The sequence below is a fragment of the Psychromonas sp. SR45-3 genome, assembly GCF_014163575.1.
Taxonomy (GTDB): domain Bacteria; phylum Pseudomonadota; class Gammaproteobacteria; order Enterobacterales; family Psychromonadaceae; genus Psychromonas; species Psychromonas arctica.
The window spans coordinates 1-57,671 of record NZ_JACJDP010000003.1; the positions used below are offsets into that span (position 1 = coordinate 1).

51 protein-coding genes, 5 tRNA genes and 1 pseudogene (1 of these 57 running past the window's edge) are annotated in these 57,671 nt (G+C 37.8%); 42 read left to right on the forward strand and 15 right to left on the reverse strand.

The window, feature by feature from the left end:
- The 9 genes from tolA to H5084_RS02555 form a co-directional block, all read left to right on the forward strand.
- Positions 1 to 519, forward strand: a 519-nt coding sequence (tolA, locus tag H5084_RS02515; RefSeq protein ID WP_182689440.1) for a cell envelope integrity protein TolA, incomplete at its 5' end; no start/stop codon positions are given.
- Positions 520 to 528: 9 nt separating this feature from the next.
- Positions 529 to 1,842 carry a Tol-Pal system beta propeller repeat protein TolB gene (gene tolB, locus H5084_RS02520; protein WP_182689441.1) on the forward strand — a complete coding sequence of 438 codons (1,314 nt, stop codon included), beginning with the start codon at positions 529 to 531 and terminating at the stop codon, positions 1,840 to 1,842.
- 28 nt (positions 1,843 to 1,870) lie between these two features.
- On the forward strand, positions 1,871 to 2,410 hold the full coding sequence (pal, locus tag H5084_RS02525) for a peptidoglycan-associated lipoprotein Pal (protein WP_028870191.1): 540 nt from the start codon (positions 1,871 to 1,873) through the stop codon (positions 2,408 to 2,410).
- A gap of 40 nt (positions 2,411 to 2,450) precedes the next feature.
- Complete coding sequence (gene ybgF / locus H5084_RS02530) at positions 2,451 to 3,158, forward strand: tol-pal system protein YbgF (protein WP_245600455.1); 708 nt, start codon at positions 2,451 to 2,453, stop codon at positions 3,156 to 3,158.
- Between the two features lie 302 nt (positions 3,159 to 3,460).
- Positions 3,461 to 3,536: transfer RNA gene (locus tag H5084_RS02535), tRNA-Lys, on the forward strand.
- A 230-nt stretch (positions 3,537 to 3,766) separates the two neighbouring features.
- Positions 3,767 to 3,842, forward strand: a tRNA-Lys gene (locus tag H5084_RS02540).
- Positions 3,843 to 3,892: 50 nt separating this feature from the next.
- Positions 3,893 to 3,968 (forward strand) — tRNA-Lys (locus tag H5084_RS02545).
- Positions 3,969 to 4,071: 103 nt separating this feature from the next.
- A complete protein-coding gene (gene nadA / locus H5084_RS02550; protein ID WP_028870193.1) occupies positions 4,072 to 5,130 on the forward strand; it encodes a quinolinate synthase NadA in 1,059 nt (352 codons plus the stop codon).
- A gap of 59 nt (positions 5,131 to 5,189) precedes the next feature.
- Positions 5,190 to 5,690, forward strand: a complete 501-nt coding sequence (locus H5084_RS02555) for a DUF1456 family protein (protein ID WP_028870194.1) — start codon at positions 5,190 to 5,192, stop codon at positions 5,688 to 5,690.
- A 205-nt stretch (positions 5,691 to 5,895) separates the two neighbouring features.
- Here the strand turns inward: H5084_RS02555 and H5084_RS02560 are convergent, their stop codons facing one another.
- The gene (locus H5084_RS02560) at positions 5,896 to 9,228 is read right to left on the reverse strand and encodes a mechanosensitive ion channel domain-containing protein (RefSeq protein WP_182689442.1); all 3,333 of its coding nucleotides are present in this window, start codon (positions 9,226 to 9,228) and stop codon (positions 5,896 to 5,898) included.
- Positions 9,229 to 9,910: 682 nt separating this feature from the next.
- Between H5084_RS02560 and H5084_RS02565 the strand changes: the two genes are divergently transcribed.
- Entirely contained in the window at positions 9,911 to 10,594 is a 684-nt protein-coding gene (locus tag H5084_RS02565) for a hypothetical protein (protein WP_182689443.1), read from the forward strand.
- Between the two features lie 858 nt (positions 10,595 to 11,452).
- On the opposite strand, the gene H5084_RS02570 is transcribed toward H5084_RS02565, so the two are convergent.
- The 8 genes from H5084_RS02570 to rsxA all read right to left on the reverse strand — a co-directional run bounded on the left by H5084_RS02570 (position 11,453) and on the right by rsxA (position 19,075).
- Positions 11,453 to 12,058, reverse strand: a complete 606-nt coding sequence (locus H5084_RS02570; RefSeq protein WP_182689444.1) for a DUF3157 family protein — start codon at positions 12,056 to 12,058, stop codon at positions 11,453 to 11,455.
- Positions 12,059 to 12,331: 273 nt separating this feature from the next.
- A complete protein-coding gene (gene nth, locus H5084_RS02575) occupies positions 12,332 to 12,967 on the reverse strand; it encodes an endonuclease III (RefSeq protein WP_182689445.1) in 636 nt (211 codons plus the stop codon).
- Positions 12,964 to 13,698: an electron transport complex subunit E gene (locus H5084_RS02580; protein ID WP_182689446.1), complete on the reverse strand. Its 735-nt coding sequence runs from the start codon at positions 13,696 to 13,698 to the stop codon at positions 12,964 to 12,966. Before H5084_RS02580 ends, nth begins: the two co-directional genes overlap by 4 nt.
- Positions 13,698 to 14,333 (reverse strand): electron transport complex subunit RsxG, encoded by a 636-nt coding sequence (gene rsxG / locus H5084_RS02585; protein WP_259396666.1) that lies wholly within the window; start codon positions 14,331 to 14,333, stop codon positions 13,698 to 13,700. The genes H5084_RS02580 and rsxG overlap by 1 nt, the downstream gene beginning before the upstream one ends.
- A complete protein-coding gene (rsxD, locus tag H5084_RS02590) occupies positions 14,330 to 15,385 on the reverse strand; it encodes an electron transport complex subunit RsxD (RefSeq protein ID WP_182689447.1) in 1,056 nt (351 codons plus the stop codon). The genes rsxG and rsxD overlap by 4 nt, the downstream gene beginning before the upstream one ends.
- Before the next feature lie 3 nt (positions 15,386 to 15,388).
- Positions 15,389 to 17,926 carry an electron transport complex subunit RsxC gene (gene rsxC / locus H5084_RS02595; RefSeq protein WP_259396667.1) on the reverse strand — a complete coding sequence of 846 codons (2,538 nt, stop codon included), beginning with the start codon at positions 17,924 to 17,926 and terminating at the stop codon, positions 15,389 to 15,391.
- Position 17,927: 1 nt separating this feature from the next.
- Positions 17,928 to 18,500, reverse strand: coding sequence for an electron transport complex subunit RsxB (gene rsxB / locus H5084_RS02600; protein ID WP_028870200.1), 573 nt, complete (start codon positions 18,498 to 18,500; stop codon positions 17,928 to 17,930).
- Positions 18,497 to 19,075, reverse strand: coding sequence for an electron transport complex subunit RsxA (rsxA, locus tag H5084_RS02605; RefSeq protein ID WP_182689449.1), 579 nt, complete (start codon positions 19,073 to 19,075; stop codon positions 18,497 to 18,499). Before rsxA ends, rsxB begins: the two co-directional genes overlap by 4 nt.
- 449 nt (positions 19,076 to 19,524) lie before the next feature.
- Here rsxA and nrdD point away from each other — a divergent pair, with 449 nt between their 5' ends.
- The 6 genes from nrdD to clpA all read left to right on the forward strand — a co-directional run bounded on the left by nrdD (position 19,525) and on the right by clpA (position 27,144).
- Complete coding sequence (nrdD, locus tag H5084_RS02610; protein ID WP_182689450.1) at positions 19,525 to 21,657, forward strand: anaerobic ribonucleoside-triphosphate reductase; 2,133 nt, start codon at positions 19,525 to 19,527, stop codon at positions 21,655 to 21,657.
- Between the two features lie 220 nt (positions 21,658 to 21,877).
- On the forward strand, positions 21,878 to 22,360 hold the full coding sequence (gene nrdG / locus H5084_RS02615; protein ID WP_182689451.1) for an anaerobic ribonucleoside-triphosphate reductase-activating protein: 483 nt from the start codon (positions 21,878 to 21,880) through the stop codon (positions 22,358 to 22,360).
- Positions 22,361 to 22,366: 6 nt separating this feature from the next.
- Positions 22,367 to 23,134 carry a DUF6942 family protein gene (locus tag H5084_RS02620; RefSeq protein ID WP_409077624.1) on the forward strand — a complete coding sequence of 256 codons (768 nt, stop codon included), beginning with the start codon at positions 22,367 to 22,369 and terminating at the stop codon, positions 23,132 to 23,134.
- Positions 23,135 to 23,302: 168 nt separating this feature from the next.
- Complete coding sequence (locus H5084_RS02625; protein WP_182689452.1) at positions 23,303 to 24,247, forward strand: chemotaxis protein CheV; 945 nt, start codon at positions 23,303 to 23,305, stop codon at positions 24,245 to 24,247.
- A 263-nt stretch (positions 24,248 to 24,510) separates the two neighbouring features.
- The gene (gene clpS / locus H5084_RS02630) at positions 24,511 to 24,837 is read left to right on the forward strand and encodes an ATP-dependent Clp protease adapter ClpS (RefSeq protein WP_028870205.1); all 327 of its coding nucleotides are present in this window, start codon (positions 24,511 to 24,513) and stop codon (positions 24,835 to 24,837) included.
- A gap of 39 nt (positions 24,838 to 24,876) precedes the next feature.
- On the forward strand, positions 24,877 to 27,144 hold the full coding sequence (gene clpA, locus H5084_RS02635; RefSeq protein WP_028870206.1) for an ATP-dependent Clp protease ATP-binding subunit ClpA: 2,268 nt from the start codon (positions 24,877 to 24,879) through the stop codon (positions 27,142 to 27,144).
- Between the two features lie 130 nt (positions 27,145 to 27,274).
- Here clpA and infA read toward each other — a convergent pair whose 3' ends face one another.
- The gene (gene infA, locus H5084_RS02640; protein ID WP_007419779.1) at positions 27,275 to 27,493 is read right to left on the reverse strand and encodes a translation initiation factor IF-1; all 219 of its coding nucleotides are present in this window, start codon (positions 27,491 to 27,493) and stop codon (positions 27,275 to 27,277) included.
- A 119-nt stretch (positions 27,494 to 27,612) separates the two neighbouring features.
- Positions 27,613 to 28,329: an arginyltransferase gene (locus H5084_RS02645; RefSeq protein WP_182689453.1), complete on the reverse strand. Its 717-nt coding sequence runs from the start codon at positions 28,327 to 28,329 to the stop codon at positions 27,613 to 27,615.
- 350 nt (positions 28,330 to 28,679) lie between these two features.
- Here H5084_RS02645 and H5084_RS02650 point away from each other — a divergent pair, with 350 nt between their 5' ends.
- The 9 genes from H5084_RS02650 (at position 28,680) to nqrM (ending at position 36,401) form a co-directional block, all read left to right on the forward strand.
- On the forward strand, positions 28,680 to 28,991 hold the full coding sequence (locus H5084_RS02650; protein ID WP_182689454.1) for a BolA family transcriptional regulator: 312 nt from the start codon (positions 28,680 to 28,682) through the stop codon (positions 28,989 to 28,991).
- A 275-nt stretch (positions 28,992 to 29,266) separates the two neighbouring features.
- The gene (locus H5084_RS02655) at positions 29,267 to 30,607 is read left to right on the forward strand and encodes a Na(+)-translocating NADH-quinone reductase subunit A (protein WP_182689455.1); all 1,341 of its coding nucleotides are present in this window, start codon (positions 29,267 to 29,269) and stop codon (positions 30,605 to 30,607) included.
- Positions 30,608 to 30,609: 2 nt separating this feature from the next.
- The gene (locus H5084_RS02660) at positions 30,610 to 31,815 is read left to right on the forward strand and encodes an NADH:ubiquinone reductase (Na(+)-transporting) subunit B (RefSeq protein WP_028870210.1); all 1,206 of its coding nucleotides are present in this window, start codon (positions 30,610 to 30,612) and stop codon (positions 31,813 to 31,815) included.
- Positions 31,808 to 32,596 (forward strand): Na(+)-translocating NADH-quinone reductase subunit C, encoded by a 789-nt coding sequence (locus H5084_RS02665; protein WP_028870211.1) that lies wholly within the window; start codon positions 31,808 to 31,810, stop codon positions 32,594 to 32,596. Before H5084_RS02660 ends, H5084_RS02665 begins: the two co-directional genes overlap by 8 nt.
- The gene (locus H5084_RS02670) at positions 32,589 to 33,221 is read left to right on the forward strand and encodes an NADH:ubiquinone reductase (Na(+)-transporting) subunit D (RefSeq protein ID WP_028870212.1); all 633 of its coding nucleotides are present in this window, start codon (positions 32,589 to 32,591) and stop codon (positions 33,219 to 33,221) included. Before H5084_RS02665 ends, H5084_RS02670 begins: the two co-directional genes overlap by 8 nt.
- Before the next feature lie 5 nt (positions 33,222 to 33,226).
- The gene (gene nqrE / locus H5084_RS02675; RefSeq protein WP_028870213.1) at positions 33,227 to 33,835 is read left to right on the forward strand and encodes an NADH:ubiquinone reductase (Na(+)-transporting) subunit E; all 609 of its coding nucleotides are present in this window, start codon (positions 33,227 to 33,229) and stop codon (positions 33,833 to 33,835) included.
- 69 nt (positions 33,836 to 33,904) lie between these two features.
- Positions 33,905 to 35,140 carry an NADH:ubiquinone reductase (Na(+)-transporting) subunit F gene (gene nqrF, locus H5084_RS02680; protein WP_037072264.1) on the forward strand — a complete coding sequence of 412 codons (1,236 nt, stop codon included), beginning with the start codon at positions 33,905 to 33,907 and terminating at the stop codon, positions 35,138 to 35,140.
- Positions 35,141 to 35,250: 110 nt separating this feature from the next.
- On the forward strand, positions 35,251 to 36,177 hold the full coding sequence (locus H5084_RS02685; RefSeq protein WP_310735728.1) for an FAD:protein FMN transferase: 927 nt from the start codon (positions 35,251 to 35,253) through the stop codon (positions 36,175 to 36,177).
- Entirely contained in the window at positions 36,177 to 36,401 is a 225-nt protein-coding gene (gene nqrM, locus H5084_RS02690) for a (Na+)-NQR maturation NqrM (protein WP_182689457.1), read from the forward strand. Before H5084_RS02685 ends, nqrM begins: the two co-directional genes overlap by 1 nt.
- Before the next feature lie 80 nt (positions 36,402 to 36,481).
- On the opposite strand, the gene H5084_RS02695 is transcribed toward nqrM, so the two are convergent.
- A complete protein-coding gene (locus H5084_RS02695) occupies positions 36,482 to 36,931 on the reverse strand; it encodes a YaiI/YqxD family protein (RefSeq protein WP_028870217.1) in 450 nt (149 codons plus the stop codon).
- 717 nt (positions 36,932 to 37,648) lie between these two features.
- On the opposite strand from H5084_RS02695, the gene H5084_RS02700 reads away from it, so the two are divergent.
- The gene (locus tag H5084_RS02700) at positions 37,649 to 37,855 is read left to right on the forward strand and encodes a cold-shock protein (protein ID WP_019613006.1); all 207 of its coding nucleotides are present in this window, start codon (positions 37,649 to 37,651) and stop codon (positions 37,853 to 37,855) included.
- Positions 37,856 to 38,364: 509 nt separating this feature from the next.
- Here H5084_RS02700 and H5084_RS02705 read toward each other — a convergent pair.
- Positions 38,365 to 39,960, reverse strand: a complete 1,596-nt coding sequence (locus H5084_RS02705; RefSeq protein WP_182689458.1) for a sensor histidine kinase — start codon at positions 39,958 to 39,960, stop codon at positions 38,365 to 38,367.
- A gap of 114 nt (positions 39,961 to 40,074) precedes the next feature.
- On the opposite strand from H5084_RS02705, the gene H5084_RS02710 reads away from it, so the two are divergent.
- Entirely contained in the window at positions 40,075 to 41,301 is a 1,227-nt protein-coding gene (locus H5084_RS02710) for a cystathionine gamma-synthase family protein (RefSeq protein ID WP_028870219.1), read from the forward strand.
- Positions 41,302 to 41,358: 57 nt separating this feature from the next.
- Positions 41,359 to 41,727: a hypothetical protein gene (locus tag H5084_RS02715; protein WP_182689459.1), complete on the forward strand. Its 369-nt coding sequence runs from the start codon at positions 41,359 to 41,361 to the stop codon at positions 41,725 to 41,727.
- Positions 41,728 to 41,812: 85 nt separating this feature from the next.
- Here the strand turns inward: H5084_RS02715 and H5084_RS02720 are convergent, their stop codons facing one another.
- Entirely contained in the window at positions 41,813 to 42,187 is a 375-nt protein-coding gene (locus H5084_RS02720) for a hypothetical protein (protein ID WP_084296340.1), read from the reverse strand.
- Between the two features lie 575 nt (positions 42,188 to 42,762).
- Here H5084_RS02720 and H5084_RS02725 point away from each other — a divergent pair.
- The 4 genes from H5084_RS02725 to greA all read left to right on the forward strand — a co-directional run bounded on the left by H5084_RS02725 (position 42,763) and on the right by greA (position 47,536).
- Positions 42,763 to 43,971 (forward strand): multidrug effflux MFS transporter, encoded by a 1,209-nt coding sequence (locus tag H5084_RS02725; RefSeq protein ID WP_182689460.1) that lies wholly within the window; start codon positions 42,763 to 42,765, stop codon positions 43,969 to 43,971.
- Positions 43,972 to 44,286: 315 nt separating this feature from the next.
- On the forward strand, positions 44,287 to 45,873 hold the full coding sequence (gene prfC, locus H5084_RS02730) for a peptide chain release factor 3 (RefSeq protein WP_182689461.1): 1,587 nt from the start codon (positions 44,287 to 44,289) through the stop codon (positions 45,871 to 45,873).
- Positions 45,874 to 46,189: 316 nt separating this feature from the next.
- On the forward strand, positions 46,190 to 46,975 hold the full coding sequence (locus H5084_RS02735) for a TatD family hydrolase (RefSeq protein ID WP_028867982.1): 786 nt from the start codon (positions 46,190 to 46,192) through the stop codon (positions 46,973 to 46,975).
- A 78-nt stretch (positions 46,976 to 47,053) separates the two neighbouring features.
- Entirely contained in the window at positions 47,054 to 47,536 is a 483-nt protein-coding gene (gene greA / locus H5084_RS02740; protein ID WP_028867983.1) for a transcription elongation factor GreA, read from the forward strand.
- A gap of 61 nt (positions 47,537 to 47,597) precedes the next feature.
- On the opposite strand, the gene yhbY is transcribed toward greA, so the two are convergent.
- Positions 47,598 to 47,894, reverse strand: a complete 297-nt coding sequence (gene yhbY / locus H5084_RS02745) for a ribosome assembly RNA-binding protein YhbY (RefSeq protein ID WP_028867984.1) — start codon at positions 47,892 to 47,894, stop codon at positions 47,598 to 47,600.
- Between the two features lie 111 nt (positions 47,895 to 48,005).
- Between yhbY and rlmE the strand changes: the two genes are divergently transcribed.
- From rlmE to infB, 10 genes and pseudogenes are all read left to right on the forward strand, one after another.
- Positions 48,006 to 48,659 carry a 23S rRNA (uridine(2552)-2'-O)-methyltransferase RlmE gene (gene rlmE, locus H5084_RS02750; protein ID WP_028867985.1) on the forward strand — a complete coding sequence of 218 codons (654 nt, stop codon included), beginning with the start codon at positions 48,006 to 48,008 and terminating at the stop codon, positions 48,657 to 48,659.
- A 51-nt stretch (positions 48,660 to 48,710) separates the two neighbouring features.
- Positions 48,711 to 50,510: pseudogene (gene ftsH, locus H5084_RS02755) on the forward strand (ATP-dependent zinc metalloprotease FtsH); the annotation flags it as partial.
- Positions 50,511 to 50,840: 330 nt separating this feature from the next.
- Positions 50,841 to 51,671 (forward strand): dihydropteroate synthase, encoded by an 831-nt coding sequence (gene folP, locus H5084_RS02760; RefSeq protein ID WP_028867986.1) that lies wholly within the window; start codon positions 50,841 to 50,843, stop codon positions 51,669 to 51,671.
- Between the two features lie 202 nt (positions 51,672 to 51,873).
- Positions 51,874 to 53,205 carry a phosphoglucosamine mutase gene (gene glmM / locus H5084_RS02765; RefSeq protein ID WP_028867987.1) on the forward strand — a complete coding sequence of 444 codons (1,332 nt, stop codon included), beginning with the start codon at positions 51,874 to 51,876 and terminating at the stop codon, positions 53,203 to 53,205.
- Positions 53,206 to 53,416: 211 nt separating this feature from the next.
- Complete coding sequence (secG, locus tag H5084_RS02770) at positions 53,417 to 53,740, forward strand: preprotein translocase subunit SecG (protein WP_182689462.1); 324 nt, start codon at positions 53,417 to 53,419, stop codon at positions 53,738 to 53,740.
- A 10-nt stretch (positions 53,741 to 53,750) separates the two neighbouring features.
- Positions 53,751 to 53,835, forward strand: a tRNA-Leu gene (locus tag H5084_RS02775).
- Between the two features lie 137 nt (positions 53,836 to 53,972).
- A tRNA-Met gene (locus tag H5084_RS02780) sits at positions 53,973 to 54,049 on the forward strand.
- A gap of 308 nt (positions 54,050 to 54,357) precedes the next feature.
- Entirely contained in the window at positions 54,358 to 54,816 is a 459-nt protein-coding gene (rimP, locus tag H5084_RS02785) for a ribosome maturation factor RimP (RefSeq protein ID WP_166371609.1), read from the forward strand.
- A gap of 14 nt (positions 54,817 to 54,830) precedes the next feature.
- On the forward strand, positions 54,831 to 56,330 hold the full coding sequence (nusA, locus tag H5084_RS02790; protein WP_028867990.1) for a transcription termination factor NusA: 1,500 nt from the start codon (positions 54,831 to 54,833) through the stop codon (positions 56,328 to 56,330).
- A 25-nt stretch (positions 56,331 to 56,355) separates the two neighbouring features.
- Positions 56,356 to 57,671: the 5' end (the start) of a translation initiation factor IF-2 gene (gene infB, locus H5084_RS02795; protein WP_182689463.1), read on the forward strand. It continues 1,336 nt past the right edge of the window; the window shows 1,316 of its 2,652 coding nt (coding positions 1-1,316); it begins with the start codon at positions 56,356 to 56,358; its stop codon lies beyond the right edge, outside the window.

Below are 57,671 nucleotides of genomic sequence, written 5' to 3' on the forward strand. Positions count from 1 at the left end.
GAAAAAGCGGCCGAAGAAAAGGCAGCAAGAGAAGCTAACGAGAAAGCAGCGAAAGAGAAGGCTGCGAAAGAAAAAGCTGCAAAGGAAAAAGCTGCAAAGGAAAAAGCAGCCAAAATTAAAGCAGAGAAAGAAGCAAAACGTAAAGCGGCGGCTGAAAAAGAGCGTTTAAGACAAGCTGAGCTTGATAGGCAAATGGCGGCAGAGTTCTCTGATGATTTCTCTAGTGCCAGAAGCGCGAAACAGCTATCTGAAATTGCTAAATATGAAGCACTGATACGTGCCAAAATTAGTCGCAACTGGAAAGTTGACCCGAGTATGAAAGGCAGTAGTTGTACGTTAGCAATAAAATTGGCTCCAGATGGATTAGTGCTCAGTGCAAGAATGAGCCGTGGAGATAAAAGGTTATGTGATTCTGCGCGTCGTGCCACCATACAAGCGAAGACACTTCCTATTCCTAAAGACCCTGAAATTATCTCTCAATTTCGGGATTTTGATATTACATTAGAGCCTGAATTATAAGGAATGCAGATGTTTATTCGATTTATTATGACATTAGTACTGGTGACTGCTTGTAGCAGTGCATCAGCTCGATTAGAAATTTTGATTACAGAAGGTATCAACAGCGCGCGTCCGATTGCCGTTGTGCCATTTAAATGGTTAGGACAAGGTAAAAAACCACAGAATTTTTCTGAAATTATCGCTGCTGATTTGCAGCGTAGTGGTAAATTCAATCCATTATCTATCAATAACATGCCTAAAACGCCGTCTAACAGTGCTGAAGTCGATTATGCTGCTTGGACAAAGCTGGGCATAGAGGCGATAGTCATGGGCGAAGTGAAGCCTGATACTAAACCGGGTCATTATATTGTGACTTTTGAATTATTAGATGTGTTAACTGGAAATGTTAATATGGCTGATTATAATCCAATTATGGATAAACGACGTAATACCGTTGCTACAAATCAACTGCGTCAATATGCGCATCGTATCAGTGATATTGTGTATGAAAAATTAACGGGAGAAAGAGGGGCGTTTTTAACTCGTATTGCTTATATTGCCGTGGATCGAAAAAGCTCCCACCCTTACCAATTACGTATTTCAGATTATGATGGGGAAGGGGAGAAATTAGTATTGCGTTCAAAACAGCCTATTATGTCGCCTTCATGGTCTCCCGATGGACGTAAATTAGCGTACGTTAGCTTCGAAAATCGCCGTTCGCAAATTTATATTCAAGACTTGTACACACAGAAACGTGAATTAATGACTTCATTCCCTAAAATCAATGGTTCACCAACGTGGTCTCCTGATGGGACGCAGTTAGCATTGGTTTTATCTAAAGATGGTCAGCCTGAAATTTATACTTTTAATATTTTAACAAAATCATTGCAACGATTGACTAAAAACCGTGTCATAGATACCGAACCGAGCTGGGCTCCAGATGGGAACTCTATTATCTTCTCGTCAGAACGTGGCGGAAGAGCGCAAATTTATCAAGTATCGCTCACAACTGGTAAAACAAAACGAATTACCTGGGAAGGGGAGATAAATTTAGGTGGAACAATAACCCCTGATGGTGATAATCTAGTGCTGGTTAGTCGTCACAATGGGAATTATATGATTGCCGTGCAAGACCTTGATTCGGGAGAATTAAGAACGTTAACCAAAACACAGTTAGACGAATCTCCAAGTATTGCCCCAAATGGCAGTATGATAATTTACAGCACTGTTTACCAAGGTAAACAAGGTTTAGCATTAGTTTCGATGGATGGGCGATTTAAAGCAAATATTCCATCGAATAACGGTGATGTGAAGTCTCCGGCATGGTCACCATTTTTACAATAATTTAATTTTAACGTACTAAGGAAATAAAATGAATCGTTCAATAATTTCAAAAAGCTTGTTAATAGCATTACCAATGTTAGCGCTAGGTGCTTGTTCTTCAAATTCTGATGTGGATGCAGAGTCTGCAGAAAAAAATGCAACTCAAGCTGTTGAACAAGTTGTTGATGATGTGCAAACAAACACTATTGAAGCAATCGAATTAACAGCTGAAGAGCAACTAGCTCAGCTTTATACTGATGCTATCTTAAAAACAACTATTCGCTTTGAGTTTGATAAATCTTTAATCATGCCTGATTACGCTATGATTTTAGATGCACACGCAAAATACTTAGTAAACAACACTGACAAAACAATTACGATTGAAGGTCATGCAGATGAGCTAGGAACACCTGAGTACAACATCGCTCTGGGTGAACGTCGTGCTTTAGCAGTGTCAACATACCTAGAAAACATGGGTGTTGCTGCTAGCCAAATTACAGTAGTAAGCTACGGTGAAGAGAAGCCAGTTAATCTTGGACATACCAAGATGGCTCGTATTGAAAACCGTCGTGCTGAATTAGTTTACTAATCTGCCTATGAATAAAAGTACTATTAAGGCGGCCATGTTAATGGCCGCTTTTATCTCTTACCCACTTTATGCCGCTGCGCCTATTTCAGATGCAACAGTAAATACTGCTACTAACGCAGAATTACTGAATCGTATCGACGAATTGACTCGAGTAATGACTGCTCGCAATAAAATGCAAATTCGCTTTCAAACTCAACTTAATCAACTCGGCCAAGAAGTAAGCCAGATGAAAGGCTCATTGGAAGTATTTGCTAATCAATTAGAGCAAATAGAAGAGAGGCAGCGTAATCTTTATCAGATGATAGATGAAGTTCAGAAAGGTTCAACTAATCCATCTAGGGTCTCTGCTCCTGTTAATCAGGATACTGGTGACGGAGTTGATAGAGCAGCTTATCAATCTGCAGTGGATTTGGTTCTCAATGATAAACAATACGGACAAGCTATCACCGCGTTTGAAGCCTTTGTGATTGATCATCCTAAATCAAGCTATGTGCCTAATGCACAATATTGGTTAGGACAGCTCTTATATAAAGAGAAAAAACGAAATGAGGCACGTGTTGCATTTTTAGTCGTGACAGATAAGTATCCAGACTCGAATAAACGTGCTGATGCAATGTTTAAAATTGGTATTATTGATGAATATTTAGGTAATAAAGATTCAGCAAGATCTTTTTACCAAAAAACCATTAACGAATACCCAAGTTCTTCGGCAGCAGGGTTATCTGCTAAACGTTTAAAAGCATTATAGAATTAACAATATACTTTGAATTAATAGTGCATTAATTGCATTTTGTTTGATTTCTCAGCAGATGAAATAAAAGTGGCAGTTTTTTGTTGCGCTATTAAAAAATTTCTATATTATACGCCGCAGTTGAGAGGGACATGTGACTTAGCTCATGTTGTAACTATTAACAAAAAGCTCATATGAAGAGTTGAAAATCATAACCATATAAAACTATATGGTTGTTAGCTTAGTTGGTAAAGCTATTGAAGTACTTTTGATGTAAAAGTGAATTTTAAAAAATAAAACCAAACCATATAAAACTATATGGGCCGTTAGCTCAGTTGGTAGAGCAGTGGACTTTTAATCCATTTGTCGAAGGTTCAAATCCTTCACGGCCCACCAATTTTATATACTCATTTGAAGAGTTAAAAATCATCACCATATAAAACTATATGGGCCGTTAGCTCAGTTGGTAGAGCTTTTAATACACTTTTAATTTAAAAGTGAATTAGAAATTAAAACCAAGCCATATAATTTATATATGTGCCGTTAGCTCAGTTGGTAGAGCTATTAATGCACTTTTAATTTAAAAGTGAATTAGAAATTAAAACCATACTATATCTTAATGATATGGGCCGTTAGCTCAGTTGGTAGAGCAGTGGACTTTTAATCCATTTGTCGAAGGTTCAAATCCTTCACGGCCCACCACTCTTTTAGAGTGAATTAGAAATTAAAACCATACTATATCTTATTGATATGGGCCGTTAGCTCAGTTGGTAGAGCAGTGGACTTTTAATCCATTTGTCGAAGGTTCAAATCCTTCACGGCCCACCACTCCCCTGATTTATCCTGTTTATATTCCCTTAAATTTTTCATTACAATTGTTGTTTCAAATTGTTATAATTTGCATCTATTTTTCCATTTCTAAGAGTTAAGAATGAGCCAATTATCCCCGCTTGTTGGATCGGATTACCCGTTTCCAGGTAAACCTGTTGAATTATCTTCACAGGAAAAAATCGATTACAAAGCCAAAATCAAACAATTACTTGTTGAAAAAGATGCAGTACTTGTCGCTCATTATTACACCGACCCTGAAATACAAGCTTTGGCTGAAGAAACAGGTGGCTATGTAGCTGATTCCTTAGAGATGGCGCGTTTTGGTCGTGACCACCAAGCTAAAACACTTATTATTGCTGGTGTACGCTTTATGGGGGAAACTGCAAAGATTTTAACTCCACATAAAACAGTATTAATGCCAGAACTTGAAGCAACTTGTTCACTGGATGTCGGTTGTCCTGTAGAAGAGTTCTCAGCGTTTTGTGACCAACACCCAGATCGTGAAGTAGTTGTTTATGCCAATACATCTGCTGCAGTAAAAGCTCGTGCAGATTGGGTCGTTACTTCAAGTATTGCACTCGAAATTGTTGAACACCTTGATAGCGAAGGGAAAAAAATTATTTGGGGGCCTGATCGCCATTTAGGTAGTTACATCGAACGTAAAACTAAAGCTGATATGATCATGTGGCAAGGCGATTGTATTGTGCATGATGAATTTAAAGCAAGTGCTCTGCGTGATATGAAAGCTGTGCACCCTGATGCAGCTGTTTTAGTGCATCCCGAGTCACCTGAAAGCGTGGTGAAGTTAGCTGATGCGGTTGGATCTACAAGCCAATTGATCAAAGCGGCGCAAACGTTGCCTAATAAGAAATTGATTGTTGCAACCGATACAGGCATTTTTTATAAGATGCAACAAGCTTGTCCAGACAAAGAGATGATGGCCGCGCCTACTGCTGGAAATGGCGCAACATGTCGCAGCTGTGCACATTGTCCTTGGATGGCTATGAATGGCCTTAAAGCGATTTATAATGCGTTAACTGATGCCAATGGGCATGAGATTGATGTTGATGCTGATGTTGCCAAAGGAGCATTAGTGTCGTTAGATAGAATGTTAAACTTTGCCGCTGAACAACAGTTAAAAGTTAAAGGTAACGCATAAGCGTTTTACTTTAACTACTGTTCATAACAGTGTTTATTTACACAACTTATTGAGAATATATGATTACTAATGATGTTTTACGTCGAGTTCGTTTTGCACTGCAATTAAACGATACTAAAATGCTCGCAATTTTTGCTTCTGTTGATAACGAAATGAATGTTGATTTCTTACATAGTATAATGGCAAAAGAAGATGCAGAAGGTTTTGTTTTTTGTCGTGACAGCGTATTGTCACTTTTTCTTGATGGCTTAATTTACGAAAAACGCGGCCGCCAGGAAGGCGCTGTACCTGTAATATTACCGGCTAAAGCTGTATTATCTAATAATGATATTCTTCGCAAGCTACGTATTGCTTTAAACTTTAAAGATGAAGATATGTTGAATGCATTGAAGCTTGCAAATTTCCCTGTTTCTAAAGGTGAATTATCAGCATTATTCAGAAAAGCGGATCACCGTAACTTCAAACCTTGTGGCGACCAATTATTACGTCGTTTCATTGATGGGATCACCGTGCAATTCCGTGGTACTAAACCAAGCACCGATGCAGTAGAAGTAGAGTAAAGATTACTGCTTTGAGCCAAAACTTAAAAACCGAGCAAATTAGCTCGGTTTTTTTATACCAAGTATTTATTAATAAATTACTGATTGTCATTGCTGCGTTAGTTTGGGCAAAAGTAATTTACCTACTAAAGTTGTACCTGCTATCTGATAAGACGGTAACAGTGAAGATTTATATTAAATCTCGCCTTGACTAGAATTCATTTGTTTATGTTTCATTTTGTTCGCTTATTTGTCCAGATACAATATGTAGATCTCGCTGTGGAAAAGGTATCGATATATTGTGTTCTGCAAGGATTCGATTAAAACCAGTGTTAATAGCATGCGTCATTGGTAGACGATGCTCAGTTCTTTCAACAAATACTCGCGCTTCAAAATTAAGCGAGCTATCACCATGTTCTAAAAAGAAAACCTGTGGCGCAGGTTGAGTTAATATATCTTCTTTATCCGTAAGCACTTGCATCAACAGGTCTCGGACTTGATCCACATCAGATCCATAAGCAACCCCTATTTTAATCACTACGCGCGTAATAGCATCATTTAAGGTCCAGTTAGTCACGTTCTCTGTAATGATCGATTTATTTGGAAGAAGAACTTCACGGTTGTCGAAATCAGTGAGCGTTGTGGCTCTAATCGCAATATTGGTGACGGTACCCGATTGATCGCCAATGGTAACTAAATCACCGACTCTAATCGGCCTCTCAAATAAGATGATGATACCCGAAACAAAGTTAGCCACAATTTCTTGTAAACCAAAACCTAAACCGACACCCAAAGCAGCAACAATCCATTGTAATTTTGACCAATCTATACCTAATAAAGAGAAGCCAACAACAACACCTGTCCCTATTAATACATAACCTAAAATAGTCACTATTGCATAACGCGCCCCGTTATCCATAGCAAACCGTTCAAAAAATCCTATTTCAATGACGCCACGAATATTTCTGGCCGCGACCACGCCACCAACCATAAAACCAATCCCTAGAATAACTTGCCACAATGTCACACCGCTGGATAACTCTACGCCACCGACAACGGTAGTTTGTTGCCAAAGCACAATGTCTTCAACAATACCTAATGCAGGCAATAAGGGTTTCCAGACAAACCACAAGCAAACGATAAACAGTAATCTGGTGATCCAGTGTATAACTGCTCTGCTTTGTCGAACAACTTCGTCTTTATTTATATTGTTATTTATGGTCTGTGGTGGGATTAAATCATCACTGTTTTGTGCTGCAGATTCTTCTTGCTGAAGTTTCGCTTCTAATGCTTCTAAGCGTTTCTTTCTCACTATATAACGTCGAAAAGTAACTAAAAAGGTACGCAACATAATGCCATATACCACTGCGGCCAGCACCAGTAAGATACCTGATAAAAATAATTTTGATTGCAATTCGACTGCTGTATCAAAAAAGCCAAATAATGGAAGTAACCCAATCGCGAACGGAGAAATAACAACAATTGGGAAAGATAAAAGAGCTAAGGTGCTGGCTGCGGTACGTCCTTCGACACTGGTTGCTACACCGCTTTTAGGTTGAAAGAACTGATAACTGAATATTGTAATAAAAATAGATCCAACGATGAATGCAATAATAGCGATACCATATCGCAAGTCTGGTTGATCGCTAGCCATCGCACTTGCGAAGATAAACGTGACCAAAGACTGTACCCACACAAACCACGTCAACATTTTTCTAAGTTTATCTCGTGCAATATCACTCCAACCAAAATGTTTATCAAATATGCCATCTTCACAACTCATTGAGTGAAAAAATAGTAAAATCAAACTTACAGATGCCATTGATGCTAGGCCTGTCGCAATGGCTATTGAAAAGCTGCTAGGTTCAGCATTATTGAAAATAATTCCTGCCATTGTAAATAAAAAAATGGGTAGTGGTAAGGCTAATATAAAGGTTAACAGTAGAGCAAGGGGGGTTGTAAGGTAAGTATCTCTTCCTACCCTACCAACTTGTTTAACCAATGACTGTAAAACAGCTTTAATTCTAGACTTTAGTAGCAAAATTGTAATGGGGAAAGTGAGTAAAAGTAAAACTGGTATCGTTAATATGCCAGCATACAAGATATTTATTAGTTTCCACCAAGAGTTTGGCGATGTATACCACTCAATATTATTAACGAAATTAATGAGCAGTTCACCGGATTTTTCTGAGTTTGAGGGTAACCAAATAAGTCTTCGATCTAGGAGTTCTCTCAGCTCGGCACTTGATAATAACAACTGATTTATAAGTAGTTTCTCTTCTGTGATGCTATCAGATTGTTCACTTGATACTTCAATTAAAAGGGTTAATAACTCACGACGCGCTTGCACCAGATTTTTTGTCGCTTCTATATCCGAACTTGTAAATTCAATATCTATGTCACTTTTTTCTTTTACTAAATTATCTTTTTTTTCTTGACGTGCATCGGTCAGCAACTGTTTAGCGGCAACTTCAACTTGAGCTGTATTGCGTAAACTTTCTTGCCACAATATGACGTCAAGTTGGTTACGAACTGAATCTTCCTCAATTTTATATTTACGTTTCTCAATACGCGCTTCATTGGGCAAAGACCTTCGTAATCTACGTAGCAATTCCCCTAATTCATCGGTTACTCTTCCTGTTGCTAATACGCGCTCTATTGTTTCAGATGATTGTTCAACTTCTCGTTTTTGGTTACGCAAAATACTTATGTTTTTTTTGTTATCAGATGAATTGGCTTGCTTGTTGACAAGTAACTCTGCAAGCGACAAGTTTTCTCTTGCAATAACAGAAAGCGTTGGCTTTAGTTCAAGTTGACTCAGCATTTCTTTGCTTTGTTTTAAGGTGCTCTCTACTTCTACATTACGACTTTTCGATAAATAATTTTGTAGGCCTAAAATTTTATTTTCAGAAAATTCACTTTGTAACCGCATCTGCTTAAGCTCTGCATCTACCAATGCTTCTCTTACAGGGATGGTCGCTATTTCTCGCTCAAGTGTTTTTATTGTTGCTGCAAGCTTCTCAATAGTCGCACTTTTTTTATAAAAATCAGCTCGGTCACCAAGACTTGCATCTTGGTTTGGTTGCTTAGTGATCGTATCACTAATTGCTTTTTTATCTGCTAGGGCTGCGCTCAGTTCATTTGCAATTTCACTCGCGCGAACACTCAGGTTGATTTGCTCTGTTTGCTTTTCACCAAGCGCTCTCAAACGGTTTTCTTGGTCTGCAAGGTCAATCAATAGCTGGTTTTCTAACTTATCAATTGATTGATCGGGGGCAATTGTTATTGTTTGATTTTTTAAGCGATTATTTTCATTTTGAATGGCTAATATTTTTTGAGGTGCGGTAGCTGCTCTTTCACTGAAGGTCTTAGCTAACTTTGTTTGCTCGTCCGCTTTGTTAAGTATTTTTCGAGCATCTTCAAGTGTCGTGAGGATTTGTTTTTTTTGTTCATCGAGTAATTCGGTATTTTTGTCTAAACGCTCTATATCATCAACTATTTTTTTGTCGAGACTATTTTGCTGTGCAGATCCAAATGGGACAAATAAGGTAAGGCTCATCAATATGAGTATAAAAAACTTTATTTTTAAAAGTCCGTTGTATGATTTTTTTATCTTGTACAAAAATACTCCGAAAACGCTAGTTATAATTTTATGGTGCTTACTAAATAGAAGGAATTAATTTGTTATCATAATTAATTTACCTTAAATCTTCATGGTTAATCTACCCCAAACCCTAAAACTTATTTCATGCTACGGTCACAGGTAAGCATTTTGATTGATTCAGATATAAATATTATTAGCATCGAAAAAAACTCGGGCATTATTGTGGATTGGTGCATTAAAGTATCTTCAGAACACTAGTTGTAGCAGGTAATTAGTATTGATATATACAGCGGCTTAAAGTAATTTCCAAATTTACATTAATATTCTCTCATATCGAAAAAGACAGGATTTGGCCACTAGAACTACATTTATAGGTAGGCTGGAACTAATACGTAAAATTTACGCTTATGTTAAATCGCTGGTATCTACTAAGAAATCGGCTTTGGTAATCGATGCGTGATACCTTTTAAAAATCTCTGCTTGTACTTTTTTATTTATTAATAGAGTCCCTCAAATATCCCTCTCCTCAATCAAGGAGGTTGCACTGTAACTTTTTATCTCGAGATAAACAAAAAATTTGCCTATTTGGTGTGATTTTTGCATTTTTTAGGGTGAGTATAAAAAAAGGTTCCTTAATATGCATACAACAATCATGTCCTCGATACCTAGTCCTTTTATGAGTAATGTTGAAAGTGGGCAAAGTACTGAAGAGACAAGCGCCAGCAAAACATTAGAAGGTACTGAAAAGAGCCCGACTTCTGTGGAGATAAAGGCTACAACGAAGGAAGACTCAGTCAGTTTTTCAAATAGGGCAATGAAAATTCAGAGTATTACCAAAGATTTTTTTAGTGGAGGGCAGTTGTTATTGGCAGATATCCCTCAATATATTAAAAGACTTGAGAGTGATGGTTTTTTGACTGCAGCGGAAGTCGATAAATTGAGTCATAATGATGAAAAGACAACAGATCAGCTTTCGGATAAAACCACTAAAGTACTGGATTGGATTGATAGCTTTCGGGATAAGGTGAATCAAAAAGACCCTCAAGATGGACTTGTTGACGTCTTAAATCAGGTAGAAAAACACATTGAAAATTTAAGTTCAAACTACAATTCATCAATGACTACGGATGTAAAAAAATCATTGTTGGAGCTCGATAATTATCTTAAAAGTGACAATATGATGCAATGGGAGAAACAAGATATTGAAGCATTAAAAGATGTGAAAACTATACTTTCTCTGGCCAATCAATTGCATTTTAATAAAACAAATTCAACTGCTATTAATAAATATCTTCAGTTTTCTGGGAAGTCTTACGGGTAGTTGATTAGAACGAAAGTGAAATGGCATTTATTCGCCTTTTTAGTCGCGCTTAATGACTATTACGCACCCTATGGTATTTTTTCTTATACAAATAACCGCTTCACTCTTAAATCAACATAAAATACCAAAAGCTATTAGCTAACTAATGGATATCAACTTTTAATCGGTATGGTGAAATGTGAATTAAATGAGTATTTTTCATCTTAAGTATACTCTTTTCATTTAGCTCCTTTCCCAATCTCGAGTAGCTAAATAAGCCTATTTCCTTGCCGCATTTATGGGTGTAAACGAAAAGGTCGCTAAGGTGCTTTTGAGGGGGATAAAGTTAGTTAATTGCCCTTGCGACCGCTACTTAAAAAGAACAAGGGTTAATACAACATGCTAATCAAAGTACTGAAACGGGATTAAATTCTGAATCGCTGGTTTTTTCTTTAAATGCTTTTTGAAAGAGAGTACTCATAAAAGTTTTCTATTAAACAACCCCCGCATCTTGTTTTTTTCAATTCAGGTGTAACGACCATATAAAATCAACTAATGATGTACATAGACTTTAAACTCGGGAAGGGGACTACTTTTAGATTAAACCATCAACATCATTAACAATTTTATTTATGGTTAACTTAGCACGCCCAGATGCACGGAAAATAAGTGTATCAAGAGCAGTAGTTGGCTAACCATAGGTGGCATTTAACATTATGTTTGCGGTTTTTTAGATTTGCAGTTTTTCTGCCTACTGCTGTTATTTTTTACAATATTTCTATTATTATTAAGATTCAAAACTCTTAATTTATGATAACTGTTAACTCATGATAACTGTTAACTCATGATAACTATTGGCCCATGACAACTATTTTGAAATTAACGGGTTTCTACTTCAATGACCTTTAAACTAAGTAATTTATTAGTCCAGCTTGTTTTGTCGATGCCATCAACCCAAATAATTCGACTGTTTCGTGTTTCACCTTTTCGTAAATATGTTTCAGGTAATCGATAGCTTGCTTGCCAAACATTAACGGTTTGTTCTGTTATTTTATTGGTTTTATCATCATAAAAACTGATAGCCACCTTAACAATAACAACGCCATCAGTATTGTCACTGGAGAGTATAAACTTCAAACCAAGCGCTTTGTCTCGCCAAATAGAATCACTATAGGTTACTTTCACGTCATTTTTAACGCTAGTATTCAATAAACCTGAGCGTAGCAGTGAAGATCTATTTTTTAAAGCTTGTTCCGGACTCACAGGGTTCGCTGCATTTGAATTAACCATCTTTGATGAACTCGCATTATTCACTTGATCTGCAGCGTCAGTACTAATGGCGACATATTCCCAAGTGTAATCATCGTGGAATGATATTATGGCGCCATTATCAAGTGTAGCCGTGCCTATGCTAGCTGCGGATAACCCTAAAGTGACTGAGCCAAGCAATAAAAATAGTGTGTACTGTAGATAATGAAAAGGCATAAATTTCAACTTTTATATGGTTTGATTTGATATCAAACATACAGGGTATCTATATGTTCAATCAACGTTATGGAACTCAATGTATTAAACTCTCTGTATTAACCCCGATGCTTAGATAAAGTCTTGGAAATAAATCTTTGAAAATTGATATTTTCAATTATTCTCTTGTCTCCTTGTAGCAATAAAAAGTACTTTGCTAGTTATGCTGCTTGGGAGATAAGCGAGCGTTAAAAGAGTATTAAAGCTTATTGATATTGTATCAAGATGAATGTGTTAATCGCTGGTTTTTTCTTTGAATTCACAGAGATCTTCTATTAAACATGAACCACAGCGTGGTTTTCTGGCAATACAAGTATAACGGCCGTGTAAAATCAACCAATGATGAACATCCACTTTAAACTCAGCGGGTACTACTTTCAGCAGTTTCTTTTCAACATCGTCAACATTTTTGCCCATGGCTAATTTAGTACGATTAGATACACGGAAAATGTGTGTATCAACGGCAATAGTTGGCCAACCGAAAGCGGTATTTAACACCACGTTTGCAGTTTTTCTGCCCACACCTGGCAATGCAACTAATGCATCTCTATCTTGTGGCACTTCGCTGCTATGAAGCTCGATCAACATTTTACAAGCTTTGATGACGTTTTCAGCTTTACTGTTATATAAGCCGATAGTACGAATGTATTCTTTTAACCCATCAACACCCAGTGCATAAATGCTTTCAGGGGTATTCGCGACAGGGAATAGCTTATCGGTGGCCTTATTAACACTCACATCAGTTGCCTGTGCTGATAGTGTTACCGCGACTAATAACTCAAAAGGAGAGCTAAAGTTCAACTCAGTTTCTGGGTGCGGGTTGTTATCCCTTAAACGGGTTAAGATCTCTCTGCGCTTTACTGTATTCATTTGTTCACTATCTTATCGTCGATAAAGTTTTTAAGGGCAATGATTAAGCCCATTAGAATAAATGCACCTGGTGGTAACGCCGCAAGTAAAAAGCTGGTATCGGTATTGTAAAGGGTGATGGTCATAAAACTTGCCCAATCGCCTAATAACGTTTCAATACCATCAAATAAGGTACCTTGCGCTAAAATTTCTCGTCCTGCACCTAATAATATTAATACTGCGGTAAAACCTAAGCCCATCATCAAACCGTCAAATGCGGAGTGTTTTACATTATTTTTAGAGGCGAAGGCTTCTGCTCGCCCTATTATCATGCAGTTGGTTACGATCAATGGAATAAAGATACCTAGTGATAAATAAAGCTGGTAGGTATAGGCATTCATCAATAGTTGTATACAACTAACCAAGGAAGCGATGATCATTACAAATACAGGAATACGTATCGCTTTAGGTACATGATGTCGAATTAATGAGATCAGGATATTAGAGGCAATAACAACAAATAATGTTGCCAAACCTAAACCTAATGCATTGGTTAAAGTATTGGTTACTGCTAATAGTGGACATAATCCGAGTAACTGTACTATGCCTGGATTGTTTTTCCATAACCCTTGCCAGCTTAATTCCTTATAGATTTGAAGATCTTCATTCGCTGGAATGACTACTTCATCTGCCGCTATATCACTCTCGAGATCTGCATTATTTGCCGTATTATGTACTGTTTCTTGAGTCATTATTTATCTCCACAATTTGCAGCTGTGTTAAATAACTGCGTTTTGTTTTTTTGAAAGTAAATAAGCGTATCTTTAACTGCATGAACAACGGCTCTTGGTGTAATAGTTGCACCAGTAAATGCATCAAAACTACCACCGTCCTTTTTCACTTCCCACTTACTAGCGGCGCTTTCTTGATACTTTTTACCATCAAAAGAATAGATCCAATCAGATTTATTCGTTTGGATTTTATCACCTAATCCTGGTGTCTCTGTGTGGCTATTAATGCGAACACCTGCAATTTTCCCATCGGTATAAATGCCTACTAGTAGCTTTATTTCACCAGAGTAACCCTTAAAGGTACTGGTCTGGATCAACGCGGCGATCGGCTGTTTATTTTTGGTTGCAATAAAGACTTGTTTGGGTTGTTTGTCACCTAATAATTCTGAGTCAACCACGGTGAAACAACTGTCTATAATTTGGTTGTCATATTGGTTAGGTTCAATCAGTTCATTAATATTATTTTGCAGTGCAATCTGCTCCTGTTGCAAAATAATCGGTTGTGTTAACACGTTAATTAATGCGATTGCCCCAGTACAAACAACGGCAAAAGTTGCTAGTAAGAAAGCATTGCGACTGATAATGGGTAGCATCATGTGCGTTTTCTCCCGTAAACTTTGGGTTTGCTGTAATAATCGATTAATGGCACACACATATTGGCGAGCAATACTGCAAAAGCAACGGCATCAGGATATCCACCGACATTACGGATCACCACAACTAATAAAGCACATAATAAACCATAGATGATGCGCCCCTTCACCGTGGTGCTTGCCGTAACTGGGTCGGTTAGAATAAAGAAGGCGCCAAGCATAGTGGCACCTGAAAATAGGTGGAACAGAGGGGATGAATATAAATCGGGATCACTTGCAAAGGGAATAAACGAGAAAATGGTGATACCTACAATGAAAGCCACTGGGATATACCACATGATGACTTGTTTTTTCAGTAATAGAAGTCCACCGGCTAAATACGCTAAATTAACCCATTGGCTGCCTTGTAGTGAATCCAAACTGAATAAGGTTGTTTTCAATGTTTCTGATATTGTTTCACCCACGTGCAGCGCATTTCGAATCGTTTCCAATGGCGTTGCTAAAGTGAATCCATCGATTGATGTTTTAATTTGCGTGACACTATAGCCATCAACACTGAAGCCGGTAAAAATCAGACTTAAGGTGTCAATGAACGTGACAGGAAAAGCTTGTATGGGTTGTATTGGTAACCATGCTGTCATTTGCACAGGAAAAGATATTAATAATAATACATAACCGGCCATTGCAGGATTAAAGATATTTTGTCCTAGTCCACCATAAAGGTGCTTAACGATGAGGATGGCAAACAGGGTACCAATTACAATCACCCACCATGGCGCAAGAGAGGGGATTGCAATGGCCAATAAAATCGCAGTAAGCACGGCACTATAATCACCAATACTACTCATCACAGGGCGTTTACGCAGGGTCATAAATAATGCTTCGACAGCGACTGCGGTAACGACAGCCAATACTATTTGTACATAAATAGCTAAACCAAATAAGTAGCTATGTACAATAATCCCTGGCGTTAACCCTAAAATAACCATTTTCATTATTTCGGGGGTACGTCTTTTGATACGTTGGTGTGGCGAGGTCGAACTAAAAAGTGCCATGGGTTATTGATCCTTCTGTGCCAGTTTTTTGGCTTTTGCTTTGGCAATGACAGCCGCTATTTTGGTTTTTCTATCATCTTGATTATTATCACTGACAGGCTCATTGGATGGTATTACTTGAGTCTGTTGAGTATCGTCTTCGTTGTTCGTTTCTGATTGTGTTTTTTGATCGTTAATTTTTGGTGTTTCTTCTGCCAATTGTTTTTTATGTGAACGTGCTTGCTCTTTACGTATAGCGCGTTGTTTAATCACTTCTGTATTATCAGGCTCTGATGGATTGTTTGTTTGAGCCGTCTCAGCCTCTTTTGCTAATTTCTTTTCCTTGGCGCGTTTGATTGCGGCTGCGACAGCTGCTTTTTTAGGATCAGCCTGGTTTTCGGTTGAATCAGTCACTGTCTCTGACTCAGTATTTTCGGCAGCTAATTTTTTTGCTTTTGCACGGGCGATAGCAGCTGCGACAGCTGCTTTTTTAGGATCAGCCTGGTTTTCGGTTGAATCAGTCACTGTCTCTGACTCAGTATTTTCGGCAGCTAATTTTTTTGCTTTTGCACGGGCGATAGCAGCCGCGACAGCTGCTTTTTTAGGATCAGCCTGTTTTTCGGTTGATTCAGTCACTGTCTCTGACTCCGCATTTGCAGCCGCTTGTTTTTTTGCTTTTGCACGGGCGATGGCGGCTGCGACAGCTGCTTTTTTAGGATCAGCCTGTTTTTCGGTTGATTCAGTCACTGTCTCTGACTTCGCATTTGCAGCCGCTTGTTTTTTTGCTTTTGCACGAGCAATTGCTGCTGCGACAGCTGCTTTTTTAGGATCAGCCTGTTTTTCGGTTGATTCAGTCACTGTCTCTGACTCCGCATTTGCAGCCGCTTGTTTTTTTGCTTTTGCACGAGCAATTGCTGCGGCGACTTGGCTATTTTGAGAACTTGGTTTTTCTACATTGGCGGTATCAGCCTCTTTGCTGACGTCTAAATTAGCATTGGCTTGCTTTTTCGCTTTTGCTCGAGCTAATGCAGCGGCAACAAGGTCTTCGCCGTTATTGTTGTCTTTCATTTGTTGTTTACGTTTTTCAGCGGCTTGTTTATGTTTAAGTTGTCGCTGTTTTTTCTCATTTTCTAAACGTAATTCTCTGTCTTCATGGCGTTGGCGTGCAATTGCTGCTTTCTCTGCTTCAACTTTTTCGGTTTTAATCTGTGCTTTAGAGACGCGATAATATTCTACTAATGGTATATGGCTTGGACAAACATAAGCGCAGGCACCACATTCAATACAAGCTGATAGGTCGTATTCTTCTAATTTTTTATGGTCTTCACTTTGTGAGTACCATAGTAGTTGTTGTGGTAATAGCTCAACGGGGCAAGCCTCTGCGCACTCGCTACAGCGAATACAGCTCATTTCCTCTTTTGGTTCTGGTAGTTCTTTAATCGTTGGTGCCAATATGCAGTTACAAATTTTACTCACGGGCATTTCAGGATTGCTCACCGTAAAGCCCATCATAGGACCGCCGATAATAAGCTTCTGATGGTCTAATTCATTTAACCAATAAGTATCTAGGAGATGCTGGATCGGTGTCCCGATACGTACCCGCGCATTACCTTTTTTAACAAAAGCGTCTCCGGTGACCGTGACTATTCTCGATACCAGTGGTTTACCATTGATGATGGCTTCTTTTACCGCAAATATAGTACCGACATTGAGCATTACGATACCAAGTTCCGAAGAGTGTTTGTAAGCTGGTGTTTGCTCACCGGTTAATACTTCAATTAATTGTTTCGCACTACCAGAAGGGTAGCGCGTCGGGATCACTCTGAGTAATATCTTTTCGCTGATGCTGTCAGGTAATGCTAGTAATGATTTAGTAAAAGCTTCAATGGCTTCTGGCTTGTTATCTTCAACCGCAAAAATAGTCAGCTTAGGTTGTAGCATATACTGCATTATTTGAATGCCTTCGATAATCTCATCGGCATGCTCTTGAATCAAGCGATCATCAGAAGTGATGTAAGGTTCACACTCAATAGCATTAATGATTAATAAGCGATTTTCACTATGCGCTAACTTTAAATGCGTGGCAAAGCCTGCGCCACCTAATCCTATAATGCCTGCTTGTTGAACTGCTTCAACTAAGGTTGCGGGGTTTTCATTACGATAATCTTCAAAGCCTTGATATGGATAAATTCTGTCTAAGCCATCAGTGGCAATTACAATAGATAACACGGGTAAACCTGATGGGTGGCAATCAGTTCTTGGTTCAATTGCTTTTATTGTGCCTGAGCTACTGGCATGCTGAACTACTAATGCACCATAAACTTTGGTTAAAGGTTGGCCTTTTAATACGTGATCGCCAACGTTCACTAATAGTTCGGGGATATGACCTTTTTGTTCAACGGCAATAATTAATTCGTCGGGAATGCCTGCATCGGTAATGGCACTTTGATTGCTCTGTTGTTTGTTTTGAGCAGGGTGTACACCACCGTGAAAATCCCACATTTTACCGGCAGCAATTTGTTCTAATTTTTTGTCACTTAATAAATAATTAGGCTGGGTCATGTTACGGCTCGTCATTGCTTTCAGTTGGAATTGTTTTAGTTGGAATTGTTTGTAAGTTCCACTGCCAATTTTGGGTAGTAATTTTGATAGGTAACATGTCGATGCAATCGGTTGGACAAGGCGCGACACATAATTCACAGCCGGTACATTCATCGGTGATCACCGTATGCATTTGTCTTGTTGCGCCTAAAATAGCATCAACGGGACATGCTTGAATACATTTGGTGCAGCCAATACATTCGTCTTCACGGATAAAGGCAACTGACTTCGGCTTTTCTTCACCTTCTAATTTTTTAGGCTCAATCCCCATACGCTCAGCTAACTGTAGCATTACTGCTTCACCGCCAGGTGGGCATTTATTAATGTCGTCACCTTCTGCAATAGCTTTTGCATAGGGTTTACAACCTGGGTAACCGCATTGACCACATTGTGTTTGAGGTAACATCGCATCAAGTTCTTCAACAATGGGGTCTTCTTTAACTTTAAATCGAATAGACGAGTAACCCAATAAAGAGCCAAAAATAAGCCCTAAAATACCTAGCGTTAAAATCGCAACAATAATACTTATGATCATTTAATTAACCCAGTAAAGCCCATAAATGCTAACGACATTAAGCCGGCCGTAATCATCGCGATAGATGCGCCTTTAAAGGGTAATGGTACATCAGCCGCGCTTAAGCGTTCACGTATTGAAGAGAATAAAACTAATACCAATGAGAAACCTGCACCGGCACCGAACCCGTAAATAACTGATTGTGCGAAGTTGTGTTGCTCAGTTAAGTTTAATAATGCTAAACCAAGAATGGCACAGTTCGTGGTGATTAACGGTAAAAATATACCCAGCAAACGGTACAAAGTTGGGCTGGTTTTATGCATCACCATTTCAGTAAATTGCACCACCACTGCAATCACTAAAATGAAGCTTAAGGTTTGCAAGTAGTGTAATCCTAAAGGCTCTAATAAATAATTGTTTACAATATAAGAAAGCGCAGCCGTTAAGGTCAATACAAAAGTGGTTGCTAATGACATACCAACAGCCGTTTCAATTTTATTTGAAACGCCCATGAAAGGGCATAAGCCTAAGAATTTTACTAACACAAAGTTATTAACTAACACTGTGCCAAAAAAGAGTAAAAAATAATCGCTCATAAATAATAATTCCACTACTTTCGTAGGTGATTTGATGCGTTGAAAATGAGGCGCATTATAACAATAAAAGTTGATAAGTTCAGCGTAAAAGTATTATCAATTTTAGTGTTCCTGTTATTTGCTGTGTCAACCAATTAAAGCATCCGATTAATTGAGATTTCAATGGGGGTAATTTGGGGGAAAGGTATCATGTTGATAAGTATTAATTAATGATAATTAATATAGCGATTTAACTTTTTTACTTATTTCTCGTTGTTAACTTTGATCATAAACCGAGCACTTTTAATAAATATTGTCGGAGTTATTTATTTCATTCAGTTGAATATTTAAAGCACAAATTGGACATGGTGTTTTCAAAGTTGATTTACATCAATATGCTACATATTGTGCTAGGTATAGTTCACGGGCACTATATATTGTGTCTTGTGAATTAATTATTGGAGCTGTAAATGAAACCTGTTGTGATCAAACGAGATGGTAGTCAAGTCCCTTTTAATGCTTTACGCATTGCTGAAGCCGTTTTGAAAGCCTCTGGAGCTGCTCGTTGTAAAGGTGTCGATGCTTTTGCGATTGCTGCTGAAGTTGAAACAAGCTTGGTAGGACAAGAGCAAGTAGATATTCATTACATTCAAGATGCGGTTGAAGCGTGTTTGATGAAAAGTAATCATATTGAACTGGCGCGTATATATATTGAGTATCGTCACGATAGAGATATTGCACGAGAACGGAAAAGTCATTTAAACAGTGAAATAGACGGATTAATTGAACAAAGTAATGCATCATTATTAAATGAAAATGCCAATAAAGATGGCAAAGTCATTCCTACGCAACGCGATTTATTAGCTGGTATCGTCGCTAAGCATTATGCCAAGTCGCATATTTTGCCGCGTGATGTCGTGCGAGCACACGAAGCGGGTGAAATTCATTACCATGATTTAGATTATGCCCCTTTTTTCCCGATGTTTAATTGCATGTTGATTGATATTAAAGGCATGTTTACCGATGGTTTTAAAATGGGTAATGCAGAAATTGAACAGCCTAAGTCAATTTCAACCGCAACCGCAGTAACAGCACAAATTATTGCACAGGTCGCAAGCCACATTTACGGTGGAACCACCATTAATGGTATCGATACGATACTCGCTCCCTATGTAACCAAAAGCTTTGATAAGCATTTAAAAACCGCACAACAATGGCATATTGAAGATGCGCATACCTATGCAACGCAGCAAACAGAAATAGAATGTTATAACGCTTTTCAATCGCTAGAATATGAAGTGAATACGTTACACACAGCTAATGGACAAACCCCCTTTGTTACCTTTGGTTTTGGCTTAGGAAGTGATTGGCAGTCGCGTTTGATACAACAGTCAATTCTTAAAAATCGTATCGCTGGCTTAGGTAAAAATCGTAAAACAGCTATTTTCCCTAAATTAGTTTTTGCTATCAAAGATGGCTTAAATCATAAAGTTGACGATCAAAATTATGATATTAAGCAACTTGCACTCGAGTGTGCGTCAAAGCGTATGTACCCTGATATTTTAAATTACGATAAGGTAGTAGAGGTCACTGGATCCTTCAAAACACCAATGGGGTGTCGTAGTTTCCTCGATGTTTATTACCAAAAAAGTGGCTTAGATAAGGGGGAGTTAATTCATGATGGCAGAAATAATCTGGGTGTGGTGAGTCTCAACTTACCGCGTATTGCATTAGAAGCAGATGGTAATATCGAACGCTTTGATGAATTATTAAATACACGATTACTATTAGCTAAAAAAGCATTAGATACGCGTATTGAAAGGTTAAGTGAAGTTAAAGCCAGTGTGGCACCTATTCTATACATGGAAGGGGCTTGTGGTGTGCGTTTGAAAGCTGACGATTGTATTGCTGATATTTTTAAACATGGCCGAGCGTCAATTTCATTGGGTTACATTGGCTTACATGAAACGGTAAATGCCTTATACGGTAATGAAAAACATATCTTTGATTGCGCCACTAAGCAGCAAAAAGCATTACAAATCATCACGCGTTTAAAGCAAGCAACACAAGAGTGGAGTGAGCAATCAGGTTATGCATTTAGTTTGTACTCCACACCCTCTGAAAATTTATGTGACCGTTTCTGTCGTCTAGATGCTAAACGCTTTGGTGTATTAGAAGGGGTGACCGATAAAGGCTATTACACAAACTCCTTCCATTTAGATGTCGAAAAAGCAGTCAATCCTTACGATAAATTAGACTTTGAAATGGCATATCCACCGATCGCTAGCGGAGGTTTTATTTGCTACGGCGAATACCCGAATATGCAACACAACCTGAAAGCTTTGGAGGATGTATGGGATTATAGCTATACACGTGTTCCCTATTACGGCACCAATACACCAATCGATGAATGTTATGAATGTAGCTTTACTGGCGAGTTTGATTGTACAAGTAAGGGGTTTGTTTGCCCAAGTTGTGGTAACTCAGATCCAGATAAGGTGGCAGTTACACGCCGAGTTTGCGGCTATTTAGGCAGCCCAGATGCACGGCCATTTAATGAAGGTAAACAAGAGGAAGTTAAGCGACGCGTCAAGCATCTATAGTTTGTGGTTATTGTTCGCTGTCGTGGTTGTACTTTTAGCTTATTCGTCTGTGCTGATAAATTATTAGGACCGATTTTCTGTGTTCTACTAAAGAAAATGAACACACTGATAAAGCGGGCTCCAAGGATAAGATTCCATTGAATGTTTTGGTGGGCACTGACGAACTTAATATTAAGCAACTAACATTAAACAGTTAACACTAAGCAAATAAGAACTACTTATGAACTATTCAAAATATTACCCAATTGATGTGTTAAACGGGGAAGGTACCCGCTGTACACTTTTTGTGTCCGGTTGTATTCATAACTGTAAAGGTTGTTACAACCAATCGACTTGGTCTCCTGATGCGGGCGAGTTGTTTACTGATCAAGTTGCCGATCAAATTATCCAGGATCTCAATGATCAACGTATAAAAAAACAAGGGTTAACGTTATCCGGTGGAGACCCTTTGCATCCAGCAAATGTTGAGCAAGTTCTAAAGCTTATTCAGCGTGTTAAACGTGAATGTGAAGGTAAAGACATTTGGATGTGGACGGGGTATGTATTGTCGGAACTGAATAATAAACAAAAACAGATTATTGAGCTGGTGGATGTGTTGATTGATGGTAAGTTTGTAAAAGATCTTGCTGACCCATCATTAGCATGGCGCGGTAGTTCTAACCAAGTGGTACATTACTTGAGAAAAGCCTCTGTTAATAAGTAATAATAAATGTCCAGCAAAGCAATCAATGATAAAGCGAAGATCGATAAAATAATGACTGATACAGTAATAACCAATAAAGGAATACCCAGTAAAAGAGATACTAAAGTCGTGGCTTTAGGTGACGCTCAATTTACCTTTGCTGTGTATATTGCTAATCAACCGAAGATGCCTGAGTATCAGTCTTTGAGCTGTATTCAGCCTTTGCAAGTTGAGCAAATAGAATTAATTGGAAGGGCGTGTGGTAATGGGTGGCGTAAAGTATTTAATGTTTATGCCAAGCTTTTGTATGCGCTAGATACTACACATTTTAATTTTTCGACAATGGCACTAACGTGGCAACAATATCGAGATCAATTTTTATTACAAGCTCACAGCGGTACAGCATTAATATTTAGTCCTCCTCATCTAGCGTTTACTTCGATTTCGTCACAATCTGCGTTTTCAGATTTTCATCATAAGAGTGGCAACAGTACCGATACGAAAACCCATACCAATACTGTTAATAATACTCATAACAACTCCCATAACAAGACATTCCATATTATCTGTGGGCGAACTTATGCTAAAAAATTAATAAATGATGGTTTATTGACTGTCGACTTATCATGGTTGAATGAAGAGTTTGCGATTAATTTTGAACATGCGGTTATTGTTTGTCCTTATTTTGATTATCGACAATTATCCAATCAAAAAATACAGCGTTTATCTTTCCTATTAAGCGCGCTTGTAACAGGCTCTGACGAAGGTGTAATAGACACTGCAGAGTTCGAATAAGCTATTGATTATATTTATATCTCAGCTTTTTAATGGTTCATAATTTGGTTTAAATTCAATTAATTCGTTTATGTTTCTAAAACTTCGCTCATTTTTCGTTAATCCGTAGTATCTTTTCTATAAAACGAACTAGACTTAGCGACTCTGAATTTTTTTAAAGGAATGTGTATGGCAAACTTAATGGATACAGTTGATCAGCGTACGAATTTGGTTGGTGAAAATCGGTTAGAATTATTATTATTTCATCTCTTAGGTCGTCAACTGTTTGCTTTAAACGTATTTAAAGTAAAAGAAGTGGTGAAATTACCTTACCTTAATAAATTACCCAACTCTCATCCACATATCGATGGTGTTGCTACTATTCGTGGCGAATCCATTCCCGTTATCAATTTAAAAGCGGCCATCGGTCTGCAACCCTTGGTGCCCGATGAGCAATCAAATTTAATTATCACCGAATATAACCGAAGTGTTCAGGGCTTTTTGGTTGGGCCTGTCGATCATATTGTCAATATGACTTGGGGGGAGATTATGGAACCGCCTACTACGGTAGGTAGAGGACATTATTTAACTGCGATAACAAAGCTTAAAAGAAATGATAATGAAGAACTAGTTGAAATTATCGATGTAGAAAAGGTATTGGCTGAAATACTCGTTTATAAAGTGGATATTTCTGATGGTGTATTAGATGAAAGTATTATACCTGAATTTGTTGGTCGTAAAATTTTACATGCAGATGACTCTCCGACCGCTAGAAATCAAGTTGCTAGTACCTTAGAGCAATTAGGAGTTGAAATTATTCCTGCTAAAAACGGTCTAGAAGCATTGAATATTTTAAAAGGGTGGGCTGACCAAGGTAAAAAGATTGAAGATGAAATATTAATGCTGATCACCGATGCTGAAATGCCTGCAATGGATGGTTATAAATTAACTTCAGAGATTCGCAATGATCCGCGTATGTCGGACTTATTTGTGGTGCTTAACACTTCCTTAAGTGGTGACTTTAATAAAGCCATGGTAAAAAAGGTAGGCTGTAATGAGTTTCTCTCTAAGTTTCAGCCTGATTTGTTGGTAGAGTTAGTGCAGCAACGTTTAAAAGCAAAATTAAGCGAATAATTTAATTTGTTCGTTAAACGAACAAATTAGCAAACGTTGTTATGACTACTTCACATCGCTATCGCTTTTTGCCTTTACACGATTGCACATTATCTGCTTAAGCTTTACTCTAGCTTTTAATAGCTGCGTTGATCCTCGAATCAATAGCTTTTATAAATAGGTTTATACTCAGTAGAATATAAAAAATGAGATGCTGGTAACGTAAATCGCTTTAATAATATTAACTATTTCAATAACTTTAATAATGAAGACTAGACTAAAACATGAGTGATCAAAATTCTCCACAAACGGGAAGTGAGTCGGCAACAATCGAATCCCAAGAAACAAAACTAGTGCCGCCGCCACTGTATAGTGTGTTATTACATAATGATGATTATTCACCAATGGATTTTGTAATTGATGTGTTGCAACGCTTCTTCCGATTAGACCATGAAGCAGCTACGGAAGTAATGTTAAATGTACACTACAAAGGTGTCGGTGTTTGCGGTACATTCAGTGCTGAAATTGCAGAAACAAAAGTAATGCAAGTTAACAATTATGCAAAAGAAAATGAACATCCATTGAAATGTACGATGGAAAAAGAGAGTTAACTAAGCCGTTTTTTATTCCCACTCTCCTAAGGAGTCTCCATGCTAGATAAACCTTTAGAACATAGCCTCGATTTAGCTTTCCGTATTGCGTATGAAAAATACCATGAATTTATGACATTAGAGCATCTATTATTAGCTTTATTAGAAAATGAAGAAATAAAGAAAATTTTGCTAGCTTGTTCTGTTGATATTGTTTCTCTGCATATTGAATTAACGGAATTTTTAGATACTAACCCCAGTTTGCCTGAGGTTAAAAACCAAAAGCTAGAAATACAACCTACGATCGCTTTTGAGCGTGTACTGCAACGTGCTATTTTCCATGTGCAATCATCGGGAAAAACAGAAGTGAGTGCTGCTAACGTGCTAGTGGCTATTTTTAGTGAGCAAGAATCACAAGCGGCTTACTTTCTTAAAAAGTCTAATGTGTCACGCTTAGATGTGGTTAATTACCTTTCCCATGGCGTTGAAAAACACCCTGATACGGTGATCTTTCATGAACCTGAGCAGATTGAATCTAAAGTGGAAGAAAACGATGAAATGCCCTTTACCATTAATCTTAATGAGCAAGTGGTTGCTGGTATTATCGATCCCTTAATTGGTCGCGAAAAAGAATTAGAGCGTTGCGTGCAAATATTGTGTCGCCGCCGTAAAAATAACCCGTTATTAGTTGGTGAGTCCGGTGTTGGTAAAACCGCCATCGCAGAAGGGCTTGCGTACCGTATTGTACATAATGATGTACCGGAAGTAATTGATGATCATATTATTTACTCTTTAGATATGGGGGCATTATTAGCAGGTACAAAATACCGAGGTGAGTTTGAACAACGTTTCAAAACAGTATTAAAAAAATTACAAGATCAAAAAAATGCGATTTTATTTATTGATGAGATCCATACTATTATTGGTGCAGGGGCGGCAACGGGTGGGCAACTAGATGCTGCTAACCTATTAAAACCTTTATTAACGGGTGGCAAACTTCGTTGTATTGGTTCCACAACTTATAAAGAGTATGGCCAGGTTTTTGAAAAAGAACATGCCTTGGCGAGACGTTTCCAAAAAATAGATGTACTTGAACCTTCGGTTAAAGAAACTAGCCAAATTCTACTCGGTTTACGTTCACGTTACGAAGAACATCATAATATTCGTTATACTAACAAAGCATTGATGGCTGCCGCTGAGTTGAGCGCTAAATATATCAATGATCGCCAGTTGCCCGATAAAGCCATTGATGTGATAGATGAAGCCGGTTCGCAAATGCGTTTATTGCCTGTCAGCAAACGCAAAAAAACCATTGGTGTGGCTGAAATTGAAACCATTATTGCTAAAATCGCACGTATCCCAGAAAAATCCGTGTCTAGCTCAGACAAAGATGCACTGGAAAAATTACACGGTCGTTTGAAAATGACGGTTTTTGGCCAAGATACTGCTATTGATGCATTAACTGATGCTATTCATTTAAATCGTTCTGGTTTATCTGATGAATTAAAACCTGTGGGATCTTTTTTGTTTGCTGGCCCAACGGGGGTGGGTAAAACAGAAGTCACGCAGCAGTTAGCTAAAGCATTAGGCGTAGAGTTGTTACGTTTTGATATGTCCGAATACATGGAGAAACATACGGTATCAAGATTGATTGGTGCTCCTCCTGGTTATGTAGGGTATGAACAAGCAGGGTTATTAACTGATGCGGTAGTTAAACATCCCTATTCTGTGGTGCTGTTAGATGAAATAGAAAAAGCACACACTGACGTTTATAACATTCTGTTACAGGTAATGGATCATGCGACATTAACTGATAGTAACGGGCGCAAAGTTGATTTCAGAAACGTTATATTAGTCATGACAACCAATGCTGGGGTACAAGAAACAGTAAAACAAAGCATTGGCTTTAAAGAGCAAAAAGAGGGCGCTAAAGCGATGGATGAGATTAACAAAATATTCTCTCCTGAATTTAGAAATCGTCTTGATAATATTATTTGGTTTAATCACTTAGACTTAAAAGTAATTAGCCAAGTTGTAGATAAGTTCATTGTACAGTTACAAGTGCAGCTAGATAAAAAACAAGTGTCGCTAGAAGTTGATAGCAAAGCCCGTCATTGGTTAGCTGAGCATGGTTATGATAAAGCAATGGGGGCGAGACCCATGGGACGTTTAATTCAAGAGAAGCTTAAAAAACCGCTTGCGAATGAAATCTTATTTGGTGGATTACAAGAGGGTGGTAGTGTCTCAGTGCGTTTAAACGAAACCGCAGATGGTGTTGAGTTTATCTATGATAAAAAGACAGAGAAAGAAGTGGAAATGAGTAACTAATCATTTATTTGCTAATTTTTCTTTGCTCATGACGAATTTTAATTGTGACTACAAATTTTAGCCATAAAAAAACCAGCGATGAAGCTGGTTTTTTTATGACTACTTAAAGCCTGAGTTTGTTTCCGGCTAATTAACGAGCACGGAAAACAATACGACCTTTTGATAGATCGTAAGGGGTCAATTGAACTGTCACTTTATCGCCAGTTAGAATACGGATGTAGTTTTTACGCATTTTTCCTGAGATATGTGCAGTAACAACGTGACCGTTTTCTAATTCCACACGGAACATTGTATTAGGCAGAGTATCTAAGATAGTGCCTTGCATTTCAATACTGTCTTCTTTTGCCATTGGCGATGGATCCTTCGTATAGGTAAGTTGTGCTACTTTCAATCGGCGCATAATGCCAGAATAATTGGGAGTGGTAAAGGATTGTTGCTCATTAATCAAACTAAATAGTGAATGAAACTCTAATCAAAGGACTTCCATTGTTGGTTTATAAAGCGCTGATGTGGATTAAATTGATTTTTGTAATTCATTTTTTGGCAATTATGAATGTAATAGCCTAAATAAAGAAACGTTATATTTTTTTGTTTTGCTAAATCTAGCTGTTGTAAAACAGCATATTTTCCTAATGAATGTTCACGATAGTCAGGATCATAAAAGCAATAAAAAGCACTCCAATCGGTTGCTGAGCCTGTATATAATTGGTCTGTAACACTGACTGATATTAACTGTTCAGCATCATAGACTTCAACAAACAGCATTTCTCCCCAACTACATGCTAAAAAAGATTCAAATTGTTCTGAGCTAGCAGGATACATGACACCTTCTTTGTGAACCTGATTAATGTAACGTTCGTATAGAGGGTAGTAGGATGCTTTAGGGGCTGTGCTTATGGACGTTGTGAAATGTTTATTTTTGTTTACTAAGCGTTTTTGGCTTTTGGATAATTTGAAATTTTGACTATTCACACGTAATGATTCGCAACTATTACACTCGGGGCAATGTGGTCGATATACTTGATCACCACTACGCCTAAAGCCTATCGTCATTAATGCAGGATAATGTTGTTTTGCATGTACTGCAGGATCAACTAGCATAATGAGTTGTTCTTCTTTATTGGCTAAATAAGAACAAGCAAAAGCAGCGGTTAAGCCGACTCTTAGATCGGAAGCATTAGACATGGTGAACTTTATCCTTATCTTTAATATGATTAATTGTTGGTTGGATATTTTGCTATGTCTAGGATAAACAAAATTTTAATCCTGTCTTTATTTAAATAATACTTACTCAGTGTATCGTAAAATAGATAAATTTATTGTGCGAATCTGAAGGCTTTAATGCTCTGTCGGTATTTAAATTAAATAGCTATGTCAGCATGTTGCATCAAATTTTACTTCTGCATATTATTTTTATCATTGCTAATGAATGTGGAGGTTAACTATTTTTCCTTGAGCATGTAACATAAACTGTTTTCCTTAATTATCGATAAACATCAGCCAACTTCTAGCCATAAATTAATATGTGAGGCCTTATGACCGTTTACCAAACCATTCAAGATAAGCTAAAACAACGCTTTCAAGCTGATTATTTACAAGTAGAAAATGAAAGCCATAATCATTCTGTTCCACCTAACTCCGAAACTCATTTTAAGGTCACCCTAGTTTGCGAAGAGTTTGAAGGGGTGCGTTTGATCATGCGTCATCGTTTAGTTAATGAATTACTTGCTGAAGAACTTGCTGGACCGGTACATGCATTAGCGATGCATACTTACACGCCTGCTCAATGGGCCGAGAAAAATCAAGTTTCACCTAATTCGGCACAATGTTTAGGTGGTGGCAAATAAAAGCGTAGTATTGCTTTTCTATAAAACGCGAGAGAAAAGCTAAATTGCCAAAGTGTTAATGGACTCTCTACATTTTGTTACACTTTTTTTATTAAATTTGAACTTACTACGGTTAGCTTTTTATTTGATATAGCAATTAGCCCCTCTCTAATGTTAATATTTGCGAGAATTTTTTAGCGTACGTGTTAATTGTTTGTTAATAGCAATCGATTGCATGTAATGTTTTATTGCCGAAAGGCATCTAACTTTCCTCCCGTAACATAGTGCAAGAGAATATGATTACTATAAAAAAAGGACTGGACCTCCCTATATCAGGAGCGCCAGAGCAAGTCATTCAAAATGGCCCTGCCATTTCTGAAGTTGCTATACTGGGTGAAGAATACGTTGGTATGCGTCCGTCAATGGCTGTTAAAGTCGGCGACAGCGTAAAAAAAGGGCAAGTTTTATTTTCTGATAAGAAAAATGAAGGTGTACTTTTTACCGCTCCAGCGTCTGGTGTAGTGAAAGAAATAAACCGTGGTGCTAAACGTGTACTGCAATCTGTTGTTATCTCCATACAGGGCAATGATTGTGTGCAATTTGCTAAGTATGAAAGTAAACAATTAGCAAATCTTGAACGCAGTAAAATAGTTGCAAACTTAGTTGAATCTGGCGCGTGGACTGCATTACGTACTCGCCCATTCAGTAAAGTACCTGCTATTGATGCTCAACCGACTTCTATTTTTGTGACGGCAATGGATACTAATCCATTAGCTGCAGATGCAACGATTATCATCAATGAAAATCAACAAGCCTTTACCGATGGACTAGCGATTTTATCGCATTTAACATCGGGCAAAGTGTATGTTTGTAAAGGTGAAGCTGTATTACCTAAAAGCGCGGTGGCAACTGTTGAAGAAAAAATCTTTACCGGTGTTCATCCTGCTGGTTTAGCGGGTACACATATTCACTTTATCGATCCCGTTTCTGCTACTAAGCAAGTTTGGTCAATCAACTACCAAGATGTGATTGCATTTGGTCAGTTATTTACCACTGGTGAGTTATACAGTAACAAAGTGATTTCTATCGCAGGCCCTGCTGTTACTAAGCCTCGTCTAGTACGTACGTTAGTCGGTGCATCGGTGTCTGAACTTACCGCTGGTGAGCTAATCGCAGGACAAGTTCGTGTGATTTCTGGGTCGGTACTATGTGGTGTTACAGCAATAGGTCCACATGCATATTTAGGCCGTTACCATAACCAAGTTTCAGCATTGATTGAAGGTTATGAGAAAGAGTTATTTGGCTGGGGCGTGCCTGGCTTAAATAAACACTCTGTTTCTGGTGCATTTTTATCTGCGTTAAATCGTGCGAAAAAATTCGCATTTACTACCACTACTGGCGGTAGTAAGCGTGCGATGGTACCAATCGGCCAATACGAACGTGTAATGCCATTAGATATTTTACCAACGGTATTATTGCGTGACTTGATCGTTGGTGATACCGATGGTGCACAAACGTTAGGCTGCCTAGAGTTGGATGAAGAAGATTTAGCACTATGTACTTATGCTTGCCCAGGCAAATATGAATACGGTTCAATCTTGCGCTCATGTCTAAGTAAAATTGAGAAGGAAGGCTAATAATGAGTCTTAAGAACTTAATTGAAAAAATGGAACCGCATTTCGAAGCAGGGGGCCGTTATGAAAAATGGTACGCACTGTATGAAGCTGCTGCAACATTTTTTTATACTCCTGGTTATGTGACCAAAGGTATTACTCACGTTCGCGATAGTATTGATCTTAAACGCATGATGATTTTTGTTTGGTTAGCAACATTCCCAGCCATGTTTTACGGTATGTACAACACGGGTGTACAAGCTAATGAAGCAATTGTTGCCGGTTACTCTGCTCTAGAAGATTGGCGTGTTGCGTTATTGGATATACTAGGAGTCACACTTGGCTCTGGTGCAAGTTTATTTGATAACTTTCTGTTTGGTGCCGCTTATTTCTTACCTATTTATGCTGTTACTTTTATAGTTGGTGGCTTCTGGGAAGTGTTATTTGCGAGTGTACGTAAGCATGAAGTAAATGAAGGTTTCTTTGTTTCTTCTGTCTTATTTGCTCTGATCGTACCGGCAACCATTCCGCTATGGCAAGTTGCTTTAGGTATTACCTTTGGTGTTGTCGTTGCTAAAGAGATCTTTGGTGGTACTGGTCGTAACTTCTTAAACCCTGCTCTTGCGGGCCGTGCATTCTTATTCTTTGCTTACCCAACGGATATTTCAGGTGATGCGGTTTGGACTGCTGTAGATGGTTTCTCTGGCGCTACATCATTAAGTGTGATGTCTCAAGGTGGTTTAGAAGCTGTTCAATCTAACCTATCTTGGATGGATGCTTTCCTTGGTAATATGCAAGGTAGTATTGGTGAGGTTTCTACGCTGGCTATTTTGATCGGTGGTGCCTTTATTGTGATCACGCGTATTGCTTCATGGCGTATCATTTCAGGTGTTATGATCGGTATGATTGCGACCTCATTATTATTTAATGTGATTGGCAGTGATACAAACCACATGTTCCAATTACCTTGGTACTGGCATTTAGTCATGGGTGGTTTTGCCTTTGGTATGATATTTATGGCAACCGACCCGGTATCGGCATCATTTACTAACAAAGGTAAATGGTACTACGGTATTCTGATTGGTTTGATGGTGGTATTAATTCGTGTTGTAAATCCAGCCTTCCCTGAAGGTATGATGTTAGCTATTTTATTCGCTAACTTATTTGCACCGTTATTCGATTACTTTGTGGTGCAAGGCAATATCAAACGGAGGCTAGCACGTAATGTCTAATCAACAAGAAACATTTGGCAGAACGATTATTGTAGTACTGGCAGTTTGTCTAGTATGTTCAATTATTGTTGCTGGTGCTGCAGTTGGCTTACGTCCAATGCAAATCGCTAATAAAGAGATCGATAAGCAAAAGAATATTCTTGCCGTTGCTGGTTTAACGACCGATAAATCAACCAAAGAAATTTTTGCATCAAATATTGAAACTAAATTAGTTGATATAGAAACGGGTGAATTTGTAACTGATCTTAGTAAAGAAGAAGTTGCTAAATATGACCAACGTAAAGCATCAAAAGATCCTGAGAAGAGTGTTAAATTAACTGCTGATCAAAATATCGCTAAAATAAACCGTCGTGCTAATTTAGCGACTGTGTATTTAGTGTCTGATGATAACGGTCAATTACAACGTATTATCCTGCCTGTACACGGCGCTGGTTTATGGTCAACTATGTATGCGTTTGTTGCTGTAAAGCCTGATGGTAATACGATTGATGCCATCACTTACTATGAACAGGGTGAAACGCCTGGACTAGGTGGTGAAGTTGAAAACCCTCGCTGGCGTGGGCTGTTTGTTGGTAAAGAATTATTCGATGCTGACGGTAACCCTGCTATTAAAATTGTTAAAGGACAAGCTGCTGCTGGTTCTAAACATGAAATTGATGGTTTATCTGGGGCAACACTAACCAGTGTTGGCGTAGAGCATACCTTTACTTTCTGGTTAGGTGAGCAAGGGTTTGGTCCATTTCTTAGCAAAGTTCGTAAAGGAGCGCTAAACAATGGCTAAATCAAGTGAATTAAAAGAAGTACTAACTTCTCCGGTAGTAAGCAATAACCCAATTGCGCTGCAAGTGTTAGGTGTTTGTTCTGCATTAGCGGTAACAGCCACATTACAAAACGCAGTAGTAATGACTTTAGCGGTATTGTTTGTAACGGCTTTCTCTAACTTATTTATTTCGTCAATACGTAACTACATTCCTAACAGTGTACGTATCATCGTACAGATGGCAATTATTGCTTCGTTAGTAATCGTAGTAGACCAAGCGTTAAAAGCATTTGCTTTTGGCATCTCTAAGCAGTTATCTGTTTATGTTGGTCTGATCATTACAAACTGTATTGTAATGGGACGTGCTGAAGCATTTGCAATGAAAAACAAACCTTTCCCAAGTTTCATGGATGGTATTGGTAACGGTTTAGGTTACGGCTTAATCCTTGTTTTAGTGGGGGCTGTTCGTGAACTATTTGGTTCAGGTGCTCTGTTCGGTATTGAAATCTTACCGTTGATTTCAAATGGCGGCTGGTATCAAAGTAATGGTTTATTACTTCTACCTCCTAGTGCCTTCTTTATTATAGGTGGCATTATCTGGGCAATTCGAGTAATTAAACCAGAACAAGTTGAGCCAAAGGAGTAATTTGAATGGAACATTATCTTAGTTTATTTGTGCGTTCTATTTTCATTGAAAATATGGCACTCGCTTTCTTCTTAGGCATGTGTACTTTCCTTGCTGTTTCTAAGAAAGTTAAAACATCAATGGGTCTAGGTGTAGCAGTAATTGTAGTATTAGGTATTTCTGTACCTGCTAACCAAATTATCTACTTTAACCTATTAGCACCTGGTGCACTTGATTGGGCAGGTTTCCCTGATGCGGATTTAAGCTTTTTAGGCTTTATTACGTTTATCGGTGTGATTGCTGCTTTAGTACAAATTTTGGAAATGGTATTGGATAAATACTTCCCAGCTTTGTATCAAGCATTAGGTATATTTTTACCACTTATTACTGTTAACTGTGCCATCTTCGGTGGTGTATCGTTTATGGTTCAACGTGAGTATAACTTACTAGAATCAGCTGTTTACGGTATTGGTAGTGGTGTTGGTTGGACGCTTGCGATTGTTGCGCTAGCGGGTATCCGTGAAAAAATGAAATACTCTGACGTGCCAGATGGTTTACGTGGTTTAGGTATTACATTTATCACAGCGGGTCTTATGGCATTAGGTTTTATGTCATTCTCTGGTATCCAACTGTAATCGTTGCTGTTTTAGCTTAAATGAATTCGGGGGAATTTATTCCTCCTCAAAACAAGGAAAAAGTCGAAGATGGACAATAATATTGAAATCTTTCTCGGCGTTGCCATGTTTACAATTATTGTTTTGGCGTTAGTCGTTATTATTTTATCGGCAAAAGCAAAACTTGTAAGCACAGGTGATATTACAATTTCTATCAATGATGATGCTGATAAAAGTATTAAGACTCAAGCAGGTGGTAAGTTATTAGGTGCGTTAGCTAATGCTGGTGTATTTGTTTCTTCTGCATGTGGCGGTGGTGGTACTTGTGGTCAGTGTCGTGTGAAAATTAAATCAGGTGGTGGTGACATTTTACCAACAGAGCTTGATCACATTACTAAACGTGAAGCAAAAGAAGGTGAGCGTTTATCATGTCAGGTTAGTGTTAAAGAAGACATGGACATTGAATTACCAGAAGAAATCTTTGGTGTTAAAAAATGGGAATGTGAAGTTATCTCCAACGGTAACGAAGCTACCTTTATTAAAGAACTTAAATTACAAATTCCTGATGGTGAATCTGTACCGTTTAAAGCTGGTGGTTACATTCAAATTGAAGCACCTGCTCACCATATCAAATATAAAGATTTTGATATTGAAGAACAGTACCGTGGTGATTGGGAACACTTTAAATTCTTTGATTTAGAATCAAAAGTTGACGAAGAAACTATTCGCGCTTATTCAATGGCTAACTATCCTGGTGAAGAAGGCATTATCATGTTGAACGTGCGTATCGCTACGCCACCGCCACGTGATCTGTCATTACCTTGTGGTAAAATGTCATCGTTTATCTTTAGCTTAAAAGCGGGCGATAAAGTCACTATTTCTGGGCCATTTGGTGAGTTCTTTGCTAAAGAAACTGAAAATGAAATGGTATTTATCGGTGGTGGTGCGGGTATGGCGCCAATGCGTTCACATATCTTTGATCAGTTCCGTCGCTTAAAAACAACGCGTAAAGCAAGTTTCTGGTACGGCGCGCGTTCTAAACGTGAAATGTTCTATGTTGAAGATTTTGATGCGATTGCAGCGGAAAATGAAAACTTCGAATGGCACGTAGCATTAAGTGATCCACAACCTGAAGATAATTGGGATGGTTACACTGGTTTCATTCATAACGTACTGTATGAAAATTATCTTAAAGACCATGACGCTCCTGAAGATTGTGAGTTCTACATGTGTGGTCCACCAGTGATGAATGCAGCGGTTATTGCTATGCTTAAAGATCTAGGCGTAGAAGACGAAAACATCTTACTTGATGACTTCGGCGGTTAACCCTGATGATTCAATCATCAATTAAATGGCTAGCCTTAATAGGGCTGGCCTTTTTTATATCTTCGTGCTCAAAACCCGAACAGCAGTTATTGCAGATCCAGGGGCAAACCATGGGCACTTATTATCAAGTCACTTATGCGCTCTCTAGTGAACAGTCAGAGGATAAGCAATATTCAATTCAACATTTACAGACTTTAATTGATCAGCAACTAGAGTTAGTCAACGATCAAATGTCCACCTATCGTCCTCAATCAGAGTTGTCATTATTTAATAAAAGTGAACGCGCTTTTGAAGTTTCCGATGCGACGATTAAAGTGGTTAAACGTGCCCTTCAGGTTTATCAACAAAGTGGTGGTGCGTTTGATGTAACAGTGGGGCCGTTAGTCAATTTGTGGGGATTTGGGCCAGACAAAAAGCCTAATAAAGTACCTAGTGCTGAATTAATTGAACAAACTAAACAAAAAATAGGTAGCCAATACTTGTCTATCGAAGGTAATCGTTTAGTAAAAGCAAAACCAGAACTCTATGTTGATCTGTCTTCAATCGCTAAAGGGTATGGGGTTGATGTGATTGCAGAGTTGTTAACTAAACAGGGTATCACAAACTATTTAGTGGATATTGGTGGTGAACTACGAGCAAGTGGAACTAAGCTTAATAACGCACCATGGACATTAGCTGTAGAGCGCCCTGAGTTTGGACAAAATGTACAACGCTTACTACATATTGGTGATAATGCGATCGCTACATCCGGCGATTACCGTAATTATTTTGAGTTTGATGGTATTCGTTATTCGCATACGATTGATCCTGCTACAGGTCGCCCTATCAGTCACAAACTCGTTTCTGTCACCGTAATCGATAAAAGCAGTATGGTCGCCGATGCATTAGCTACGGCTATTACTGTATTAGGACCTGAAAATGGGTTAAAATTTGCTAATAAGCTAAATCAGCCTGTCTTTTTGTTGATCAAGCAAGACGATGGATTCATTGAATCTTATACGCCAGCGTTTGAACCATTTTTTGTAGAGGAAGAATAATGATCTATTTTGTTGCTACGTTTGTTGTTTTCTTATTAGTAATTGTTGCGATGGCAATAGGCTATATTGTTAATCAAAAAACGATTGGGGGAAGCTGTGGTGGTTTAGCCTCTGTCGGTATTGATAAAGAATGCGATTGTCCTGAACCTTGTGATAACCGTAAGAAGAAAGAAGCAGAAGAAGCCCGTTCTCAGAAACTTCAAGCTGAAACTCGTATTATATAATCTTCTTGTACATTAGTATCAAAAGGTAGCCTTGCTATTCTTGTATGTCATTGTGTGACGATACCAAGTAATAGGTAACGCTACCTTTTTGCTTTTTGTAACCAACGATCTAATGAATTAGCAAAATTCTGCTTATCTTTGTCTGAAAATTTATTTGGTCCTCCACTGATTTGGCCAACACTACGTAGTTCCTCTGCCAGATTGCGCATTGCAAGCCTTTGTCTGACATTGTCAGCTGTATATAGCTCACCACGAGGGTTTAGTGCTATGATGCCTTTTTCCACTAATTCCGCGGCCAATGGAATATCTTGAGTGATGACAAGATCCTTTAAGGCAACGTGCTGGCTAATGTAGTTATCAGCAACGTCAAAGCCCTGTGATACTTGAACTGTTTTTACTAATGCTGTCCTTTTTACAGGAAGGGGGGAGTTTGCAACAAAGACAAGTTCGGTTTGTGTTCTTATACTTGCTCTTAATACCATTTCTCTTACAGATACTGGACAAGCATCTGCATCAATCCAAATTGTCATAGTCATTCCTTGATCTTTAAAAGTTAAATATAACAAAAAAAATATTATTAATTAACCATTATATTTCACTCATTATTTAATCTTAAATTCGAATGTTTTATTAAATATCAATTGGTTAGGTGTTTTTTTGTTGTGTTGCTGGCTTACAGTCTGAAGCTCATTATTTTCAGAATATACGATTGCTTTTTCTTTTTGGTCATTACCGGTGTAATCGTAAAGATTAATCATAGTGATGGCTTTGATAATGACGTGTTAAAAGTGCTGTTGATGGTATAGAAGAAAGCCTTTCATTGAATAAGCTGTGTTTGTTTGAGAATTAGTTTAAGAGGGAATAGTGCACACATGTTTATGCTAGTTTAAATACATCACTGCAAGGTCGTTTGCTTATTTTTACAAACAAACACATTCCTAGTTTCTTACTTTTCTACTAAATAATATTAATTCACATTCTTTTATGTGTCTATCTTATTGATAAATAAATATTTTAATTTATTGTTACGAATATATTTAATGTTTTTTTTATATTTTAATTAAATACCTATTGACACCTTTTTAAACCCATATATAATCTTTTTTAGCTTGAAAGTTCGTTTTATATTTATGTACTTTGTTCCGTATTAATGTACCGAATCCTATACATCATAAGTAATAGCAACACTTCTAGCCAACTGCCTTGATTTTTAAGGTTAAATTACTCAAATATATTAGGATATACACATGTCTACTACTACTGGTACAGTTAAATGGTTCAACGAATCTAAAGGTTTTGGTTTCATCGAGCAAGAAAACGGCCCTGACGTTTTCGCACATTTCTCTGCTATCGCAAGCACTGGTTTTAAAACTCTTGCTGAAGGCCAAAAAGTACAGTTTACTGTTACTCAAGGTCAAAAAGGTCCTCAAGCAGAAAACATCGTAGCTCTTTAATATTGCTTCGATGAGCGTTTATCGCTCATTCTGATTGAAAAAAAGGTAGGTTACTGACTTGCCTTTTTTTATACCTAAAAGAAAATATTTTATATCACGAACCCACTCAGCTACCTCTTAGCAATTAACATCACTACTTTTTTATTGTTACACCTCTTCATTGTTATTATATCAATACCATTTTCAGTCGTAGGTAGTTACAAGACGTCGTATATTGTCAATAAATGCTTTTATCAATTAAAACTGCCTCTATAGTTGTACTCGAACATCTCGAGCAGATGATAGATATGATCTTGCAAGTAATTAACGACAGCAATTCTATTCATTACTGTTATAAAGCCTTATAAATAGGCGTAAAGCCCCTTTCTAGCTAGTTTCGACTTTGTTCACTTACCGTCTGCTTGTTTTGTATCTTGAATGGCAATAGGCTTATATACAGATCCAATAAAATATTTGGCTTCACTAGGCACAATAAGAATATTTTGATTAGAAGGCGTAAACTTAAGCTATTAATTACGTATTAATTTTCGCTTTTCAAAGGGCAATATAACGGTGAATATTGAACCTTTACCTATTTCACTACTGACTTTAATTTCACCATTATGTTGGTGAATAATTGAATAGCTGATTGATAGCCCTAACCCTGTTCCTTTCCCTAACGCTTTTGTTGTATAGAATGGGGTAAATATATCGTTGATTTTATTAGGATCAATACCAGATCCCGAGTCTGATACTTGAATGTATAAGTTGTTATCTTGTACATGAGATTTGAAGAAAACAACTTTATTCTGTGATGTTTCAACTGAATCTTTTGCATTTATTAATAAATTAATAAGTACCTGTTCAATTTGTGTCTTGTTACAAAATAAAGCTGGTAGAGAAGGTGGAATGACTTGCCTTAGTTCAACATTATCCTGATTGTATTGATTAATAACTATGCCAATCACATTACTGAAAATAGTATTTGGGATTTCCTTCTGATAATTATCCAATTCACTATCTCGTCCAAAACTACCGACTTGTTTGACTATTTTTTCTATTCGATCACTTTGTTCTACGATCGCTTTACAGCTTTTCTCAAGTAAATGGTAATTCCCATTATGTAAATTATCTAGACACATATCGGTGTGTATACAGATAACTTGTAAAGGTTGATTTATTTCATGTGCAATACCAGCTGCTATCTCGCCTAATGAGGCCAACTTATTAGACTGAATAAGCTTTGTTTGGCTATTTTTCCATTCTTCATTAATGCGCTTATATTCTTCTTTATCCGTAATATGTTTTTTATTCATGCTGTAGTATAAAGTTAATAACTTCACTGTAATTGCAGCCAGCAATGAAATAAGCAATGAGAAAATAAGGAATAAATCACCATTTGGAGGAGATATATGCGACCAAATCATAAGTTGCCATTGATGCCCATACAAAGAGATTGTGAGTTGATTGGTAATGTCATTAATGTGTGTTTTTTCTGGCAGAGAACTAAATAATGTAATCCCATTTTCAGACAAAGCAAAAGGCTTGGTTATCTGATAGGTATCTATTTTATGCCTCATTAACATATCTATACTTAATGATACTTCGATATAGCCTGTCAGCACCTGTTCTATGATCAAGGGAAATTGTAAATTAAGTTCTAATTTATTATCCTCGGAATAACTAGAACGGCTAGTATAAACAAAGGTTGAAATAACCTTTTCTTTTTCCATGGGGAGGTGACTACGAGCCCGTAACTGTTGCTTTCTAAGCATGGGATCTGAGTGCTCAATCAGATCACCTGATGGTAACGAAAATTTACTTTGCTCAATCAGTGGGAATAATTGTATTTTTTTAATAGTCCGGTTGATGCGTTTTAATACATTTGTATCACTTTGCCAGTGTTGATTAAGGTCTTCAAGAGTTAACCATCTGTTGATCACTAATTGAATTATTTCAGCATTATTTTCAATTGCCCCTCGAATATTAAAACTAATACTTTTACCTTCAATTTCAATATTGTTTTGTTGTACTTTGGTTTCTTCTTTAATAAGTTGTGCTGAAATAAAGTATGAAATACTTAACCCAATTAAAAAAACAAAAACACAGTAAATATTTGACTTCAATTTATTTCCTTAAACCATCTAATGCTATATCACTCTAGATTAGGCATAATACGTTAAATTTATAGATTTTGAGATCAAAGCGATCATTATTGAGATTAAAGGCAAGGAATTTAAATGACAGCGTTAGGTTTTACTACAAAAATAGTGCATGCGGACCATCAATTAGGATTAGAAGCAGGTGCCGTTCATGCTCCAATACATAACTCAGTACCATTTGGTTTTAAAGATGTTCAAGGGTTAATTGACGTATTCCAAGGTCAGCCTGGTCATGCTTATGCTCGTTCTTCAACACCCACTTTAGACGCTTTATGTAAAAAAATTCAAAAGATAGATAACGGTATAGCAACGGCTGTTTTTTCCTGTGGTATGTCAGCTATAGTGGCTACGTTTTTGACACTTTTAAAATCTGGCGATCATTTAATTTGTAGTCGATTTTTATTTGGCAATACAACATCGCTTTTAGGAACGTTACAGGACTATGGTATCGATGTGACATTAGTTGATGCAACGGATATCAATGACGTCGCTGCTGCGCTAAACAGTAATACAAAAATGGTTTTTGTAGAAACTATTGCTAACCCAGTAACTCAAGTGAGTGCGTTAGCTGAAATTGGCGATTTGTGTGAAGCCAATGGTCTTGTGTATGTTATTGATAATACAATTACTTCAAGCTACTTATTCGATGCGACTAGCGTTAAAGCAAGTTTAATTGTCACTTCATTATCTAAATATGTTGCCGGTCACGGTAATGCGATGGGGGGATCTGTTACGGACACTGGTTTATTTAATTGGGAACACTATCCAAACATTTATGAAGGTTATCGTAAAGGTGATACTAAAATGTGGGGGATCAGCCAAATTAAGAAAAAAGGATTACGTGATATGGGAGCTTGTTTAAGCTCACAGGGGGCACACCTTATTTCAGTTGGCAGTGAAACTATGGAGTTACGCATGGATCGCCAAGCTATTAATACAATGGCGCTAGCTAAATTGTTAGATGCACATCCTAAAGTGGCTAAGGTTTATTACCCTGGCTTAGAAAATCATCCTCAACATCAACGCGCTAAAGCATTATTTAATGGATATGGTGCACTATTAAGTTTTGATTTAATTGATAGTATTGATTGTTGTGATTTTTTGAATAAATTAAATCTAGTCATTAGTGCAACACATCTAGGTGATAACCGCACCTTAGCATTACCTGTTGCTCCAACGATATACTTTGAAATGGGACTAGCGCTGCGTCAACAAATGGGGATCAGTGAAAATATGATCCGTTGTTCAATTGGCATTGAAAATACAGCTGACTTGATTGCTGACTTTGAACAAGCATTGGCATAATCACCAGTCATAAAAAAGAGGTTACGGCCTCTTTTTTGTATGTTTGGATTAATAGTAATGATTCATTTTATTGTTTTTGGCTTAAGTTTGTTATTACTCTCCGTTGACGTTATTGCAAAGGAAAGTAGCTCCGATACAGAGTTAAGAACACAGGGATATACACTTGCGAATTATGAAGTCTGTCATTTATTAGCAAAACAAAACAATGACCCTGTAATGCGTTTTTATTATGCAGAAATGCATGAGTTAAGCCAGCTTGAATATCAAGGCTACACTGAAGATAAATTACAGGCGATTGAAAAAGAAAGAACTAAAGCACTCTCTTTATTAAGAAAAGTGAGCAGCACTAGTATGTTCCAGCTCTGCTCAAATAGGTTTGATCCTGTTTCCCGTCAGCATTATCAAATAAAGTTATCTGAACAATAAAGTGAAGAGTAAGGCAGATATTAAGACAGACAATAAGGTGTTAGGTATCAGTAGATATTTTGTCTGTTTAATTAACCTACTTGCTTTACTCTTCTTTCACTTCACCCCAGACTGCTGCAGGGTCAACCATTGTTGACTCTTGATCCGCAGACTCCGTTTCTTTCTTTTGTTTTGGTTTTACTTTTACGGTTTCAATTGCAGGCGTTTCTTCAGATTCTTTTTTTACTTCTGCTTTTTTAACTCGTATTATATTACCCGCTAATTTATATCCGTTTAATTGTTTAATAGCAGCTTTTGCTTCACCTACTTTAGGCATTTCAACAAAAGCAAACCCCTTTGAAGCACCTGTTTCTTTATCTAATACCAGATTACAAGATTGTATATTGCCGTGCTCTTTAAACAGAGACAGTAGTTTTTCTTCGGTGGTAGCTTTTGCTAGATTACGGACTAATAATTTCATTGGAACTCACTTAATTGGATAATTTCTCTTATTTTAGCAGGAACTTAAATTGATTGCTGATTAAAGCGTAATGAATAAAGCTTATATGTTATTTTCTGATAAAAGGATGTAACAAAAAGTGCGTATTTATCTATGTTGTCAATTTTATTAGTCAAAGTGGATGATTCAGTAATAACCATTTCACTCTTAGGTATTGCACCTGTTATGTGAACCTAGGTCCTGATTGACTAAGTTGTTTGTTGATATTTATATTTCATTATGTAGATGCCTCGAGGATTAAAAATGTTTTTATTGAACGGCTGTATACAAGATGGAAGTGCATGTTAACCCTAACTTAACCTTGTGAAAATTATAATATTAGATGTCTGATAGGTGGGGGAGTGAAAGTCGTTATCATAACAAAAAGTTAAGTTTACAATTTCACTGGGCTGTATTACTTCACTCATATCCTGTTGAGGTTATTAATTGGGGCGGGGGGAAGTGGAGTGAATGGTATGATTTAATCCTTTTTTACAGACAATTACACCTTATCAAAATACCGCATCATTTTTAAAAAAATTCAAGTGGAGAAAAAATTGAAACAAATACAGCCAATTTTAGGGCGCAAAGGCACATTGCTGTTTTTAGTCATCATTAGTGCTTTCCCTCCGCTAACGATGGACCTTTACCTACCCGCATTGCCACAAATGGTCGAGGTATTAAATACTAATCAAGCAATGGTCAATTTAACGTTAAGTGCCTATTTTGTCACCTATGCAATTGGGTTACTCTTCTGGGGACCCTTAAGTGAAAAATTTGGCCGTAAACCGATCCTATTAACCGGTATCATTATTTATATCTTTGCCAGTGTATTTTGTGGTTTATCGGCTTCAGTTGAACATTTAATTTTTTCTCGTATTTTCCAAGCTTTTGGGGGGAGTGCTATCACAGTGGTCGCTACCGCAATTATTAAAGATCTTTATGATGGCAGAGAGCGCGAGAAAATCATGGCAACGATTATGTCATTAGTGATTATTGCACCGATGGTTGCTCCAGTTTTAGGTGCATTTTTGTTAAAAGTTGCTTCTTGGCACATGATGTTTTTTACGCTTGCTGCATTTGGTTTGTTTGCTACGTTATTTGCACTCTGTTACCGCGAAACACTTGTCTCTCGATACACTGGCTCTATGTTGCGTTCATGGGGACGTTTGGGAACAGTATTAAAAAAACCTCAATTTGTTTCACTATTAGCCGTTTTTTCGATTGTACCAATGGCTCTAATGGCTTTTTTAGCCGCTGGTTCTTACATCTATATTAATCACTTTGGACTAACTGAGCAGGAATTTAGTTATGCATTTGCCTTTAATGCCTTTTTTGCTTCATTTGGACCGGTTATTTATATCAAGCTATCAAAAATCATTAACGTACAAAAAATAATTACAGGTTGTTTTTTACTATTAACGGTCTGTGGTTGTATAACTTACACCTACGGATTTTCATCACCTTGGTTATTTGCTTTTTTAGCGGGACCCGCCACGTTATCAGTGATCATGATGAGAATACCTGGTACTAATCTAATGTTAGATCAACATAATAGCGATACAGGCTCAGTTGTCGCTATTATCCAATTTTTAAGCATGATTTTTGGGGCATTAGGAATGACATTAGTATCGCTACGACCTGAGTCATTAATCGAAAATCTAGGCTTAATCCAATTAATTATTGGCGTAACGGGAGGAGGACTTTGGTTGTTGATAAAAAATCGTCCACATGTTGCTGATAAACTAGTTAAAGTTGTTGGCTAATACATTAATTATGCGGTTTATCTTGCTCACCGCGTTGCTGTTAAAGAATCATCGCCGCTAAAAATATTTTAAAGGCGATGACGCTAGGGTGTTTAATGCATTGCTTATTTGGCATCGAGAATGTTTTGTCTCATTGAACGATTAAAAGTGCCCCTTTGTTGTAAAATTGAACGTAATAGGAAATGAATTAGTTTTCTCAATTTGCTATAGTTCAGCGAAATTTACAAATCACTCATTTTCGCAAAATATAATTATGTACATAGCTATGCGCGTAACTGTGCATGTAGTTATCTACATATTAAGAGAAAACTAAAAATGGCAGACGCTAAGTTCTTAGAAGCCGTCAACTGTAGACGCACATTCGCAATCATATCTCACCCTGATGCTGGTAAAACAACGATCACAGAAAAAGTACTTTTATTCGGTAATGCGTTACAAAAAGCAGGAACAGTTAAAGGTAAAAAGTCTGGACAGCATGCAAAGTCTGACTGGATGGAGATGGAAAAAGATCGTGGTATTTCTATCACTACATCGGTAATGCAATTTCCCTATGGCGGTGGCTTAGTTAACTTACTTGATACACCTGGGCATGAAGATTTCTCTGAAGATACTTACCGTACGTTAACCGCTGTTGATTCTTGTTTAATGGTCATCGATGCCGCAAAAGGTGTTGAGAAACGTACTATTAAATTAATGGAAGTAACCCGTTTACGTGATACACCAATCATCACTTTCATGAATAAATGTGACCGTGACACACGTGATCCCGTTGATTTGATGGATGAAGTTGAAGACGTACTTAATATTGCTTGTGCACCGATTACTTGGCCAATCGGTATGGGTAAAGAATTTAAAGGTGTTTATCATATATTACGTGATGAAGTTATTTTATATGAATCAGGACAAGGTCATACTATCCAAGATGTTCGTATCATTAAGGGATTAAATAACCCTGAAGTCGATAAAGCATTACCTAATCACGCGGATGATTTACGTGAAGAGATGGAGTTAGTCATTGGTGCATCTAATGAATTTGATCAGGCACTGTTCTTATCTGGTGAATTAACGCCTGTATATTTTGGTACGGCATTAGGTAACTTTGGTGTTGACCATGTCTTAGATGGCTTGGTTGAATGGGCGCCTAAGCCATTGCCAAGAGAAACAGTGCAACGTGTTGTACAGCCGACGGAAGAAGCATTTTCTGGTTTTATCTTTAAAATTCAAGCTAATATGGATCCAAAGCATCGTGATCGAATTGCATTTATGCGTATTTGCTCTGGTAAATATGAGAAAGGCATGAAAATGCACCACGTACGTACCGGGAAAATGGTCAGTATTTCAGATGCCGTAACCTTTATGGCGGGTGACCGCGCTGCAGCGGACGAATCATTTTCAGGTGATATTATTGGTTTACATAACCACGGTACAATTCAAATCGGCGATACATTTACCACTGGTGAAGATCTTAAATTTACTGGTATTCCAAACTTCGCGCCTGAAATGTTCCGTCGTATCCGTTTAAAAGATCCTCTAAAGCAAAAGCAATTATTGAAAGGATTAATGCAATTATCTGAAGAGGGGGCTGTTCAAGTATTCCGTCCATTACGTAGTAACGATTTGATCGTTGGTGCGGTTGGGGTATTGCAGTTCGAAGTAGTTGTGCAACGCTTAAAATCAGAATATAAGGTCGATGCTATTTACGAAGGTATTAGTGTGGCGACCGCATTATGGGTGGATTGCGATAATCCAGTTAAAATGGCAGAATTCGAGAAAAAAGCATTCGATAACTTAGCATTAGACGGTAGTAATAATTTAACTTACGTTGCACCAACAATGGTAAACTTAAACTTAGCGATTGAGCGTTATCCGGATGTACGTTTCCGTAAAACGCGTGAACACTAATTAAGTCTTGTTTATTAGCTATTGTTTATTAAGAATGTTTATTCAATATCGTTCATTAGCTAAATGGCTCGGTAAAATTGAACTGGACCTATTGCAGATAAACAGTAAATTGTTACAACAATAAAGCGTCTTAGGACGCTTTTTCTTTTTATTACCCGATCATACGTTGTCTATCTCTTCTGACATTTCCTGGCATACCCCTTGTATAGACTGTGTCGTTATTTTTATATAAATTTTCTTTGCTGAGTTTATATCTCAGCGTATTATGGAACAATGTCATAATCAATCACTGTAGGCCCTTAGAACAAGGTGGAATATGTTTATTGATAGCCATTGTCATTTTAATTTTGAACACTTTAAAGTTAACCGTAAATTGCTTATGTTTGCACTTAAAAATGCTCACATCAATAAACTCATTATTCCTGGTACAGATGCGCAACGTTGGCCTGAAATCATCCAATTAACGGAACAATATGAGGGTTTATATTTTGCGTTAGGGCTTCATCCTCATTTTTTAACTGACTTCGAACCACAACAGCTTGTCCAACTTGAGCAACTGTTAATTAAAACGTGTCAACAAACAGGAAGTAAATGTGTTGCGCTAGGGGAAATTGGTCTAGATAAGCTCATTGATAGCGAGTTAGCCTTACAAGAAAGCGTGTTCTTAGCGCAACTTGACATTGCCCAGTCATTAAAACTTCCGGTTATTTTACATGTCGTAAAAACACAATCCCGAGTATTGGAGTTATTGAAGCAGGCAGGTTTTAGTTATGGAGGGGTTTACCATGCTTTTTCAGGAAGTGTTGAAATAGCCAACGAGTTCATTAAATTAGGTTTTAAGTTAGGTATCGGAGGTGTGATCACCTATCCAAGTGCTAAGAAAACCAGAAGTGCATTACAACAATTGCCTCTTGCAAGCTTAATCTTAGAGACCGATGCACCTGATATGCCTGTATATCAACAAATTTCGACAAGTAATTCGCCTGCTAATTTACCGATCATCTTTAATGCACTTTGTGAACTGCGTGAAGAGTCAGCAAGCGTGCTTGAACACCAACTTTATAATAACACCTTAAGCATTTTCTCTATAGACGATGACTAATGCTATTAACTAGCGTAAAATAGCCGCTTTTCTAAATACAGTTAGTGAAACATTGTTTCCAGAATAAGGTGATGGTTAATGACTCAATATCCAATGACAGCAAAAGGCGCTGATATTTTGCGTGCTGAATTAGAGCAATTAAAAACAGTAAAACGTCCTGAAATTGTTCACGCTATTGCTGAAGCCCGTGAACATGGTGATTTAAAAGAAAATGCTGAATACCATGCTGCGCGTGAGCAACAAGGGTTTTGTGAGGGCCGCATTCAAGATATCGAAGCGAAGTTATCAAATGCACAAATTATTGATGTAAGTAAAATTGCCAACAATGGTAAAGTTATTTTTGGTGCAACGGTAACGATTGTTAATGCAGAAACAGATGAAGAAGTTACGTATCAAATCGTTGGTGATGACGAATCTGATATTAAAAAGAACTTAATTTCAATCAACTCACCGATTGCACGTGGTTTAATTGGGAAAAGTGTAGATGATGAAATCTCTATTACAACACCGGGTGGTGTAATAGATTATGATATTATCAAAGTTGATTATATTGCTTTGTGATAGATAATAAAAAGCCCAGATTATCTGGGCTTTTTATTAGAAAAATAGTATTAAACGCAAACTATTTACGTGGTAATTCTATTTTCTTAGCTTCACTTGGGCGGAATAAAACAACTATATGTCCAATTTTAGCAATTGCAAGTGACTCTGTTTCACGCACAATTGCATCGATAATGAGTTGTTTTGTTTCACGATCATCGGTCGCTATTTTTACTTTAATTAATTCATGGTGGCTAATAGCGTTTTCAATCTCAGCTAATACACCTTCGGTTAAGCCATTTTGTCCCAGTAATACAACTGGTTTTAAAGGATGAGCTAAGCCTTTTAAAAATTGTTTCTGTTTGTTTGATAATTTCATGCAAATATCTTTCATTAAGGGTTGAAAACGGTTCATTCTACCCTTAAATATTAACCTTTACTATTTAGATTATTATTTATCCTAACTATTCATCCACTAAAGGAAGTAATTGTGGCAAAACCAGACAGTACAAATCGTCTTAAAAAGAGTGCATCGGGCAGTTCAAAAAGATGGATGCATGAGCATGTAAATGATTTTTATGTGAAAGAAGCTAATAAACAAGGTTTACGTTCACGTGCTGTTTTTAAATTGGATGAAATTAACGGTAAAGACAAACTTATCCGCTCTGGTATGACTGTTGTCGATTTAGGCGCAGCACCGGGAAGTTGGTCACAATGGGCTGTTGATAAAGTGGGCGCAAAGGGTAAAGTAATTGCCTGTGATATATTACCAATGGATTCAATTGCAGGTGTGGATTTTTTGCAAGGTGATTTTCGTGAAGAAGTGGTCTTAAATGCACTACTACAACGTATTGGTGATAACAAGGTTGATGTGGTGTTATCGGATATGGCACCCAATATGAGTGGCAATACGGGTATTGATCAACCCAAATCGATGTATTTAGTTGAGCTAGCATTAGAAATGTGCCGAGATGTACTTGTGAAAGACGGTAGTTTTATCGTTAAAGTATTTATGGGAGCAGAGTATGAATTCTATATTAACGAAGTGCGAAAACTATTTAAATCCGTCAAAACAAGAAAACCAGATTCTTCAAGAGCAAGATCGCGAGAAGTTTATTTAGTGGCGACTGGTTTTAAACTGTAGTAATCTGATTTAATATTATATTCTTTTCATTTTTAACATGAGGTTTACATCTTGAACGATATGGCAAAAAACCTGATATTGTGGTTAGTCATCGCAGTAGTCTTAATGTCTTTATTCCAAGGCTTTGGATCAGACGAAACAAAAAAATCACAAATCGACTACACCACTTTTAATAAAGAAGTAAGCCAAGGGCAGATCCAACAAGTACAAATTAATGGACAAGAAATTAAAGGGTTAAAAAGTAACCAAACACCGTTTGTTACTTATATCCCTGCGCCAGATTTAGACTTAATGAATTACCTTATTAAAAATGATGTAAAAGTAGAAGGAACGCCTCCAGAAGAAACTAGTTTCTTAGCGTCTATTTTTGTTTCATGGTTCCCTATGCTGTTATTAATTGGTGTTTGGATCTTCTTTATGCGCAATATGCAAGGTGGCGGTAAAGGCGGCGCAATGTCATTTGGTAAGAGTAAAGCTAAATTGATGGGCGAAGACCAAATTAAAACAACATTTGCTGATGTGGCTGGTTGTGATGAAGCCAAAGAAGATGTTGTGGAGCTGGTTGATTACTTAAAAGATTCAACTAAATTCCAAAAATTAGGTGGCCGTATTCCAACGGGGGTTTTATTAGTAGGTCCTCCTGGTACAGGTAAAACACTATTAGCTAAAGCGATTGCTGGTGAAGCTAAAGTACCATTCTTCTCAATCTCTGGTTCTGATTTTGTTGAAATGTTTGTCGGTGTGGGTGCATCTCGTGTGCGTGATATGTTTGAACAAGCAAAAAAATCAGCACCTTGTATTATCTTTATCGATGAAATTGATGCAGTAGGTCGTGCTCGTGGTGCTGGCATGGGTGGTGGTAATGATGAACGTGAGCAAACATTAAACCAAATGCTAGTTGAAATGGATGGTTTCGAAGGTAATGAAGGTATTATTGTGGTTGCTGCGACGAACCGTCCAGATGTACTCGATGCGGCCTTATTACGTCCAGGTCGTTTTGACCGTCAAGTTGTTGTTGGTTTACCTGATGTACGTGGTCGAGAGCAAATTCTAAAAGTGCATATGCGCAAAATACCACTCGATGAAGATGTGAAAGCAACTGTCCTAGCACGTGGTACACCTGGTTTCTCTGGTGCGGATTTAGCTAACTTAGTGAATGAAGCTGCATTGTTTGCTGCACGTGGTAACAAACGCACGGTGTCAAAAGAAGACTTCGAACAAGCGCGTGATAAAATATTAATGGGATCTGAACGTCGTAGTTTGGTGATGACGGTTAAAGATAAAGAATCAACTGCTTATCATGAAGCGGGACATGCGATTGTGGCTAAATTAGTACCACAGCATCATCCCATTCATAAAGTAACGATTATTCCTCGTGGGCGTGCTTTAGGGGTAACTCAGTTCTTGCCTGAAGGTGATCAAATCTCTCAAAACAAAGATGAGCTAGAAAGTAGTATCTCGGTTGCTTATGGTGGTCGTATTGCAGAAGAGCTTATTTACGGTGCACAAAAAGTATCAACGGGTGCATCACAGGATATCAAACAAGCTTCTGCTATTGCGCGAGCAATGGTAACTGAGTGGGGGTTTTCTGAAAAATTAGGCCCTATCCTATTAACGGGTGAGCAAGGTAGTTTACGTTCTAATGTTGTGTCGCATGAAACGGGCAAAGTGATTGATGATGAAGTAAAACTATTTATCGATACAAACTACAATCGCGCTTACAAGCTATTAACAGATAACATTGATATTTTACATGCAATGAAAGAAGCATTAATGAAATATGAGACTATCGATTCCAATCAAGTTGATGACTTAATGGCTCGTATAACTGTGCGTCCTCCAAGTGATTGGGATGACGAAAAAGAAGTTGAATCACTGAAAGAAAAAAAATCGACTATCGATATGGTTAAACCAAAAAAATCAACAATTGATATGGATAAGTCTGAAAAATTTAATATCGATATGGCTAGACCAGAGAAAAAGAAAGTAGACACTGAAAAAGATGTTGATCTTGAAAAGCCTGTTGATGTTGAAGCACCTGAAACGGTAGAAACAACTGAAACGTTAACTGATCAAGATAAAGACAATAAATAAAGTACTTATTGTTTCATTTCTCTAGAAAAACCTAAGCTTGCTTAGGTTTTTTTTAATCTTAATTCTGACTAATAAAAGTTCACTGCAATGATATTAACTAACGGTAAAAATAGACTTAACCTCGAACAACCCCAAATTATGGGGATTTTGAATGTTACACCGGATTCATTTTCCGATGGCGGGCAGTATGCACATATTGAACAAGCCGTCTCGCGTGCAAAAGAGATGGTTGAGCAGGGAGCGACGATTATTGATATCGGCGGCGAATCAACACGTCCTGGTGCAAGTGATGTTTTATTAAATGAAGAACTGGAACGGGTTATTCCTGTTATTGCCGCCATTAAAAAAGAACTTAATTGCTGGATCTCTGTTGATACTAGCAAAGCAAAAGTGATGACGGAAGCTGTCCAAGCGGGCGCTGATATTATCAACGATATACGTGCATTACGAGAAGAAGGGGCGTTAAAAGCTGCGGTTGATGCTGGGGTGCCTGTTTGCTTAATGCATATGCAAGGACAGCCAAGAAGTATGCAAACAGCACCTGATTATCAAGATGTAGTTGCGGAAGTAAAAACGTTTTTAATGGACCGCAGTAAGACCTGTATTGAAGCAGGCATTAAAGCTGAAAATATTATTCTCGATTTAGGTTTTGGATTTGGAAAGTCGTTACAGCATAATTTTGAATTGTTAAGGGCTACGCAGGAATTTATGGCGCTAGGTTTTCCTGTGTTGACAGGCGTTTCTCGTAAATCAATGTTTGGACAGCTTCTAAATCGTGATATAAATGAACGTTTGGCAGGCAGCTTAGCTGGGGCAATGATTGCTATGCAGCAGGGCTCAAAAATAATTCGTGTTCATGATGTTGCAGAGACGGTTGATGTCATGAAAGTATTAAAGCAGATAGGTACTTTTAATTAACTTAATTGGTATTACTCAACCACACTGATTAAGCACTCTATTTTACTGATCAACATGGCTTACGCCTTAAACTAAGACTTTTAATGCAAAGAATTTAGAGTACTTATTCAATGCAAAGAATTTAGAGTACTTATTCAATGTAAAGAATTTAGAGTACTTATTCAATGCAATTGTTATTACTGGTTATTATAAGAGCTTTTCAATGAAGAAAAAATATTTTGGTACTGATGGTATTCGCGGCAAAGTTGGTGAGTCTTTAATTACCCCTGAATTTGCATTAAAGCTAGGTTGGGCTGCTGGCCGAGTCTTAGCTAAATCAGGTAATAAAAAAGTATTAGTTGGTAAAGATCCTCGAATTTCAGGTTATATGCTCGAAGCTGCACTTCAAGCAGGGCTTACTTCCGCAGGGGTCATTCCTGTCTTAATGGGGCCTATGCCTACCCCTGCTGTTGCTTACTTAACACATACTTTTCGTGCTACTGCTGGTATCGTAATTAGTGCTTCTCATAACCCGTATTATGATAACGGTATTAAATTTTTCTCTGAGGAAGGACTTAAATTATCTGAAAAAGTAGAGTTAGAAATTGAAGCTGAAATCGATAAAGAATTAATTTGTGTCGATTGTAGTGAAATGGGAAAAGCTTATCGTATTAATGATGCGGCAGGTCGGTATATTGAGTTTTGTAAGAGTACTTTTCCTTCGCAGTACGATTTAAGTGGTCTTAAAATTGTTGTCGATTGTGCTAATGGCGCAACCTATCATATTGCGCCGTTAGTGATTAGTGAATTAGGTGCAGAAGTGATCACCATGGGCGTTCAGCCAAATGGTATTAATATTAACCTAAATTGCGGTGCGACTAGCATGGCTGCAATTGCTGAGCGTGTGATCAACGAAAAAGCTGATTTTGGTATCGCATTTGACGGTGATGGGGATCGTGTGATGATGGTTGATCATACTGGGTATGTACTTGATGGCGATGAGATATTGTACATTATCGCACGTGATAAATTACGCAAAGGTACTTTAAATGGAGGGGCTGTCGGCACAGTAATGTCCAACCTTGGTTTGGAGCAAGCATTAAAAACATTAGGTATTCCTTTCGATCGTTCTGATGTGGGTGACCGCCATGTAATGGAACTCATGAAAAAGAATGGTTGGAGTATTGGTTCGGAAATCTCAGGGCATGTTATTTGTGCCGATTATTTAGCGACAGGTGATGGTATTGTTTCTGGTTTGCAAGTGATCAGTGCGATGCAAGGTAGCCGAATGAATTTGCATGACTTACGACAAGGTATACGTAAATATCCTCAGATCGTTGAGAGTGTTCGCTATAATAATCAAATAGATCCGTTACAAGATAAAGATGTGTTAGAAGAACTGTCTCGTATCGAAGGATTATTAGGCAGCCGTGGTCGTGTTTTATTGAGAAAGTCAGGTACCGAGCCTGTATTTAGAGTTATGGTTGAAGCTGATGAAAGTGAAGAGCAAGTGATAGCCTATGCAAAATCATTGGCTAGCAAAGTAAAAGTTTAAGTATTTGTAAATGAGTCAAATAATAAAATCTATTTAAAATACTGTTAAAATAGAAAATGTTGATGCTTTTTTATGCGGTTTTGTAAAGAAGCACCAACAGTTATTAATTTGTATTAATATTCACTTGTGATCCGCACTTGCATTGGGTAGTATTCGTCCGCTTCTTTGTGAGAGCATAAAGTTTTAATAAGATAAATTAGGTAATATAAATATGTATGAAATACTGTTAGTTGTTTATTTAATTGTTTCAATTATTTTAGTTGGTTTTGTTTTAATCCAACAAGGTAAGGGAGCTGGCATGGGCGCTTCATTTGGCTCTGGCGCTTCTAATACAGTATTTGGTGCAGGTGGTTCTGGTAACTTCATGACACGTACTACGGGTATTTTAGCATTAGCATTTTTTGTATTAAGCTTAGTACTAGGTAACCTTTCTACACATAAAGTATCTGTAAACGATGACTTTTCAAACCTAGCGGTTGAAGAAGTTGTAGATGTACCAGTTGAAGTAGATACCTCGACTCAGATTCCTGAGTAATATTTTTAAAGCGGATATGGTGGAATTGGTAGACACGCAGCCTTGAGGGGGCTGTGGCTTAGGCCGTGAGAGTTCAAGTCTCTCTATCCGCACCAAACATTAGATTTTATATTGCACTGAGATCACACTTTATATATAATGACCTCGTTTTCAGCGTGATAGAAAATAAAAAGTAATAGAGTTTGAATATTCGTTAAAGCTTTAGCTTAAATATTTAAATGTATAGTTCGGACGCGAGATGGAGCAGTCTGGTAGCTCGTCGGGCTCATAACCCGAAGGTCGTAGGTTCAAATCCTGCTCTCGCAACCACATTTTAGTGTATGTTTTAAGAAAGGCTCATCGGGCCCAGTTCTTAATAAAACACTGGCGAAGGTCGTAGTTGTTAAATTGAACTCCCTGAACCACATTCGATATTGTAGTTTCCTATCGCAATATCTGTTTGATTTAATCAAACAAAACGAATGAAGCTCCAATTTATTGGGGCTTTTTTGTTATTTGCGTATTTGATTTTGTATTGAATACGTTTTACTGACAACTTATGTTTATCAAAAATAAACATAAGTTGTTATTTGGAATAGGGCTATATGCCCTTTTTTTGTTTCTGAAAGGGGATAGATTTGGCAAGTTTAGAAGAGCGTCTAACTGAAATGTTAGCGCCAAGTGTTGAAGATCTTGGCTATGAGTTAGTGGGCATTGAATACGTGCGTGCGGGTAAGCATTCGACATTACGTGTTTATATTGACCAAGAAGAAGGTATTTTAGTGGATGATTGTGCTGCTGTAAGCCGCCAAGTCAGCGCTATTATGGATGTTGAAGATCCAATCACTAACGAATACACATTAGAAGTATCTTCTCCAGGATTGGAAAGACCACTCTTTAACGCTGCACAATATGCTGCGTTTTTAGGTGAAGAAGTAAAAATACAACTACGTATGCCGATTCAAAATCGTCGTAGATGGAAAGGTGTGATCAGCAATGTTGATGGTGAAATCATTTGCATTGCAGTAGAGGGTAAAGAAGAGCGTTTTGCGCTGAGTAATATCCAAAAAGCGAACATAGTTCCGAAATTTGATTAATTAAGGCGTTAAAGATGAATAATAAAGAAATTTTATTGGTTGTTGAAGCTGTTTCAAATGAAAAAGGCTTACCAAGAGAAGCGATTTTTGAAGCATTGGAAAGTGCACTGGCAATTGCAACAAAGAAGAAGTACGAATTAGAAATTGAAGTACGCGTCGAGATTGATCGTGAAACAGGACATTTTGACACTTTCCGCCGTTGGTTAGTATTAGAGTCAGATGCTGAAATGGAGCATCCTGCTAAAGAAATGACTTTTGAAGCAGCTCAATATGATAGCCCTGAGATCCAAGTCGGCGAATTTATTGAAGATGAAATTGATTCTGTTACTTTTGACCGAATCACAACACAAACTGCAAAACAAGTTATTGTACAAAAAGTACGTGAAGCTGAACGTGCGCAAGTTGTTGCACAATATGCAGAAAAAGAAGGTGAATTAATCACCGGTGTTGTTAAACGTATGACACGTGATAGCATCTTATTAGATCTTGGTAACAATGCAGAAGCAGTTATTTTCCGTGATGAAATGCTACCTCGCGAAAATTTCCGTCCAGGTGACCGTTTACGTGGTTTGTTATTCGCTGTTCGCCCTGAAGCTCGTGGTGCTCAATTGTTTATGACACGTACACAACCTGAAGTCTTAGTTGAGTTGTTCCGCTTAGAAGTGCCAGAAATTGCGGAAGAAATGATCGACTTAATGGGTGCTGCTCGTGATCCAGGTTCGCGCGCAAAAATTGCAGTGAAATCAAATGACCAACGTATCGACCCTATCGGTGCTTGTGTTGGTATGCGTGGCGCACGTGTACAAGCTGTTTCAAACGAGTTAGGCGGAGAGCGTGTTGATATTATCCTTTGGGATGAGAATCCAGCACAATTTGCAATCAATGCAATGGCGCCAGCTGAAGTGGCATCAATTGTTGTTGATGAAGATACACACAGCATGGATATTGCTGTAGAAGAAGAAAACTTAGCACAAGCAATTGGCCGTAACGGTCAAAACATTCGTTTAGCATCACAACTGACTGGTTGGGAGTTAAATGTAATGACTGTGGCTGAATTACAATCTAAGCACCAAGCTGAAGCTGATAACGTTATTTCAGTCTTTACTTCTGCATTAGAAATTGATGATGACTTTGCGGGTGTGTTAGTTAGTGAAGGTTTTAGTTCTCTAGAAGAAATTGCTTACGTACCAGCTGAAGAGTTATTAGCTATCGATGGTCTTGATGAAGAGATGGTTGAAGAGTTACGTACTCGAGCTAAAGATGTATTAGCGACAAAAGCGCTTGCTGAAGAAGAAAGTTTAGAAGGTGCAAAACCAGCTGATGATTTATTAGCACTTGAAGGCTTAGAGCCGCACCTTGCATTTGTATTAGCAAGTAAAGGTGTAATTACGTTAGAAGACTTGGCAGAGCAAGCTGTTGATGATCTACTAGAGATTGAAAAACTAGATGCAGAAAAAGCAGCAGAGCTAATTATGGCTGCACGTAATATCTGTTGGTTTAGTGAAGATGCTTAATAGCGTCAGTATGGAGAAATAAATAATGTCAGAAATTCTATTAAAAGACCTCGCTAAAGACTTAAATAAATCTGAAGACACTTTGGTTAAACAGTTTGCCGATGCTGGTATTACTAAAAAATCGAGTGACTCAGTGAGTGTTGAAGAAAAAGAAAAATTAACTACTTATTTGCAAAAGCAACACGGTGGCGAACAAAAACAAAAAATGACTTTACAACGTAAAACAAAAACAACGTTAAATGTTAAAGGTCAATCGAACGCTGTAAATGTTGAAGTGCGTAAAAAACGTACTTTTGTAAAACGTAGTGATGAAGAAGTTCAAGCAGAAAGAGCTGCCGAGCAAGCATTAAAAGCAGAAGCTGAAGCTAAAATTCAATCTGAATTAGACGCTAAGAAAGAGCAAGCTGAAAAAGTATTAGCCGCAAATATTGCAGCTAAGAAAGAAGCCGAGGCAATAGCAAAAACTGCAGCAACAGCAAATAAACAAAAACAAGCCGCTGCTAAGTCAACTAAAACAGATGAACAGCTGCAACTTGAAAAAGAAGAAGCTGATCTGCAGAAGAAAGCTGAAACAGAAGCACTAGCTAAAATTGAAAAAGAAGCGGTACTACAAGCTGAGAATGCTAAAAAACTAGCTGAAGAAAATGCTGCACGTTGGGCTAAAGAAGAAGCTGACCGTAAAGCTGCTGAAGGTGCTGATTACCACGTAACTACATCATCAGAAGCGCGAGCTGCAGAAGATTCAGTTGATGCTAAAGCGGAAGGTCCAACACACCGTAAAAAGAAAAAGAAAGCTGTTGCTGATAAACCGCTTGAAACACCTTACTCACGTCGTAACAACCGTAATAACCGTCGTGGTAAAAAAGGTGCAACAGCAACGCCATCTGCATTACAACAAGCATTTGAAAAACCAGCTGCTAAAGTTGAACGTGACGTTAAAATTGGTGAAACGATTACAGTTGCAGAACTAGCAAGTAAAATGGCTGTTAAAGCAACTGAAGTGATCAAGGTAATGATGAAGATGGGTGCTATGGCAACTATCAACCAAGTTATCGACCAAGAAACAGCGACGATTGTAGCTGAAGAAATGGGCCACAAAGTTATCCTAACTAAAGAAAATGAGTTAGAAGAGTCAGTACTAGCTGAAGCACAACAAGGCGGTGAGAAAACATCTCGAGCGCCAGTTGTTACTATCATGGGACATGTTGACCACGGTAAAACTTCATTACTAGATTACATTCGTCGCGCTAAAGTTGCAGACGGTGAAGCCGGTGGTATTACACAGCATATCGGTGCTTACCATGTAGATACTGATAAAGGTATGATTTCATTCCTAGATAC

Coding starts and splice junctions, on each gene's coding strand:
- H5084_RS02715 (WP_182689459.1), top strand. CDS start 41,359: ATGATTCATTTTATTGTTTTTGGCTTAAGTTTGTTATTACTCTCCGTT.
- H5084_RS02710 (WP_028870219.1), top strand. CDS start 40,075: ATGACAGCGTTAGGTTTTACTACAAAAATAGTGCATGCGGACCATCAA.
- ybgF (WP_245600455.1), top strand. CDS start 2,451: ATGGCCGCTTTTATCTCTTACCCACTTTATGCCGCTGCGCCTATTTCA.
- H5084_RS02580 (WP_182689446.1), bottom strand. CDS start 13,698: ATGACTCAAGAAACAGTACATAATACGGCAAATAATGCAGATCTCGAG.
- H5084_RS02700 (WP_019613006.1), top strand. CDS start 37,649: ATGTCTACTACTACTGGTACAGTTAAATGGTTCAACGAATCTAAAGGT.
- H5084_RS02735 (WP_028867982.1), top strand. CDS start 46,190: ATGTTTATTGATAGCCATTGTCATTTTAATTTTGAACACTTTAAAGTT.
- H5084_RS02565 (WP_182689443.1), top strand. CDS start 9,911: ATGCATACAACAATCATGTCCTCGATACCTAGTCCTTTTATGAGTAAT.
- H5084_RS02655 (WP_182689455.1), top strand. CDS start 29,267: ATGATTACTATAAAAAAAGGACTGGACCTCCCTATATCAGGAGCGCCA.
- H5084_RS02695 (WP_028870217.1), bottom strand. CDS start 36,931: ATGACAATTTGGATTGATGCAGATGCTTGTCCAGTATCTGTAAGAGAA.
- rsxB (WP_028870200.1), bottom strand. CDS start 18,500: ATGATCATAAGTATTATTGTTGCGATTTTAACGCTAGGTATTTTAGGG.
- nrdD (WP_182689450.1), top strand. CDS start 19,525: ATGAAACCTGTTGTGATCAAACGAGATGGTAGTCAAGTCCCTTTTAAT.
- nqrF (WP_037072264.1), top strand. CDS start 33,905: ATGGACAATAATATTGAAATCTTTCTCGGCGTTGCCATGTTTACAATT.
- rsxA (WP_182689449.1), bottom strand. CDS start 19,075: ATGAGCGATTATTTTTTACTCTTTTTTGGCACAGTGTTAGTTAATAAC.
- clpS (WP_028870205.1), top strand. CDS start 24,511: ATGAGTGATCAAAATTCTCCACAAACGGGAAGTGAGTCGGCAACAATC.
- H5084_RS02555 (WP_028870194.1), top strand. CDS start 5,190: ATGATTACTAATGATGTTTTACGTCGAGTTCGTTTTGCACTGCAATTA.
- H5084_RS02685 (WP_310735728.1), top strand. CDS start 35,251: ATGGGCACTTATTATCAAGTCACTTATGCGCTCTCTAGTGAACAGTCA.
- secG (WP_182689462.1), top strand. CDS start 53,417: ATGTATGAAATACTGTTAGTTGTTTATTTAATTGTTTCAATTATTTTA.
- infA (WP_007419779.1), bottom strand. CDS start 27,493: ATGGCAAAAGAAGACAGTATTGAAATGCAAGGCACTATCTTAGATACT.
- H5084_RS02560 (WP_182689442.1), bottom strand. CDS start 9,228: ATGAGCCTTACCTTATTTGTCCCATTTGGATCTGCACAGCAAAATAGT.
- nusA (WP_028867990.1), top strand. CDS start 54,831: ATGAATAATAAAGAAATTTTATTGGTTGTTGAAGCTGTTTCAAATGAA.
- H5084_RS02645 (WP_182689453.1), bottom strand. CDS start 28,329: ATGTCTAATGCTTCCGATCTAAGAGTCGGCTTAACCGCTGCTTTTGCT.
- nqrM (WP_182689457.1), top strand. CDS start 36,177: ATGATCTATTTTGTTGCTACGTTTGTTGTTTTCTTATTAGTAATTGTT.
- pal (WP_028870191.1), top strand. CDS start 1,871: ATGAATCGTTCAATAATTTCAAAAAGCTTGTTAATAGCATTACCAATG.
- nth (WP_182689445.1), bottom strand. CDS start 12,967: ATGAATACAGTAAAGCGCAGAGAGATCTTAACCCGTTTAAGGGATAAC.
- H5084_RS02625 (WP_182689452.1), top strand. CDS start 23,303: ATGGCAAACTTAATGGATACAGTTGATCAGCGTACGAATTTGGTTGGT.
- glmM (WP_028867987.1), top strand. CDS start 51,874: ATGAAGAAAAAATATTTTGGTACTGATGGTATTCGCGGCAAAGTTGGT.
- H5084_RS02570 (WP_182689444.1), bottom strand. CDS start 12,058: ATGCCTTTTCATTATCTACAGTACACACTATTTTTATTGCTTGGCTCA.
- rsxG (WP_259396666.1), bottom strand. CDS start 14,333: ATGATGCTACCCATTATCAGTCGCAATGCTTTCTTACTAGCAACTTTT.
- prfC (WP_182689461.1), top strand. CDS start 44,287: ATGGCAGACGCTAAGTTCTTAGAAGCCGTCAACTGTAGACGCACATTC.
- H5084_RS02620 (WP_409077624.1), top strand. CDS start 22,367: ATGTCCAGCAAAGCAATCAATGATAAAGCGAAGATCGATAAAATAATG.
- H5084_RS02720 (WP_084296340.1), bottom strand. CDS start 42,187: ATGAAATTATTAGTCCGTAATCTAGCAAAAGCTACCACCGAAGAAAAA.
- nadA (WP_028870193.1), top strand. CDS start 4,072: ATGAGCCAATTATCCCCGCTTGTTGGATCGGATTACCCGTTTCCAGGT.
- H5084_RS02660 (WP_028870210.1), top strand. CDS start 30,610: ATGAGTCTTAAGAACTTAATTGAAAAAATGGAACCGCATTTCGAAGCA.
- greA (WP_028867983.1), top strand. CDS start 47,054: ATGACTCAATATCCAATGACAGCAAAAGGCGCTGATATTTTGCGTGCT.
- tolB (WP_182689441.1), top strand. CDS start 529: ATGTTTATTCGATTTATTATGACATTAGTACTGGTGACTGCTTGTAGC.
- rsxD (WP_182689447.1), bottom strand. CDS start 15,385: ATGGCACTTTTTAGTTCGACCTCGCCACACCAACGTATCAAAAGACGT.
- nrdG (WP_182689451.1), top strand. CDS start 21,878: ATGAACTATTCAAAATATTACCCAATTGATGTGTTAAACGGGGAAGGT.
- clpA (WP_028870206.1), top strand. CDS start 24,877: ATGCTAGATAAACCTTTAGAACATAGCCTCGATTTAGCTTTCCGTATT.
- H5084_RS02670 (WP_028870212.1), top strand. CDS start 32,589: ATGGCTAAATCAAGTGAATTAAAAGAAGTACTAACTTCTCCGGTAGTA.
- H5084_RS02650 (WP_182689454.1), top strand. CDS start 28,680: ATGACCGTTTACCAAACCATTCAAGATAAGCTAAAACAACGCTTTCAA.
- H5084_RS02665 (WP_028870211.1), top strand. CDS start 31,808: ATGTCTAATCAACAAGAAACATTTGGCAGAACGATTATTGTAGTACTG.
- rsxC (WP_259396667.1), bottom strand. CDS start 17,926: ATGACCCAGCCTAATTATTTATTAAGTGACAAAAAATTAGAACAAATT.
- nqrE (WP_028870213.1), top strand. CDS start 33,227: ATGGAACATTATCTTAGTTTATTTGTGCGTTCTATTTTCATTGAAAAT.
- yhbY (WP_028867984.1), bottom strand. CDS start 47,894: ATGAAATTATCAAACAAACAGAAACAATTTTTAAAAGGCTTAGCTCAT.
- folP (WP_028867986.1), top strand. CDS start 50,841: ATGATATTAACTAACGGTAAAAATAGACTTAACCTCGAACAACCCCAA.